Below are 56,468 nucleotides of genomic sequence, written 5' to 3'. Positions count from 1 at the left end.
GCGGACGCTATCCGGCCGCACTCGCCGCCGCCGCGACCGGCTGGCTCGCGGTCTTGACCGGTACCTTCGACCCCGAAGAGATCACCGCGTCCTCCTCGGAGCTGCACGAACTCGGCCTCTGCTGGGACGCTTCCCGCCTGGCGGGCCAAGCGGCGATCCGGACCTCGGACCGCAAGGCGATGGTCCAGCTGCTCGAAGCGGCCCGCCAGTTCCAAGGACGCGCTCCGGAACCCGCCGCCACCACCGGGTTGAGCACGCTGAGCGAACGCGAACTGGAGGTCGCCCGCCTGGTCGTCGACGGGCTGACGTACAAACAGGCCGGGAGCAAACTGTTCATCTCGGGAAAGACCGTGGAGCACCACATGGCCCGGATCCGGGGGAAACTCGGGGCCGGGGACCGGCGGGAACTGCTGGCCATGCTGCGGGAGTTGCTTGCGGAGGGCGAGGGCTGACACGGGTTCGGGCCTGGCTACCGCTCCGCGAGGTAGGCGTCCTCTGCGGCGTAGCCGAGCGCCCGGCGGCGGTCAGGTCCAGCCGGATACCCGGTATGCGGTCCCAGTGGTGCAGACCGAGTCCGTCAGGGGCGTGGTCGTCGAGGAGCACTTCCTCCCATCGATGGCCGAGGTGTCTCGCGATGGTCCGCGAGATGTCGAGGGCGTCGGGTGCGTCCGGGTCGGCGCAGTTGAGGACACGCCTGCCGGGGTTGTTCGCGGCGGTTTCGATCAGAGCGGCGATGTTCCCGGCCGCGCTCGGGTGGTCGACGCCGCGGCAACCGCGGGACAGGAGAAGGAACTCGCGCCGGTCCAGTACGCGTTTGACGAACACCCATTCACCGGGCTTGGTCGCCCCCTCTCCATGGACTTTGGATGGTCGCAGAACGGTGACCGGGTGTCCGCTGTCGAGCAGGACACGTTCCGCGGCGACCTTGTCGGCGCCGTAGCCGTCGCGAGTGCGGTAGTCGAGATCCTCGCCTGGGGCCATGGTCGGCTGCGACTCGCGGATCGGGCCGTCGAACTCCGGTGCGGCGGCGGAGTTCACGTGGTTGCCCATCGCATCGACGTACACGGCCTTGCTGGAGATCATCACCGTGGACCCCCCGTCGTCCAGCAGAAGCAGCAGATCACGGGCGTGCGCGGCGGTGAAGCACAGACAGTCGACCACCAAATCCGCCCCCGCACCGAGCGCCACCCCGAGTCCGCCGGGTTCGCAGCGGTCCGCGGCGACGAACCGGCCACCCGCGACCGCGACATCCTCGGGCATGCGCGAGGCGTCTCGGCCGACACCGATCACCTCCCACCCGGCGTGCGGTGGCGCGACCGATCGACCCGGTCCCGCCGAGAACGACTGCGCGCGACATCGATCAACGATAACGCCTTCCCTCCCTCGTCCCCAGGCTCGCGGACGGTCACGAACTTTCGTGCATCGCGGAGTTGGTAGACAGGACGGGTGAACGCCTTCTACCACTTGTGCTTCGTCGTTCGAGATATCGGACAGGCGACCGAGGACCTCACACGCACTCTCGGTGTGACCTGGAGTCCAGTCCGTGCGGGCACCCTCGGGGACTGGGACTACAGCATCGTGTTCTCCACTGACGGGCCACCGTTCTTCGAGGTGATCCAAGGCCCCGCCGGCAGTCCGTGGGATGCGACCGACGGGTCCCGCTTCGATCACCTCGGCTACTGGTCCAAGGACGTCATGACGGACAAACAGCGCCTGGCGGATCGAGGCGCGCCGATCGAGTTCGACTCCTGCCCCTACGGTCGCTCCTTCACCTACCACCGGCTCGACAGCATCGGGGCCAGGATCGAACTGGTCGATCTCGCGGTCCAGCCGGGATTCCGCGACACCTGGGCCCGAGACACCGCGACGATGCCGCCACTCGACCTCGACGACCCGGCCGTCGGACCGTGAAGGACTGTTCCGAGATCGAGTGGACTTCAGTGCACGCACGGCGGCAAGAGCGGAGATTCGAAACCTGACTACAGGCGATCCGCCGGGATCTCGTAGATGATCTCCAGCCCGTCCTCGTCGTCCCACTGTTCACCGACCTTGACGAAGCCGTACTGCGACGCCAACCGATAAGAAGCCGTATTGCCGGGGCCGATTGTGACCCGGACGGTGTGGACCTGCGGCGTCTGAGCGGCCCGCGCCGGCAACGGCTCCAGCGCCGCCCGCGCGTAACCCCGTCGCCGGTGTGCCGGGTCGACGGCGTAGCCGATCTCCACCATCCCCGATGTGTCGGGAGGCCCGTGGTAACCGACCGTACCGACGGCCAGTAGATGTTGCTGGTCCCAGATGATGCCGGTAACCCAGGCGGCGCTGCCGGGGTCCGCCGCGACCTGCCTGCTGCGCCTCTGCCACAGCCCACGCCGGTCCGATCCGGTCAGGTAGGTCGTCAGCGATATCGGGCTGGTCGCGGTCACTCCGGCCAGATCACCGCGAGCGAGCGAGTCGAACACGGGCCGGTCAGACGCACGATACGAACCGCCGGCTTCGGCCTGTTCGATGTCGCCGCGTGATGATCGTCCGGCACGGAGACGAACCTGCCTCGGCAGCCGAGCACGACGCACCCGCTAGAGCACGACCGCTCATCGGCATGTCTGCGCGCTTCGCGGCACAACAGCACGACCCGGCGAATTCAGCTGGTAGACGATTGGACCACGCGCCTGGCGATCTCCGCGTCCAGCGGGCTCATATCCTCGCTCACCGGTTCCGATGGCGGCCACCATCGAAAGTCCAGCGCTTCATCGTTGACGGTCATCCGAGGCACGACCTGGAGCTGAACCCGATATACGGCTAGGAGTTCCCGACGCTCCGGCTTCGTGAGATCGAACTCGGCCATGGCGGCGAACGACAGGTCCACGCCGTGGATGCCGGTCTCCTCACCCAGCTCCCGGACCGCGGCCTCGCGCGGGCTCTCACCCGTCTCCCGCATCCCTCCCGGAAGCTCCCACTGCCTCCGCCGGCTATCGAACATCATCAGGACGGCTTCCGCGTGGATAGCGACAACCAACGACGCGGGCACGGTCACCCGCTTGACCAGACGCCCCAATTCCTCTTCCGTGACGAAGCGAAACTCGATCAAGGCGTTGCCGGCACGATCACAGATCGGAAGTTCAACCATGACGTCATTCCACCGCAATACCGACAGAATGCAGACGAGACGAACCAGCCAAGCAGTGTCCGCACATCGGCATGACAGCTCGACTCGCGGCGAGTGAGCGTGCTGCAGCTCTAGAAGTGACCGTTCCAGGGACTTCCGGCGCCCGTTCGCGTCGCGCTGCCGCCGGGCGGCAGGTCGAGGATGTCGATCAGGCTTTGATCCTCGTCGACGGCGTGGTGCAGGTGCCCGGTCTTTCCGGTGCCGCCGTCCGCGTCGGAGGCACCGATGAACTGCCAGACGCCGTCATCCGCGTCGTGCCGGACGAACAGAATGGGCTCGCGGCGTTCGAAGACCTCCAAGTTCTGGACACAGGTGGTCCGCAGCAGCCAGTGCCGCAGCCACCAGGCCCGCCGATCGCGCTCCAGGATCCGGTCGGTGACCCACCAGACGAACGGCAGATCCTCATGGGCGCGTGCTTCGTCCGCGGTCAGATCCGGACCGCCCTGCGGCACGCGCTCGAACGGGTCGTCGGTCAGCGAGAACGCGTGTCCGCCCTCGTTTTCGAAGATGACGGCGTGAAATGTTCCGCCGCCGGGGTTACCCGCGCCGATCCCGACCGACAGGCGGGCGACGTGCGGATCCGACCCGGTGGTCCAGCCGAGCGCGTACGAGGCCAGTTCACCCTGCGGCCCGATGAACTCGCCGAACGCACGCCGGTCCATTCCCGTGACGGCGTTCGTGGGCACCTCGACCAGCGCACCCTCCAGCACTTGGATCTCCACCCCCGCAAGATAGCGGACTTGAAAACCTCGCCGCCACGCGTCCGGCGGCGACTGTCGCCTCCGTTGTGGACCCGCCGGAGCCCATCGGTCCGAGTGGACGTTCACTCCTCATGACCGGCGTGTCACGAGGTCGATCAGCTCTCGGTGGATCGCGGAATCGGAGGCCGCGACAAGTCCTTGAGCGCCGGTGTGGACGGCTTCTCCGGCGAGGTTGGTCACCACGCAACCGGCCGCCTGGCACAAAGCGATTCCGCTGGTGAAATGCACACTGTCCTTCAGGTGCCCATCGGTGACGTAAGCGGCCCGCCGCCCGGCCGCGACCCAGGCCAGCGCCAGTGTCGTGGAAACCACACGGGGGCGAAAGCGTCCGGTGAAGGCGTCGTCCATCAGCATCCGTGCCGCACGGAAGGACACGGCGTTGGGAAACGGCGGGTCGAGGTTGAGATCCACGAGATCGCCGCCCTGCCCAGGCACCAAGGGCTCGTCACGGCGGTCGCGACGGACGAACGCCTCGGCCCCGCCGGTCCAGAACACCTCACCGGAGAACGGGTCCGCCGACACCGCCGCGGTCACGTCGTCGCCGACACGCAAGACGATGTCGACCGCGACCAACTGGGTCCGCACCGCGTAGTTCATCGTGCCGCACAAGGGGTCGACCAGCCAGGTCCGCCATCCGGCTCCCTCGTCCGCGCCGTATTCCTCACCGACGACCCTGTCGTCCGGCCGCGCCTCCCGCAGAACTCCCCGGATCACGTGCTCCGCGGCGAGATCGGCCTCGGTGGCGAAATCGCCGTCGCTCTTGTCGACCCGTTCGACCGCGCGACAGTAGGATCGCCGGATCACCTCGCACGCGGCGTCCGCGGCACGGATCGCCACCTCCGCGTCAGATTCCCAGGAAGACACCATCTTCGCCCACCAGCCTCGTGACGTGCGCTCAGACTCGGCGACCCGTGGCCGACTCGCACCATTCGGCGTGCCGGGTCTTCTGCTCCGCAACAGTCACGATCTGGTCGAGTTCCGCATCGGCCAGCGTATCGACGAGGTCGGCCGCCGAAGTCTTGCTGCCGGTCCGCGTTACGTAGATTCGCATACCGCCACCCATATCCCTGCACATCCCGCTCGGATAGGTGTCGCGGCGGGCCCCCTGAACGGCGATCGCCCAGCCCCTGGGTTCCAGCTGAAGACGCAACCGGACAAGTGACTCGAACATGTCCATGGCGGTGGCCGTATACCGGTCACGGCCGAGGAACAGTTCGATCCGATAGAGCGGTCGCGGCCCGTCGTAGCCGTCAAGCCAGCCTCGCAGCCGCGCTTGTCGTCGCTCAACTCCTCGCGCCAGCAGCACTTCTCGGTCTTCCAGCAGTCTCGGGTAGTCCTCGCTCATTCACCCATTCAAGCAGGCAAGCCGGGCCGTCGGTCACGGTCTGGGTGAACGAGACGCCCGTTCACTCTCCGCGTAAATTCGATCACAGACTTGATCGCATTCGAACGTCTGTTCGGGTAAGATCATGGGCATGACCACCACTCTCCCTTATAACCCGAAAGCCGCTCGCTTTCTTGACACCGCGTTCGACGAAGAGCTTTCGCTTCGTCGGACACAGGGACGTCAGGTACGAGCGCTAGCCGATTTCGCCGCTCGCGGCGGATCACGAAGATCTGTGACCGAGGAGGTCGCCTTGCGCTTCTCGGTCACCCGCAATCACGCGTTCCTGCTCGTCGAGACCTCCTGCGCCCTCGTCGCTCGCCTGCCGAACACACTGGCGGCGTTGGAGCGTGGCGATATCGACCTGTACAAGGCTTCCAAGGTCATGCAACTGACCAGAGAAGTGTCGGACGAGGTCGCGGCGCAGGTCGACGCCTGGCTGGCGAAGCGTCTCGCCGATCGTGATCCTGTCTCGATCCGTCGTTCGGTGAGGTACGCCGTGCAGAAGTTCGACCCCGGCGGATATCAAGAACGGGCCACCAAGAAACGCGCTCTGCGGCATATCTCGCTGGAACACAATGACGAGACCATGTCCACGATTTCCGCCTATCTGCCCACGGAAGTCGCCAGTTCTGTCTACGCCTCGATGAGCAGAGCCGCGCGAGCTCGGCGTAACAAGGACAAATCCCGGACCCTCGACCAGCATCGCGCCGATATCTTCGGCGAACGCCTGCTGGCCGAAGACGGTCACGGCAAGCCGCGTGCGCACATCCATGTCTATGTCGATTTCTTGACACTCGTCGGCGCGCGCAACGACCCCGCGACACTCGCCGGGTACGGGCCCATCCCCGATTGGCTGGTCCGCGAGATCGCCTCCGACCCCGACTCGACCTGGTCGCGGCTGATCACCGACTCCGCCACCGGCCAACTGGTCGAAGCCGGCGCCGGCAAACACCGGTCACCGGCCTCCTTGGCACGGTTGATCAAGGCGCGGGATCGCGAGTGCACGCAACCGGGCTGTCACCAGCCTGCCGAGTTCTCCGAGATCGACCACATCATCTCTTGGGCTCGCGACGGCAAGACCAACCAGTACAACTGCCACAGTCACTGCAAAACCCACAACCTGCTTCGAGAAGAACCCGGTTGGTCGGCCGTGCCCACCGGCGACGGCGGCATGATCATCACCACGCCGAGCGGCCATACCTACGAGACGGCGCCAGAGCCGCTCCACGAGCCACGCACAGGTCCCGAAGACGACGAACCCCAGGAGGTCTGAGCAACGAACTCAGGCCCGTGTCCGCAACGCCTTCAAAGCCGCCCTGACCACTCGTCGCGAAGGATCCTCGACCATCGACATCACCGAATCGACCGGAACAGCATCCAGAATCCGCAGTGCCCCAACGGCTTGAGCTCGCACCCTGGCCACGGGGTGCCTCAGCAACGGATACAGCAGTTGCCCGTCCTCTTCCCGCCCCGACTCCGCGAGTCCCGCGATGGCCCCCAGCGAAGGGTTCGCACCGGAAACAGCGGACCGGTACCAATCGACAGCGTCGACTCCCGTACGCCGGGCGGCATCCCGTGCGAGCGCACGGATCAGCGTGGAACGGTCGTCCAGCAGACCGGCGATTTCCTCCCAGTGGCCGAGGCGCGCGAGTCCGGTCAGTGCGCTGATCCGTACCTCGCCGTGGCGGCAGACGGCCAGCTTGCGCAGGACGTCCACGCGACCGGTCCAGACGGCGTGGCGTGCGACGGCCTCACCGGCTCGTGCGCGGATGCCCTTGTCGGAATTCGTCAGAGCAAGCCGGATCAGCTCGTCGAGTTCAAGGTCACCCCGCCGGGTCCGGACCTCGAACGCGAACCGCGGCACCGCGAGGTTCACCGAGCACATCAGCTGCTCGAGTACCGCCACCGGGACGTCGTAAGCGGCCGCGTACAGCTGTCGCACGCCGAACCCGCCACGGCGACGGCGCCCCAGGTGAAGCATCGTTTCGGCAGCCGGCCGCAGGTAAGTCGCCGGATCATCGTGCAGCACCCGGATGACACCCGCGCGGGCGACGTCGCGGACCGGAGACGCCCAGTCCGTCATGCGCAACAGCAGGAACGGAAGTGTCTTCGGGCACGGTTTCGCCAGCAGTCTCGTGACCGCCAGCTCCCGGACCCGGCCGTCGCGGTACGAAGCCGCGATCGCGGTGGTCAGCAGTCCTGCCTTACCGGCCCTGAGTGTCAGAGCGACCTCATCCAGAGCCCGCTCGTACCGCCAGTACTCGTCGAGAGTCGCGATGAGCGCCGGTGTCTCAGTGATCATCTCGAAGGCCGCCGCGATTTCAGCGGCAGCGCCGGACTTGTCTACGAGCACGAGCGCATCGACGAGCACGCCCACACAGCGCCCCCGGCTCTCCAACGTTTCCTGGAGTGCCTCGGCCACTGACGTCTTTCTCCCGAAGATCACCCGGTGATCCTCCCTCATCCCCCGTCCGCCGCGCTCATCCTTTTCGCGGGTAGACGCCCGAACACAAGGCGCGTAGGAACGGAGAATGGCTGAGGAAAGGTCCAGACGAGTTTTCCTGTCCACGTCGGCCGCGCTCTCGGCGGCCGCTCTATCTTCAACGGCTCTATCTTCAACGGCTCTGTCATCAACCGCTCTGTCCGCAACTGCCCTGTCATCAACCGCCAGCGCCGAGGTCCCAGCCGGCGCCGAAGAACCGGAAGTACGAGGCCCCGGCGAACGTCTCTCCCCGCAACGACCCGACGCCGAACTCCGGGCGATCTTGCGGGAGATCGACGAGCACCGGATCGAGGCCACCGTACGCAGGCTCGCGGCTTTCGGGACGCGGCATACGTTGTCCTCGCAGACCGATCCCGTCCGCGGCATCGGCGCCGCCCGCGACTGGATCTTCGCGGAGCTGGTGAAGTCCGCGGAACGGTCGGGCGGCCGGATGAAGGTCGAGTCGCAGTCGTATCTGCAACAGCCCGCTCCGCCCAGGATTCCGGTCGCCACCACGATCACCAACGTCGTCGCCACCTTGCGCGGCTCCTCCACTCCCGAGCGGGTCTATGTCGTGTCGGGCCACTACGACTCGCGGTGTTCCGATCCGCTCGACGCGACGAAGGACGCTCCGGGCGCCGACGACGACGCTTCCGGGGTGGCCGTCGCGATGGAGCTCGCGCGGGTGTTCGCCACTCGCCGTCCAGCCGCGACCATCGTGTTCGCGGCGGTCGCGGGTGAGGAACAGGGCCTGTTCGGCGCGCGGCATATGGCCACGCTGTACAAGTCGGCGGGCACGAATGTGCAGGCGATGTTCACCAACGACATCGTCGGCTCGAGCCGGGCGGACGACGGAACGAGGGACCCGCGCACGATCCGGTTGTTCGCCGAAGGTGTGCCGACGTCGGAAACCCCGGCGCAGGCGGACATCCGGCGCGCGGTCGGTGGCGAAAACGACTCGCCGTCCCGTCAGCTGGCCCGGTTCGTGCGTTCGGTCGCGGAGAACGACGTGACCGGCATGGCCGTGCGGGTGATCCACCGGCGCGACCGCTACCTCCGGGGCGGCGACCACATCCCGTTCCTGGAGCAGGGTTATCCGGCCGCGCGGTTCACCGAACCGCACGAGGATTACGCGCACCAGCACCAGGACGTCCGGGTGGAGGACGGCAAGCGGTTCGGCGATCTGCCGGAGTTCTGCGACTTCCCGTTCATCGCCAGGGTCGCACGGGTCAACGCCGCGACGATGTGGTCGCTGGCGACCGCGCCGGGCACCCCCGAAGACGTCCGGATCCGGACGAACCGGCTGACGAACGACACGGATCTGGTGTGGCGGCGCGGAACAGACCCGGATCTCGCCGGTTACGAGGTCGTGTGGCGGGAGACGACGGCGCCCGACTGGACGCACGCGATCAAGGTCGGCGACACGACCGAGGCTAAAGTGGATCTGTCGAAGGACAACGTGTTCTTCGGTGTGCGCGCGGTCGGGAAGAACGGCCGCCGCGGTCCGGTCGCGTTTCCGACACCTTTGAGCTGATGCCACGATGACAGTCACCCCCGACGACCTCGAAGCGGCGATCACGAGCGTGACGGGCAACCTGCGCGAGGCATCGGGCCGTGACTGGTCGTCGGCACCGGGTACCGGCGAACTGAACGCCTGGCGCACGGCCGAGCATCTCGGCGACTGCCTCATCTCCTACGCGGGACTGCTGATCGCCCGGCCGTCCACGCCGCGTTTCGTCTGCTTCGAAGCCGTCGCCGACCAGGCCGCGACGCCGTCGGAACTGCTGGAGTTCGTCACGGTCGGTGGCGGCATCCTCGGTGCCACGCTCCGCACGACGGACCCGGACGTCCGCGCGTACCACCCGAGCGGACGCGCCGACGTCGAGGCTTTCGCCGGAATGGGCTGTGTCGAGGTCCTGGTTCACGGCGAGGACATGGCCAGGGGCCTCGACGTCACCCTCGACCCGCCACGTGACGTCTGTTCGCGAGTGCTCGCGCGGATGTTCCCGGAGGTGGACGCCGCCGACGTCGATCCCTGGACGGCGTTGCTGTGGGCGACGGACAGGGTGGACCTCCCCGGACGTCCCTCCCGCGCCGGCTGGCAGTGGCGCGGCGCGCCTCTGGACGACTGACCGAGCAGGCCACGGGAGAGCACAACGCCGTACGGGAGAGCACAACGCCGTACGGGAGAGCACAACGCCGTTCAGCGGGGCTTGAAGGCCACTACGGCGGCCTGGGCACCGTTCCGCCACGCCACGGCCGCCTCGTCGACCGGCCCGGCCTCCAGAGCCCGCAGATGCCACTCGGCCGGCGGATGCCATTCGGCCGAAGGCGACTCTCCGAACAGCCGGTTCCTTTCGGCCATCGCCGGGCCGAGCACCGGGTCCTCCGCGACCTGGCTCCACCAAGTGCCCCAGAGGTCTTCGCCGTCCTCGACCGTGGACGCCACCGCCTCCCCATCGGGCATGTCGTCCACGTTGGCCACGAATCCGCCCGCCCGCACGAGCCCGCCGAGTTCGGCGTACAGCTCGGTCAACCGGCCAGGCGGCAGGTAGTGCAACGCCATGACCGCCAGAACGGCGTCGTAGCCGGTATCCGGCAGCAGGGCGGTCCAGTCCGGCTCCCGCAGATCCGCCCGGACCACCCGCACCGACGGCGGCAGGGAGGAGCCGGCGATCGTCAGCATCACCGGGTCGAGATCGAGCAGAGTGACCTCTGCCCCAGGCACGCGTTCGAGCAGCCGGGAGCAAAGGGTGCCCGTGCCACCTCCCACGTCCAGCACGCGCGGCGCGGCGCCTTCGCACCGCGTCGCGACCAGGTCGATCATCCGCTCGATCGCTTGAGCGCGCCCTGGCTGATATCTCGCCATCAGGCGTTCCCAGCCGTCATTCCAGTCGCCGACAGTCATGCTGGTAATGATAATCGATATCACTTGGTGAGCACTCCGTCACGGATCACCTCCGGGCAGTGGGCGAGGTGCGGCCAATCGGCGCAATCTCGCCGCCGAAGCGTTTGTCACGACGGAATCAGGGAACTTTTCCGGTATGTCCAGATGGCGAACCACCAGTAGGAGCAACACCGCCGTGCGGGTCATCACCGGCATCGGTGCGGTGTTCGCTTTCATCGAGCTGCTGTACATGGTGATGGTGCTCGCGGGAGCCAACGCGGGCAACGGCTTCTTCATCTTCATCCAGGCGCTGGCCAAGCCGCTGGCCTTGTTCTGGCCCGGCCTTTTCCCGGTGAGTGACCCGAATCTCGCGGTCATTCTCGACTACGGCCTGGCCGCCGCGTTCTGGGTGATCCTGGCGGGTGTCATCGCCCGTTTCGCGGCCCGCTGACCCCCTGCGGCGGCGATCGGCGTCCCGTTCGGCGACACTGGTCGGATGAGCGACGGCAGATGGTTCGACCTGAACCCGCTTCCCGAGCTGTTCGGCCTGGCCGCCGCCGGGCGGGCGCTGTTGCCGAACGTGCCCGTGACCCCGGCCGCGGTGCTGAAGACCGTCACCGAACAGCTGGTCGGGCGACGGCTGACGACCAAGGTGGACGGGCACGACGTCGGCCTCACGTTGACCGGACTCGACTACCAGGCCGACAGCCTCAGCCTGGCGGCCACCGGCCGGGTCGGCGACGTCCGCATCGTCGTGGAGGACGTCGACTGGCCGGAGACGCCGCTCGAACGCATCACCGTGCTGGCGTCGAACGTCCGTCTCCGCTCGCTGCCGTCCCCGGCCGCCATCCCCGAACAGGTGCGGATGGCGATCCGGGTTTCGCCCGAAGTACTACAGGCACGTGTTGCCAAGGCTCGGCCGGGCATCATCGTGACCCCCGGCGACGACGGGCATTTCCACGTCCGCTGGGAAAAGCGGCCCCGCTGGGGCCATCTCGCCCTGGAGTCCACTGTGGAGAGCGGCGCCGTCGTCCTCCGGCCGACGGCCGTCCACATCGGACGCCGCCGGTTCGGCCCGCCGTCCCGCCTCAAGCCGATCGTGCTGCCCCTGCCGGAACTCCCGCAAGGGATCCGGCTCACCGCGGTCGAGGCGCACGACGGCCATCTCGTCCTGCACGCACTGGCGGAGGAATGGCCGGAAAAGCTGTCCACCATCCCGCTCGGCGACCTCCTGGGCTGGGTGACGACGGCGGTGACCACCCTGACCCTGCCGAGGCTCGGCGGCCGCTGAGGCGTCCGCGGCCGCCGAACCGGACCACCCGTCTAGCTGTGCAGCGATCCCTGCGCGACGCGCACCGCAGGCGCAGGCGCGCTTTCCGACCGCGGCGAGGCGGACGACCGCACGAGCCCTGCCGACTTCCCGCACACCCTCTTCTTCTCGTCCGACGTCATCTTCTTGCCGACCGTCCTGGTCTGGCCCACGACGCCGGGCGCCGGTCCTTCACCGCTGAAGTTCCAGACGTACCACTGATGGTGACCCCATTTGCGCTTGTCGTACCACATGTCGTACGAGCCGCTGGCCACCCGCATCACCGGTGACCGGTCCAGACCCGCCCAGTAGCCCGGGTTGACCTCGATCCGGGTTTCGACGCTCTCGCTGGTCTCCCAGCCCCATTCCTGGCCCCACGTGCGCTTGTACGCGACCGACCAGTCGACGAGGAACTGGAAGCCCGCGCTCACGCTGATCTCGTTCGACACCGTGTTCTTCCCGCTGCGGGTGTCGCGTTTGCCGATCACCTGGGTGATCTTGTTGGCGCTGCAGTTGTACACCGTGTCCACCCGGCCCCAGCTGCCGCCGAAATCCTGTCCGCGCTGGTCGACGTGGGCGTTGCAGGTCTTGGTGGCGTGGCCGCAGTCCTTGAGCAGTTCGGCGCGGGACGGCCCGCGCGAGTACACCACCGAACTGCCGCGGTCGTTCATGTTCGACCCGTAGTTGCCGCTGTCGTTGGCGTACCACTCCTGGCGTTCGCCCTGGTATTCGGCGTGCTCGTACATCGTGATGTAGCAGTTGTGGAATGTCTGGAACGAGGAGATCTTGTCGTTCCAGTTTCCGAGGAAGCCGACGGTCTGGTTGGTCGCCTCGACACACGGCGACCCGGTGACGGCGACGCTCGCGCCGCCGAAGTTCGCGTGTTCGTACAGCACGCTGATCACCGTCGCGGAGGCACCGACCTCGCCTGCCGACGCCGCTGCGAGCGATTCGCCGAGGCTGTCGAAGCACCGGATCACTCCGGTCGCCGTGTCGGCGACGCAGTGATCGTCGCGCTGTTCGGCGTTCGCCGGGGTACCGCCGGCGAGGCACACCACCACCGCGGCCACCACGGCCATCCACTGTCTGTACTTCTGCACGCCTGAACTCCCTTGGGAAGACGGAATGCCGGCCATGACGGGGCCGACGGTACGCAGTCCACCACAAGGATCCCGGCTTGCCCACGGAGAACGACCGGTGATCGGGACACCCGGAGTTCCTGCCGCGCAAGGGTTTCTCTCACTGGGACTAGGCCTGGCCACGCTCCCGCAGATATCGCGTGTGATCGGCCTGCTGGTGGACATCCCCCGCGTAGAACCGTTCCGCGATGCGATGCGCTTCGGTTTCCAGCAGCTCCAGTTGTGCCAGGAGTTCCTCGGACGCGCTGGGTTCGCCGCTCGCGCGCCGTTTGGCGGCGAACCACCACGGCAGGTTGAGGTAGGTCTCCACGGAGAGCGGCAGATCCGTCCGTGCCAGCCGGGTGACGGCGTGCTGGACGTCCGGGTTGGCCGCCCATCGCTCCGGTCGCGAAAGCAGGTCTTCGAGCACTTCGGCGATCCGCCGGACACCGTCCACAGAGGACTCCGGCATCCGTTGTGCCCGCGCGGTCACCTTGTCCACCAGTGAGCCGAGGTCCGCGCGCAGTTGACCGGCCTCGGCCTCGGCGGCAGGCGAGACCAGCCGGACCCGTTCCGGCGGCGCGAGCAGGGCGAACACCGCGTACAGCCCGGCGACCACCACCGGCCACAGCGCGCCGACGACGCCGGTCAGGTACAGCGCGAGCCCGATCAGCCCGCCGACGCAACCGGCGAGGTTCTTCGTGGAGCCGAGGTACCGGATCACTGGTACCCGCGGATTTCCTGGAACACCTTGGGCAGGACGTCACCGCGCGCGTCGAAAACGTTGCCGCCGGTGCGTTTCGCGACCTCGCCGAGTTCGGCGGAGTCGCCTTCCCCGAAGATCACGGTGAACACCGGGATCTGCCGCACCGCCTCCGGCAGCGAGGGGAACTTCCGCTGGAAGTCCGAGAACTTGGAGCCGTTCGCGTTCTGCCCGTCGGTCATCAGCACGATCGAGGTGAACCGGTCGGGGTCGCGCGCGACCAAAGGGCCCATGATGTCGTGCGCACGCTGAAGGCTGTCGTAGATCGCCGTGCCGCCGTTCGCGTCGAGGCCCTCGGCGAATCGCTTGATCTTGTCCAACGTGGGCTGGGGATCGCCTTCCGGGACGACGAAGGTCTCCGGGCGGCCGGGCACGGTGTCGAACGGCAGCATCGTGACCTCTTCACGGCTGCGGAACCGGCGGTACCGCCCGGTCAGCGAACCGTCGGCGCCGGTCAGCCCGATCAGCGCGGTGCGCAGCGACTCGATCCGGTCACCCGCCATGGAACCGGAGGTGTCGAGCACGTACAACGTGCGCGAGGGACGCCGGATCTTGTCGAAGTAGGCGCCCAGCAACGCGTCGACCGCCTGCTGCGTCGCGGGGAACGGCAGCTCGACGAGGTCCTTCCGCGCGAACTGCTGCCCGAGCTGGACACCGGGCACGACGGGGCGACGCTGTGTGGTCTCCATGATCTTGCGCTGGGTGTCCGGCGTGCGCAGCCGTTCGGCCAGCTTGCGGTGCGCGTCCCTCGCGTCGGGAGTCGCGCTCTGCAACAGGGTCAGCGGGTAATCGGCGGTGACGACGCCGTCGGAGGGGTACACCAGCGTCAGCGGTTCGGGGAGCTTCCCGGTCGCGTTCATCGACAGCAGGACGGACTCGTAGTTGATCAGCCCGTCGACCTTCTTGCCGGGATCCTGACCGCTCGCCCGTCGTTGGTAGGCCTCGGAAAGCCAGCCTGACGAGCCCGCCGACATCGCTTGCGCGCTGAAGAACTCGGTCAGTTTCGGGGTGACGGCGGTGATCTGTTGCGCATCGACGGCGTTGCCCGCCCCCGCGAGCGCCGACGCGACCCCGACGAGCGCGGAGAAGCCGGAGTTCGACGCCGACGGATCGGTCATGCCGTAGGTGAAGGCCTTCTTCCCGGCCTGCTCGGCGATCTCGCCCCAACTCACCGGCCGTCCGGTCCAGCCGAGCCGTTGCGCCGCCGAAGCGGACAGGCCGAGCACCACCGGCGAACTCATGATCTTCACCTGCTCGCCCAGCCGTTTCGCGGCCTCCGGAACCGCCGCGGGGTACCGGTTCGACGAGAACCAGACGGCGTCGTACTGGCCGTCCGCCTGTCCTCCTCCGAGCGTCTCGGCGCCTTCCAGCGTCCCGGTGAACTGGAACTTCACCTTGACCCCGGTCGCCGCCGCTTCCTGCTCCAACAGCGGCTGCATGTCGGCCAGCTCACTGCCCGCGAGCACCCTCAAGGTGCCCGGTTCGGCCTCCCCCAGGCCGCGCGTCTCACCTTCACTCGAGTCGCAGGAAACCAGTGACAGCGCGCAAACCGCGCTGACCGCCAAGACCGTCCAGCGTTTCACGATGCCCCCTCGGCCGTCGCCGTCTCGTGAGAGCGGCGCAGATGGTCTTCGGCTCGCCGGATCTCGCCGGACAGCGCCTCCACGGTCGCGGCCATCGTCGAGACGGCCCCCGCCTTGAACTCGTCGATCGCGTCGATGCTCCGGTAGATCCGCTCGAACGACTCGCGGATCGTCGCCACCGCCACCGCCGGATCACTGCCCGCGCGCTGGATCTCGGCGCTGCGCAGTTCCAGCATTTCGGCGTTGGCCCGGATCAGCCCGTCGGTGGTGGCCTGCACGGCCTGGACCTCGTCGAGGACGTCGCGCTGTCCGGCGAGCGCGCCGCTCACCAGCAGCGCGACCCGCAGCGCCGCGACCGTGGTCGACACCGCCCGCTCGATCCCCCGGATCAGCTCGTCGTTGTTGCGCCGCACCAGATCCAGGGCCAGGTAGCCCTGCGCGCTCACCGCGAGCTGGGTCAGCAGATCCTGGTGCCGCTGCCGGATCGGATGCAGTGCGTCGGCCCGCAGTGACTTGGCCCGCGCGGGATCGGTGAAGTCGAAGATCCCGGCTTGACGTTCGACGGCGGTGTCGACGGCCTCGGCGAACGCGGCCGCTTCCGAGAGCTTGCCGAGCGTCGCCCACAGCCGCTCGCGCTCGCCCTTGAGCGCGGCGTTGTCCCGTCGCAGGACGTCCTGCCGCGCACGCAGGTCCAGTACCAGCGCGTTCACCGGCTCGTTGGCCGCGCGGTAGCGATCCAGCGCCTTCTTCGCGCTGCCCGCGACCGGGATCAGCCCCATCAGTTTGCGGCCGGTGATCGGCAGTTTCGCCGGGTCGATCTCCGCCACGGCCCGCCGGAGCCCGGCGAGGCTGACCGTCGCCTGCTGCTGCGGTGACCCGATTTCCGCCAGCGCCCGCGACGAGCGGTCCAGCAGCCCGCCCGCGACGGTCGCCGCCGCCCGCATGTCGGACTCGCCGACCGCGAGCAGTTCGTCCAGCACGCGGGTGAACTCCGGGGACCGGACGTCGAGCGCTTCGAGCCGCCGGGCGAAACTCTCGGCGCGCTTCGCGACCTCGGCGTGCACCTCCGGCGCGAGCGTCACCAGGCCCGCGGCCCGCTCGGCCGGGATCGCCTCCACCGGTTCGGGTGGAGTGAGCGTGAAATCGTCCATCAGTACTGTTTCTTCACGGCGTCGAGCAGCCGCTCCAGCGTTTCGAACGACGGCGGCTCGACGGCGTCCACCAGATCCGCGGGCACCGGCGCCTTGGCTGCGGCGACGACGTCGGCGAACAACCGCGGGTCTCCGGTGCGGAAGCCGAAGGTGGCGGCGAGTTTCCCCAGTTCCGGGTCGGTCGCCAGCAGCCTGCCGACCTGATCGCCGTTCGGCTTCAACGGGACCAGCGTGTGCTTGGAGTACACCGTCGGCGCCATGTAGAGCAGGCGCATGTCCGGCCGGATCGAGCCGTCCGCGCGGACCAGCCGGTCGACGAACTGCGATTCGTAGATCAGCGCCAGCGGCGTCTTGCCCATCCCCGCGGCGAGGTAGTCCTCGAACGGGCCCTCGGTGCTGTTCTGCGTGTAGCCCTGGTCGATGAACAGCTTCGACACGCCGGGCAGCACCTTCGCCTCGGCTTCCGGCGTGCTGACCACGTTGTTGCCGTTGGCGACGAAGGAAACGATCGACAGGTACATCGCCGCCGAGTTCGACTCGCGCGGGTCCGTGGTCGTGACCAGCACGTTCTTGCGGGCCGGGAAGGCGGTGTTGCCGGGAAGCTGATCCCAGCGCGTGCCCCGCTGCGCGAGTTCGAGGTACTTCGCGATGTCGAGCACCTGGTAGTCCCCGGCGCCCTTGCGCACGATCCCGTTGGCGCTCAAGAGGTTCACGATCGGCTCGAAGGTCGCGACCGCCATCGGCGACTGGAACGGCGTGTGCACGCCGGTCACCTTGTGGTCGCGCTGGATCCGCTGCGCGGCCGGCGACGAGGACGGGAACGCGAACTCGTACTTCCCGAGGTCCATATTCGCGATCTGCCGCGAACCGGCGGTGTCGGCCTCGACCTTCAGCCCGTGCCGGGCGAACGCTTCCGCCACCCGCTGGTCGGAGAAGAACGCGAGCTTCTCCGATCCGATGACACCACGCACCGTGGTCAGGTCGGTCCCTCGCGCGGTGTTCTCGTCACCGCCACGGCCCCAGACGATCACGGCGACCACGGCCAGCAGCAGCACCACTGCCAGGCCGATCGACAGACGACGTTTCATCGGCCCACCCCCTCGTTCACCAGCTCGATCTTTCAGCCCGTTCGACTCTTTTGACGCGCGGGTGAGCCATTTCGAAATGAACGATCGATGAACGAAAGAAGTCGTCAGTTCCTGGCGAACCGTTGGGGTAGAAGGAAAATCAGATCACGGACTGCTCCGAGACCGGCAGGCACACGGTGAAGCGCGTGTCACCCGGCGCCGAATCGACCCGGAGGTCGCCCTGATGCCGTTCGACGACGATGCGCCAGGAGATGTCCAGTCCGAGCCCGGTCCCCTGCCCCACCGGCTTCGTGGTGAAGAACGGTTCGAAGATCCGCTGCCGCACCTCCGCCGGGATCCCGGGTCCGGTGTCGCCGATCTCGACGTGCACGTGATCGTCCACCCGGGACGTCCGCAGGGTCAGCGTGCCCTCGGGCCCCATGGCGCCGAGCGCGTTGTCGATGATGTTCGTCCACACCTGGTTCAGCTCGCCCGCGTACGCCGGGATCCTCGGCACCGCGTGGTCGTACTCCTTCACGACCCGGATCCCCGGCCCGATCTTCCCGGCGAGCATCACGAGGGTGGAGTCGAGTCCTTCGTGGACGTCGATCCACTGGTGTGGCGCACGGTCCATCTGGGAGTACTGCTTGGCCTTGCCGACCAGCACCGAGATACGGGTGGTCGAATCCTCGATCTCGCCCATCAGCATCTCGGTCTCGAGCGCGTACGCCAGCCAGCGGACGGCGCCGTCGAGGAAGGTCTCCCCCACCGAGTCCAGCAGGCGATCGAGATCGGGCACGGTCAGCCCGGCGCGGACGTAGATGTCGGCGAGGTCCCAGCCCTGGTCGATGCCGTGGCCGTCGAACCAGTCGCCGATCTCGTCCTCACGGTCGGCCTGCTGCATCGCCGACAGCTTCGGCGCCGCGGCGACCTGTTTGACCAGCTGTTCCTGGATCTCGAGCAGCTGCTCCAGCAGCGCCGGGTCGACGTTCTTCTTCGCCAGCATCGCGAGTTTGTGCCGCATCCCGGCGACCCGCTCCCGCAGCGACGCCGTCGCGCGGACGGCCGCCGCGGCCGGGTTGTTGAGTTCGTGGGTCAGCCCGGCGGAAAGCTCGCCGAGCGCCAGCAGCCGCCGCCGCGAACCGATCACGGTGTCGCTGTTGCGCCAGCCGAGGTACATGCCTTCCAGTAGATGCGTCGCCATCGGGAACCAGCGACGGAACTCGGTGGCGAACTCGGCCGCGGGCAAGGTCAGGAACGTGAGGTCGCTGACCGCGTGCACCGAAGCGCCGTAGGTGTGTTCGGTCTCCTGGTGCACGAAGAACTGCGTCGCGCCGCAGTAGGCGCCGCGCTGATCGGACCGGATCGTCTCGACCTCGGTGCCGCCGACGAGTCGTGTCATCCGCAACGCGCCCGACAGCAGAAGGTAGAAGCAGGTGGCGGGTTCACCCTCGCGCATGACCGTGGTGCCGCCGCTGTACTGCTCCAGCTTGGCGTGCTCGTCGATCCAGTCCAGCTGTTCGTCGCTGAGGTGCTCGAAAAGGAAGAGCCCGCGCAGTTCCTCCCTTGGCAAAACGCTCATTGCTCCTCCAGGTATCGGTGGACCAGGGTGACCGCCATGGCGCCTTCACCCACGGCCGACGCGACACGCTTCACCGACGCCGCCCGCACGTCGCCCGCCACGAACACGCCGGGGATGGACGACTCCAGGTAGTGCGGGTCGCGGTCCAGCGGCCAGCCCGGCGGCGGACCGCCGTCGGTGAGCAGATCGGGGCCGGTCCGCACGAAGCCGTGGTCGTCACGCTGGATCTCCGTGCCGAGCCAGTCGGTGCGCGGCGCCGCGCCGATGAAGATGAAGAGGTGACCGGTGGGCACGGTCTCGGTGGTGGAGCCGTTCTCGCACAAGGTCAGCCGTTCGAGGTGATCGTCGCCGTGCGCCTCGACCACGGTGGTCCGGGTGCGGACGTGGATGTTCTCGATCCCGGCGATCTGCTCGATCAGGTAGTGCGACATCGACGCTTCGAGCGACTGGCCGCGGACGAGGATGGTGACGTCGGCGGCGTGTTTGGAGAAGAACACCGCCGCCTGGCCCGCCGAATTCGCGCCGCCCACGATGTAGACGTGCTCGCCCTTGCACTCGGGCGCTTCGGTGGCGGCGGAGCCGTAGTAGACACCTCGGCCGGCGAGTTCGGCGACCCCGGGAGCCTCCAGCGCCCGATAGGTGACTCCGCTGGCCAGCACCACGGAATGCGCGGCGATCTCGGTCCCGTCGCCGAACATGACCACGCGCGCCGAACCACGCGCTTCGAGGCCGACGACGTCGCGGGCGGTGAGCACCTCGGCGCCGAACTTGAGCGCCTGACGCCGCGCGCGATCGGTGAGCTGCGCGCCGGAGACACCGTCCGGGAAGCCGAGATAGTTCTCGATGCGGGAGCTGGTGCCCGCCTGTCCGCCGGTCGCCTTGCGCTCGACGATGACCGTGCGCAGCCCCTCCGACGCGCCGTACACGGCCGCCCCGAGCCCGGCGGGCCCGCCGCCGATCACGATCAGGTCGTAGAACTCCTGCGCGGGCCGGGTGGACAGGCCGACGGCGTCGGCGAGTTCGGGCCCGGACGGCTGACGCAGCACCGTGCCGTCCGGCGTGACCAGCACCGGGATGTCCTGCGGCGCCGCGTCCGCCGCGTCGAGGATCCGGCGGCCCTCGTCGTCGTCCACCGAGTACCAGCGGTACGGCACGGCGTTGCGCGCCAGGAAATCGCGCAGGTGGAACGACGGCGACGAGTACCGATGGCCGATGAGCTTGATCTCGTCGACCGGCCGCTCCCCCACCGCGCGCCAGGTCTCCACCAGCGCGTCGATGACCGGATAGAGCTTCTCCTCCGGCGGATCCCACGGCTTGAGGAGGTAATGGTCGACGTCGACGACGTTGATCGCCTGGATCGCGGCGTCGGTGTCGGCGTAGGCGGTCAGCAGCGCGCGGCGGGCGTGCGGGAACAGGTCCATCGCCTTCTCGAGGAAGACGATGCCGTCCATCTGCGGCATCCGGTAGTCGGCGAGGATCGCGGCCACGGCGTCGCCGCGCAGCTTGAGCTCGCGCAGCGCTTCGAGGGCGTCGGCACCGGAATCGGCCCGGATGATCCGATAGTCCTTCCCGTACCTTCTGCGCAGGTCGCGGGCGACCGAACGGGACACGGCGGGATCGTCGTCGACGGTCAAGAGGATCGGCTGGCTCACCGGATCAGCCTATTACGTTGGAGCCGTGCTGACCGAAGCCGAAGAAGTGATCCACGCCCGTGCCGTCATCGCCGGTGAGGCGGCCACCGCGGCCGGGCTGCCCGGCACCTTCTCCGCGTGGCGTGAGGACGGGCTGCTCGCGGTCATGACCACGACACCGGAACTGCGGTTCCTGCGCACGATCACCGGCGTCACCGAGGCGAACCTGGCGCGGGCGGTCCGGCTCGCCGGGGCGTCGTGCTGGGACGGCGACCCGCCGACGCTGGTGCTGCCACCGGGCTTGATCCCCCACGGCACCGGTCTCGTGCCCGCCGGTGTCCGTCCGATCGCGACTCTTCCGCTCGCCTTCGCGGCGTCGGACGCGGACATCGACGACTCGCCCGACCTCGACGCGTTTCTCCGTATCCTGCTCGATGGGTACGAAAGCAACGGTGTCGTGACGGCGTTCATGGCCGCCGAACACGCGGACCCGCGAATCAGGCGGTCGCTGCTTGTCGAGGACGGGGTGCCGATCTCCGCCGCGGCCCTGAGTACGCACGGACCGGGTGTCGTCCTCGGCGGATCCGCCACGCCACGGGCTCATCGCGGTAAAGGCGCGCAGGCACGGCTGCTCCTGCACGTCGCCGGCGCGGCCGCCCGCGAAGGCCGCCGCTTCGCCGTCGCGACCGCGGTGGAAGGTTCGCCGAGCCTGTCGAACCTGCGCCGCGCCGGCGCGCGGATCCATCTGCGACAGGCGTTCAGGCCCGGGTGAGTTTGCGCAGGCGGAAGGCCAGGACCAGCAGCATCACGCCGTACAGCAGGGCGTAGATCCCGACCAGGAGCGCGATCCCGTAGGCGCCGGCGATCGGGTTGAACACGATCACGATGCCCGCGATCAGCGAAAGCGCGCCCGCGGCGATGAGGAACGCCTCACCCTCGATCTGCTTGCGCAGCCGGATCGCCGCGACGATCTCGACGATGCCGGTGAAGATCGCCCAGAAGCCGACCAGCAGCGCCAGCACGAGCACCGTGATCCCCGGCCAGATCAGGACCAGGACACCGGCGATGATCCCGAAGGCGCCCAGGACTCCGTAGGCGGCGCGATGAGCGGCGTCACCCGGCCGGAAGGCCTGCATCAGGCCGCCGATGCCGTCGATGATCGCGTAGATGCCGTAGATGATCGCGAGGGCGAGGACCGTGGCTCCCGGCCAGATCAACGCGAGGATGCCGAACAGGATGGCGAAACCGCCGCGCAGGGCGGCGAGCGGCCAGGCCAGGCGGGGTTCGACGACAGTGAGACCGACGAGAGGCATTGCCCGAGTATCGGAGCGCCGGTGCGCGAGCGCGCGGCACGCCACCCGTTGGGGTGAGGCCCTTTCCCGCCCTCCGGCAGGTGTTGCGAAAGCCACTTTCGCAACCTTCAACGCCGCGAAAGTGGCTTTCGCAACCCCGCCTCCCCCGCGGGTGGGGCCGGTGCGCGCCGCGACCGCCATCCCGGCGCGCACCGGGGTATCAGGGATAAGCGACCAGATTGGCCACCGTCGATCCCGAGTTCGCCGGTCCGCCGCGGTCGTTGATCACCCGGCTGATGGTCCCGTTCCCGCCGAGGGAGACGGCGACCATGCTCCGGAACCGGACGTTCGGGTTGTTCGGCGCTTCGATCGCGCGATCCGCCACCACACTCGGATCGACGTTGAAGTAGCAGTAGCTGCCGAGCCCGTACGCCTCGTGGGCCGTCACCGAGTCCGCCACCTTGTAGGCCGCGTAACCCCGCGTCGAGCCGTTCATCCAGGCGGCCTGATTCGGTGGGTCGTAAGGCATTTCGTTCTGATAGAAGTACGTCCGGCCGCGCTCGCCGGTCCAGATCGTCTGGTACTTCTGATAATGCTCGACGAACAGGCCGTACATCGTAGCGTCGTCACCGTTGACGATCAGCCCGGTGTCGGCGGTGTTGGTGTTCCACCCGACCCCGCTGCCGTGGTCGGCACGCCAGATCCACAGGTGGTCACCGATGACGTCGTCGCTGTTGACCACCAGGCTGTTCGTGGCCCTGCCGACGCCCGCCCCGCCGACGCGGAAGAACACGTCGTGCAGCGAAGTCGGGTTGGCCGCGTGATCCTGCGCGGAGTTCGCCGGGCCGACCTCCATCAACGTGTTCGAGTTCGTCGTGCCCGCGTCGATCAGCACGCCGGCGACCTTGACGCCGTCGACGTCGGCCACCGTCATCGCGGTGATGCCGTTGTCCGGGATCAGTGTCGCCAGGCCGAGGCCGAGCACGACGGTGTCCGGCCGGGTGACGCGGAGCGTCTCGTTGAGGTGATAGACACCCGGCGTGATCAGGAGGTCCTTGCCCGCGGCGAGGGCGGCGTTGATCTGCGACGCCGTCGTGCCGGGCTTCGCGATGAAGAACCGGCTGATCGGCAGCGAGGACCCCGGCTGCCCGGCGCCCCAGGTGATGCCGGAAGCGTTGGTGCGCTTGGCGGGCACGAAGACCTGATACGCGCCCGCGGCGTCGACGTACAGGAACGGCTTCTCCCGCACGACCGGCGTCGTGTTCACCGCCGTGTACGGCGGATTGGGGAAACTGGTCGACGGCGCGCCCTCGACGCCGGCGAACACCATGTTCCAGTTGGAGCCGCTCCAGCTCCCGAACTGCGAGTTGCGCGAGATCCATTGCTGCTGCGAGCCGGACCGGACCTGACCGTCGACCTTCACGTCGGACATCCAGCCGCCGCTGGACCAGCCGCCGTCGTCGAGCTGCAGATTGCCGCGGATATGCATGCGGCGGTAAGGCGCGGCCTGCGAAACGGCCCAGCGATCCGTGCCACCTGCCGGGTTCACAGACAGGTTTTCCGCGCCACGCCAGAAGTTCTGCGTCGCGTTGCCCTGGAACCAGTCGGCCTCCGCGTGGACCGCGCCGTTGATCGTCACGTTGTCGGGCGAGAGGCCGAGCCCGAGCACCTGCGTATAGAACCCGACGTTGACGTCGACGTTGTACGAGCCCGGTTTGAACAGCAGCGCCGTCCGGTTCGAGCCGAACTGACCGGTCTCCTGCCGCGAGAACACACTGTTGACCTGGGACTGGATCGCCGACTGCGACATACCGGGGTCGAAGACGAGCACGTTCGGCCCGAGGTCGGGGTTCGCGGTGCCGGTGACCGGGGTGAGCCGGAAGGACTGGGCGCCGCTGCCGTTGCAGGCGTACTGCTGGAGCTGGATGCCGTCCTGGGTCGAGAGGCCCGGGATGTCCAGGCACTTGCCGCTGTTGCGGCTCACGAAGTGATACGCCCCACCGGATTCCTCGACCGGCTGCCACTGCTGGTTGTTCCCGCCGCCGTAGGCCCACAGATGGATCAGCCCGCCGTCGGCCGTCGACACTTCGGCGACGTCCCACACCCGCGCCGGGTCATTGCGCGTGTTGACCCGGTAGTAGCCACCCGACGTGGGCTGGAACTGCCACTGCTGGGAGAAGGTCTGATTGCAGGCGTACTGCTGGACGACCGTCCCGTTCGCCGATCCGGCGGCACGCGCGTCCACGCATTTCCCGCCGGTGGTCGTCACCGTGTACCAGGTATCGGGAACGATGGCCGCCTGCGCCGCCGGAGCCACCACGACCAGCGCTCCGACCAGGGAAAACAGGGCTATCAGTGCTGCTCTGGCCCTCATCAGGACCTCCTCCGCGTCATTCGGGCAGGACGAGCTGAGGCGGAGCCCAGTGGAGACGCGGCGTAGCGGGCGGGGACCTCGGCGTCACGATGGACGAAAACGTAACGGCGGTCACACACGCAGTCAATACACGTCTAAAAATAAGTCGCAAAGATGCAGGTCAGCGCCTATCCGGCGGTTCGAGGCAGCACAGAGTGACCCCCGCGTGAACGGCCTCGGCGAGCGGTGTAATGTATGGACACACGAGATGCGGAGAACAACCCGCTCCGGGGCTATGGCGCAGCTGGTAGCGCACCTCACTGGCAGTGAGGGGGTCAGGGGTTCGAGTCCCCTTAGCTCCACAGTGACGAAACACCGCCCACCTGGCAAGCTTGCCGAGGTTGGGCGGTTTTTTCGTTCCACCTCACTTTGAGAATTGACACGGCGAACTTCAGTTACTGTTCAGTAGCTGGAGCGAATCTGGAGCACGCCGTCCCACCCCCGCCAAATGGGTTCACATCTTCTGCTCCAGTTGCGTAACTCGACTGGGTAGTTCTCCCAAGGTTCCGCAAAGTGCGAAACCCGGTCGCACCGACGAGCTGCAGATTCCCTCGGATTAAAAGTCCCCAGCTCAGCCATGTTACCTAGTGGCGTTCAGTACCAAATTCTGCACAGTTTGTGCAGGTCAACACCAGTCTTCGCCGGGAAGAGTGCCATCCTGTGCCGACCCGTGTCGGGCTCTACGTCGGCAACGGAGCCCAATCGGAGACGGGATAGACCCAGCAACCTATGCCGAGAGAGCAAACTTCCGACACAGGCGACGGCCGTGGGTGCTCGACCAGAACGCCTCCCTCCAGAAGGGTTCTGCATCCAGGTCAGCTGTCAGTCGGCCCGTCGTGTGTGCCTCTCGTCAGCGATCTCTTCTTCGACGATCTCCGCGATGTGGACTGTGTCGTCGACCAGGTCGAAATCATCACCCTTCGTGGTCACGGTGATATCTACCGTCCTCAGGCCGTGCTTCTCACGCAGGAAGCGTTCGCGGTAAAGATGCTCGGCGTCATTGGTCAGATTTTTCAGCAGCTGCGCGTTGAGCCCGGCACCGATCACAATGCCGACGACCGGCACAGCCTGTCCGAGCTTCTTCTTCGTCAGTTCGGATGCGGTTCGCCCGTAGAACGCTTTGACGATCTGCGTGACGCCGTTCTTGTTCAGCTGCGCCCACGTCGCCCTGCGGGCGAGGTCGTTCACGATCTTGTTCAACTGGACGTAGGCAAAGCTCTTGCCGGCTTGCCGGGCCATTCCGAAGTTGAGGACGCCGAGCGCGAAGACCCTCTCCTGCGGTAACTCGGTGTCATAGCCGTAGTACGCGGCGATGTGGGCGATCGCCCTCGTCATCGCACCAAGTACGAGCACTGCATCTGCAGCAACCGCCGCCGCGACCGTGCCCCCACCAGGCGCTGCACCGGCGCCCGCGCCGAAGATGCCTCCAACTGTCGCGAGCAACTCGCCGCCAGAAACCGCCAGGCCGGCGCCCGCACCCTCGATCGTGCTGAAGGCCGTGTAGCTCAGCCCTAGACGAGGCATGGCCTTGTCGATGTCGCGCAGGTCGAGCTTGAGAATGTCACTCAGCTCGCTGACAGCGTGCCCGCGCTTGGCATAGGCCGCGACGACAGCCTTACGCCGAAGCGTCGCTTCGCTGGCCTTGTTCACCAAGTTCAGCAACCCATCGATCGAACTGTGGACAATCGCGGCCATCTGGTCCGAGCCGGGCACTTGCTCGACCCGACCCTTGACGATCTCACCTCCTTTGACCAAGCGATCACGAACGCGCTGCGGCAACCGGTGGCGCTCGTTGGCTGCCAACCGTTTACCACGCCAGCGCTCGATGTCCTCCCACGCCGCACACTCATACGGGCTCATCTGCTCGATGCCCACGACCATCCCTCTCGACGGCGAAGACCGCTCCGCCTGCCGCTGGCGGACTCATGGGGCATGGTAAGCGGTTCCGTCGTCGACAGCGTTGAGCACTCAACGACAATTATCACCGTAGAGCGGGTCGACCAAGACGGGTGACGACCAGCGCGCCTTCGACTAACGCACTCTCATGCCGCTTATCGGTCGCCCCCGTGAACGCACGGGCATGCCGAGGAGCGAGCGTTGAGTTGTCGGAGGTTGATTTGCTCAGATTTGGCTGTTTGGTCGCGTATCGATGACCACGAGATCCCACCCGATGCCGACGACGATTTCTTGTCCAGGTCCGATGCAAAGCGGACCTGCCTTTCTCCCGTCGTAGTCGAGTACGGCGAGTTCGGAGCTGGTGGTCAAGTTCCACACTCGCACCGTGTGGTCGTCACCACCGGCCGTGACGACGGCGGGCTGACCGTCGAAGGTCGTGCACGCCACCGCAGCCACCGGCCCGTCGTGGCCGGTCAGGGTTACGCGAGCCGTACCGGTGGCCAGGTCCCACACCCGCACCGTCCCGTCACCACCCGCGGTGACAACAACCGACTCGCCGTCGAAGGTCGTGCACGCCACCGCAGCCACCGGCCCGTCGTGGCCGGTCAGGGTTACGCGAGCCGTACCGGTGGCCAGGTCCCACACCCGCACCGTCCCGTCACCACCCGCGGTGACAACAACCGACTCGCCGTCGAAGGTCGTGCACGCCACCGCAGCCACGTCGTCACGCAGGACGGCACGAGACGCGCCGGTAGTCAAATTCGACACCCGCACTACCCGGCCATAGCCCACGGTGACGGCAACCGGCTGGCCGTTGAGGGTGGTACAGGCCACCGTGTCCACCGGCCCGTCGTGGCCGGTCGGGATGGCACGATCCGTACCGGCAGCCAGATCCCACACCTGCAGCTTCCGGTCGTAGCGGCCGGCTGTGACGGCCACCGACCGGCCATCGATCGTCGTGCAGCCCAGCCACACCGCCCATCCACCCTTGTGGCCGGTCAGGGTGCCGCGAGCCGTGCCGGTGGCCAGATCCCACATCCGCACCGTCCCGTGATCGTCGGCGGTGATGACGACCGACCGGCCATCAACGATCGTGCACGCCGCCCCGGTTATATCGGCAGAGTGGCCGGCATCCGGCACTTGCTGTCCGTATGCGAAAGCGACGTCCCAAAGCCGCACGGCCCGGTCGTCACCACCAACGGTGACTACGATTGGTTGGCCATCGATGGTCGTGCACGCCACCGCGTTGACACTCCCGTTATGGCCGGTCAAGGTGGCATGAACCGTGCCGGTGGCCAAGTCCCACACCCGCACCGCATGGTCGTAGCGGCCGGCGGAGACGGCGACCGGTTTGCCGACGAAAGACGTGCACGCCACAGCCTGCAAAGTGCCCTTGTGGCTGGTTAAGGTTGCAACGATCGTGGCGGTGCGCAGATCCCACACCCACAGTTTTCCGTCCTCGGCAGTGACAACGACTGGCCGGTTGTCGACGGTTGCGCATGCCACTGCAGTCACCAGGCTTTTATGGCCGGTCAGGATGGCACGGGCTGTGCCTGTGACCAGATCCCACACCCGCACCGTCTTGTCGACCATGCTGACGGTGACGGCAACAGGGCAGCCGTCGATGGTCGTGCACGCCACCTCGTCCACCTGTCCCCGATGGCCGGTCAAGGTGGCACGGACCGTGCCGGTGGCCAGATCCCACACCAGCACCGTCTGGTCCTCGCGGCCGACAGTGACGGCGATTGGCTGGTCGTCAATGGTCGTGCACGCCACGGCGGCAACCGGGCCTCGGTGACCGGTCAGCGTGACGCGGACCGTGCCGGTGGCCAGATCCCACACCCGCACCGTCCTCTCGTCGCCGGCGGTGACGGCGACTGGCTGGCCGTCGATGGTCGTGCACGCCACCGACACCACCCGCCCCCGGTGGCCGGTCAGTACGGCACGAGCCGTGGCGGTGGCCAGATCCCACACCCGCACCGTCCCGTCACCGTCGGCGGTGACAGCGACTGGCTCGCCGTCGATGGTCGTGCACGCCACTGTGTGCACCGGCCCCTCGTGGCCGGTCAGGGTGGCACGCAGGGCTGGGCTGGTTTGTTGTCCGGTGGCCCAACGGGGTTTCCATTCCAGGGGCTCGGCGAGCGCGCGATGCTGGCGGGATGCGGCGAATCGTGCTGCGTCGGTGGCCAAGACCTGACGTCGGCGCGCGGGGTTGAGATGGCGATGCAGACTGGCGGACGCGCGGTAGATCGCACGGGTAAGGTGAGCGTCGTCGGTGGTCACGCTGTGTAATGCGGCCAGTAGCTCGTCGGGCTCGGCGTGGACCAGGTAGTCGGTGTCGGTGATGATCTCGTCCAGCAGGCCGCTTCGGGCGGCGTGGGTTGCCAGGTGCCGCCGGATGTAGGGATGGGCGCGGGCCCAGTCCCGTGTGCCGTCGGAGTTGCGCGGGACCCGGGACTGCAGCAGGTGGGTGAACGCGCGGTGGATCTCGGTGTGGTGCGTGCCGTCGCGCAGATGCTCGGCCAGGGCTTGGTGATAGAGGCGGTAGGCCGAGCGGCCTGATTCGGTGGCCTCGATGACGTACGAGCCGGCGTGATGACGTAGCCAGAGCAGGTCGTCGTCGGTGTAGGTCACTGCGGCGATGTGGGAGGCGAGGGGGGCCCAGATGTCCTCCCAGGGCAGTCCTTGACCTTCGGCGAACGCCAACGGGCGCAACAGATCCCGTGCTCGTTCGGCCTGCGCACCCAACCGGGCCCGCAGGTCGCGGCGCATCGCGTCGCCGGGCATCCTGGGCAGTGTCAGCCGCCAGCCGGGGTCGCGCGGGTCGGGGACAGCTGGGTCTGCGGCCAGGGTGCTGCTGGTGATGCGGGCGACCAGGAACGAGGGCTCGGATGCCGTAGCGACAGCCTCAGCGATGGTGCGGATGGTTTCCGGGTCCTGGTGCTGATAGGGACTGTCGGGGGCGGCGTCGAGCAAACCGCGGGCGGCGTAGGCGGTCAGCGCGTCCAGGTCGGCGTACCGAGGCCCGTCCAGATCAATGCAGTCCTCGCGGCGTAGGCCGAGGGCGTCCAGCAGATGTGGGCGGGTCCCGACCAGCAGACGCAGGCGGCCTTGTGCGTGCTCGGCCAGCGGGCGCAGTACACGCCGGGTGAGCTCGCCAGGGTCGGCGGCCTCGTCGAGGGCGTCGACCAGCACGGTCAGGGGTGCAGTTCGCCCGGCGAGCTGGTCCAGAAGTTCCCCGGGTTTCTCCGCGCGCAGATGAGCAGCCGCGGCAATGCCGTGCAGCACCTGCTCGGTAGTGAGGTTCTGGGCGTAGATGACAACGTCGACGGTGTTCGGTCCAGGAATGGCCGCATCGGGCAGGCCAAGGCTGTGCAGCGGCACGGTGAGCCGCCGCTCAGGATGGGTCAGGGCCGCGATGAGGCCCAGGACAGCTGTCTTGCCCGATCCTGGGGCCGCGGTCACCGCCAGCAGCGGCCGGTCGCGATCGTGGTGGTTCAGCCACCGGGTGATATCGGTCAGAGCGGCACGGCGCCCGGAGAACCACCATCCCTGGGCAGGGTTATGGCCAGCCATCGCCCGGACCAGCAGCCGGGTGCGGAACTCGAGGTCACGCCGCTCGGCCTGGGCGTCCCATTCGCTGGCCTGCTGGATGGCCAGGTCCACCTCGCTCATGCGCGGGTCGTGGCGTGGGTTGGGCAGAAACGGCGGAACCGCGCCGTCCAGCAAAGCGAGCGTGGCACTGATGGTCTGAAATCCCGGCCGTAGCGGATTGTCGTTCATCGCCTGAACCACGGCATCGAGCGCCAGTGCCGCGGGGGCGTAGCCCGCGGTCGGCAAGCCTTCCACCGCCTGCCGTAGCAGCCGGGGAAACGCCCCGGTCTGCGCCTGTTCCGCGGGCTGGGCCGAGGTGATGACCACCAGACCGCTGCCGCCGCGCCGGCCCCAGTGCTGAGTCATCCGTGTGAGCGCGGCGCCGGCCAGGTCGTTGCCACCCTTACCGGAGTAGCAGGCGTCCAGCATCAGCAGCACCCGCCGCGCGGGCGTGCCCAGCAGCATCTTGCGGGCCAGCTCGACCGTGGGCAGAGCGTCGTCGACATCCTCGGGCTCGGTGTCCGCTGTCAGCAGCACGTGGTCCCCGCTGTCGTCGAGAACCTCACCGTGCCCGGCGATGTACACCGCGATCATGTCGCTGGGCTGCCGCGCCGATGAGCGACAGAAGGCCCGCAACTGGCTGGTCAACTGATCTTTGGTCGGGTCCAGCCCCAGATCGCTCACATGCGTGTAACCCAGCGGGCCGGTGAACAGATCGATGATCTCCGTACGCGCGTCGACCAGGCCGGGGCGATCCCATTGCGGTGCGTTGCGGTAGTGCGCCACCGCGGTCGCGATCAGGAATCGACGACCACCGCCATCATTGTCACCGGTCACCAAGACCTCCTGTGATCGCGCTGCCGGTGAGCTTCTCGGTCAGGTAGGCCCTGGCGTCGTGCGCGTGCGCGCCGTTGTGAACGATCGCGTTGCGCACCTGGTCACCGAACCGGACACTCAGATCTTTCTGTAGCGCCACCACATCGCCCCGATCCGCCACGTTGGTCCACACCAGAGCATTCGGACCCGGCCAGTTTCCGAGTCCCTGCTGCGGAGGGGGCTCCAGCCGCTCGAAGATCAGGTTCGAGATCCCCAACGGCGACCCGACCGTCACCAACGCCCGCACCGGGTGATCAGGCATCGCGCACAACGCTTCGTATGCCACGACCGACCCCAGCGAATGCGCGACTACCACCCGGGTATCCGGTGTGATCCGTGCCGCCACCCGAGCTCGCGCGGCACGCCGAAGATCGGTCTCCTGCAGGTAGCGGCTGACCTGCTTGAGATCGAACACCAACGCCCGCAGCGCGACACCGGCGAAGAACTTCGATCGCGACAGCTGACGCAACGCCGCCTGCGCCGATCCGGGAATTCGCATCAAGGTGTCCGCGCCTGGCCCGGCTACGGCTTCGTCGACCGCGGCGGCCTCGCGCCACCAGGTAAGCAGCAGATCTTGCTCGATGCCCCGTTCGACGTCCTTGGCACTGTAGAGCGGATCGCCGACAGCCAGTAACGTTCCGGCGGGGCGGAACAGGTCACCGTAGAACGCCATCGACACATCACCAATCGGCACCGGTTCACTGCCAGCACGGGTCATCCCGTCGGCCAGCGCCGGCCACCAATCCCGCAGTAGCGACTGCTCACCCCGCACCTGCTGCGCTATGCCATGCACGCAGACCACCCGAGCCATACCGCCCCCTCATCCACGCCCACATCGCCTGTCGGCCACATCGCCACGCTACTGAGGCCGATCGGACAGCCGATAACTGATTCGCAGCCCGCCGACCCAAACGGGTGATGTCGACGCCCATCGGAACCGCGGACCTCGCGGCTGATCGCCAAGGCAAACGGGGCACGGGGATCTCGGATAGCCGGGCTGCGACCGGCAGCGCAGGCATACTCCCCTCCGGGGACGGGGTTGCACTCTCATGCCGCGGTGAGGACCTTCGGGTAGGCGGCTGCAGCAGCCCACGCTGTCTGGTCGTCGCAGCCGCCAGACTCACCCCTGGCAGATGGGGAACGACCACGCCCGGATGCGCACCCTGTTGCAATCGCACTTCTCTCCCAAACACATGCGTTCACTTAGGCCGCGCATCGACGCACTCACCACACAACTGCTCGACGACCTGGACGCCGGCCCGCGACCCGCCGATCTGCACACCGCGCTGGCCTTGCCACTTCCGATCCTGGTGATCTGCGACCTGCTCGGTGTGCCGTACGCGGATCGCGACCAGTTCCGCGCCTGGACCGAAGCGGCCGCCGACACCCGCGACCGGGCACGATCCGAACAAGGACTGGGCGAACTGTTCGGCTACGGCATGCGCCTCGTCGCCGCCAAGCGCAAGTCCCCGGGCGACGACGTGATCTCCCGGTTATGCGCGACCGACGGAGTCTCCGACGAAGAAGCCGCCATGCTGTCGATGGCATTGCTGTTCGCCGGCCACGAGACCACCGTGGTCCAGGTCGGCATGAGCGCACTGCTCCTGCTCGCCAACCCCGACCAATGGAACATCCTGCTCGACGATCCCGGCCTCGTCCCGAACGCGATCGAAGAACTCCTCCGAGCACCAGGGAAAAGCGGCGGCGGAATCCCTCGCTACGCGCGAACGGACTTCGAACTCGACGGCATCCCGATCCAGGCGGGCGACCTCGTACTGCTCGACAACGGCGCCGCCAACCACGACCCCACCGTCTTCACCGAACCGACCACCTCGACATCACCCGCCACGCCGCGGCACACCTGACCTTCGGGCACGGGCGCCGCTACTGCATCGGCGCACCACTGGCCCGCATGGAACTGCAAGCCGTGTTCACTCAACTGATCCCACGATTCCCCGCCATGCGCCTCGCCGTACCCGTCGAAGACCTGACCATCCGGCGAGACGTCCTCACCGGCGGCCTGACCGCCCTCCCCGTGACGTGGTGAACCGCCTCTCCCACCTCGCCCCCCGAATCGGAGCCGTTCCCGCGAACTTTGTTGCATCTTGGGACTATGTAGTTCCGGATTGGAACTATGTCGATCCCGAGTCGGCCGCGGCCCACGAGTTCGCCGAAGCGTTCGTCAGCCTCGTGCGCTCCCTGAGCTGCTCGAACCTGACCGCACACCCTGTTGTCCGTGGCGGAGGCGCACGCGCTGACCATCCTGCGAGATGGCCCGCTGCACCAAGGCGGACTGGGTTCTCGCCTGCATCTGGGCAAGTCGACGACAGCCGCCTGACAGATGGCCGCCGTTGTCGACGCCGACCCAACGCGAACCGCACCGTGGCCGGCATCGATGTTCACCCTGCCCCCGCCCTCCAGAACGCAGTCGAGACCGCCGGGCCTCAGCCACAGAGGCAGCACCGCGCCCAGCCGCTGGGCTTGCGCAATCGGAAACGGCGCAGCTGGGTCGACATAGCTTTACAGCCATCAGCTAGCTTTCCTGGTTGAGCATCTTGCACCCGACTATCGTCGCCTCTCCATGACCGCAGGCCATGGAGAGGCGCAGCGAGCGATGACTGACAGGATCAGGCGCGCCACGGGTCCACCTCACGAAGAACAGGCCCCAACAGTTCTCGAAGCTCAGCGCCGGGTTGACCGGGATCCGGGATCATCTCGACACCGCTCACGGTGATCAGCCCGCGGACCTCCTCTGGCCCCCGCCTGAACTCCTCTTCGAGCCAACCAACCACCGATCTGCAGACTTCCGGGTGAGAGGTGCGATGCTCCACCAACCATCGGACAACGTCGGCCATCACGAGATGCGGCAGTACCTCACCCTCATTGTCAATGAGATGCTCCTCAAGAATAGGGACCAATTGCCGATTGGTATCGATGAGTGCACCGATGGCCGCAATGGTGTAGGCGCTCATCGGCCACCTTGCAGGACCGACGTGAGTTCATCGGCAAGACTCTGCGCGACAACCCGGTCGTGGTAGTCCGCGTTCTGGTTGCGGCGCAGCCAGTTTTTGAGGCCTCGAAGTGTTTCTCGACCCTTGATCGTATGCATGCGCCCGCCTGTCGGTGTGCCAGTGGCGATCTCGTTCCTGATCGCCTCCATCAAAGGCTACGAATCATTTCCATCGAATTTGATATATTCGGAGGGTTCCGAACCATCATCCCAGAATGCCCACAACCGTCCACATATTCCACATCGAAGAACAAGAGAAGAAATTCCAAAGAGCATAGTCGAATCTTGCTCAACGTCAAACTGCTCTCGACTTATAGCAAATATGCTATCTTTCGGGTCATCATCTCGCAGAATTGTTCCACATTTACATCTAAGCTTAGCCATATCAACCTCCGAAGAATACAATACCATTTATCTCAGTCCTATTTCCAGGCCAGCTTCCAATCAGACCATTGATCCTAGTTATAGCATCAGGAAAGTCACTCGCAGTGAGGCCTGTTCTCGACAAGTCAACAATAACCCCACCGCCGTGAACCTGCGAATGCTTCCTCGCCACTGCTGCGATGATTCGGTCCACAGACTTACTTGTGGGGGAATAGACATCCCACCGAACACCGTCGACTACGAGGTCGCTGGTCCCACCACCGGCCCTAGCCCCCACGGGGTCCCTAAGCTCGACATTACGTCCCCTCGTGGTCATGTGCTGGGCCGCGCTGATTTCAGACGCTGATGGGTTCGCAGCCGTAATCTGCAGCCCCCTGTGTAGCCCCTCGTGCCCCCGCTGCGACTGCGGCAGCGCCGGCGCCTGCTGCGACTGGTACGGCTCCGCCGGCTCCAACGGTCGCGGCTTTGGAAGCGGTGCGTCCCACGCCGAGTTCCCAGGCTGCTTTACCGACTCCTCCCCAGGGGAATAAGAATAGGGCGGCTTGAAGTGTTTCTTCCCAGCCAGGGGCTGGGATCACAGCTGCGGACGTCAGAGAATTCCGAGCCGACTGATCTACATACTTCGAAGCAGGACGTGCAATGCTCGAACAACCATCAAATCATGACGCTAAGACTTACTTTCTTTGATCAAGCTCAACAAGGAAGCCAAGTCTTCATTAGCTGTCACCCATGTATCCTGATCAGACTTTGCCAGGTCTGACAAAACATTGACATACGTCGGATCGGCCTTAGCAAACGCGTCGCTAACCTTGACCGGCATCAACGTCCAGTTTCGACGCTCGAAATTAAATGCCCATGTCAATGATCCTGAAAAATTGTCCACACCTGCCGAAATAGCTCTGCGAGAACTCTCGGACGACTCCAGATAGCGCCACACAATCATCGGAGGAAGGACGAGACCGCTAAGAATACTACGCCCTACAGCAATACGAGACCAGTCAACGACCCCATGAACAGAGAGAGCCTCAACCACTTCTCTCGCCTGAATCATGAGAATTTCTCGGAGAATCCAGGTTTTCCCCATCTCAAGCCTGGATTCAGGGACTTCATCGTTCGCATATAATCTCCCCACGGATAGCCTCGGCACTCATTTGCCAATACAGGACCGCTCTGCACTTTGTACTCCCCACATCCCGCCTCAGAACATGGTTCATCAGCATGCCTAGCGAACAGCGCAACTTGCCGCAGTTGTAGCAAAATTCAAGGATTGATCACCCCTAGTGATATTAATCGCTTTTCGTCGATCATGTTTTACAACTATGCCGCATTTCTATTTATTTCCCGCGCGCACGAATCCAATCATCAAATAGTGCCACAGCCGGCCAGTGACCACTTAACCGAGCCGCATGCTCGGCAGTAGGCCCGGTTCCACCATTGAACCACGCCGAGGATCCGCTCCTCGCGCAAGAAGGTACGCAGTAGTGTCGACATGCAGCGGCTCCCCAGATTGCACATGACCGTCTACTTCCACATCAACGGCGTGATGCAACAGTGTAAGTCCGCCATACTCTTCGTTCACATCAACGCCTCGGCGAGGAGATCTCGCAGGACGGGAAGATCCTCCATCTCGACCGCTTGATGAGCCAGAGTCATATCACTTACCATCGTCACCCTCCTGTTGTCAGATTCAGGCGGACACCGGGGAAGGCGTCTCTGAACTGAGATATTACAGAAGAGCACGATGTGCACACAGCGAAATCCGTGTGAAGGTTGATCGTCCCTCGAACGTGAGGTGACGACTGGCCGATCCGATTTGCAGTCTGATTTAGCAGTTTGAACTCCGTGTCGGAGAATCTGGTATTGCCACCAGTAGCTTGCGGTATGAATCTCTGTGGGTTACCGGCTGAACCAACCTCCGCCACCGTTCCGGCACGTTGCGCATTCCCGCTGATGGAGGTCAGGATGTAAGAGTTGTGCCCATCAAGTGGAGTGTTCCCGCTTTTGTGGACGCGGGTTTAGGCCGCGTCCACAAAAGCGGGAACACTCCAAGGTGGTGCCGGTCGGGTCGCGGCGAATCAGACGGCCATCGTCGGCGTCGCAGAGGAACGTCGTGTCAGCGGTGCCGTCGGTGACCTTCTCAAGCCTGTTCTCAACATTCCAGTCGAGACTCTGCCGCCTCGAGACCCCCGGCGGGCCTTGGCGTTTCCAGCTCGTCGTAGGTGTACTGGGCTGCTCTGCTGCCCGCCAGTCCCTCGGAGGTGACCGCGTTCAACACATGCGGCTTCGGCGCACCAGGTGCGGCGTAGCTGCACTTGTGGGTGATGTCACCACTTGCCTGGTACGGCGCGCAACTGTTTCGCGGCCTGCGATCGATCTCTGATGCCCCCGAGGGGCAACTGCGGCCGCCAGCAATGGCCGACACCCTGCTGAAGGCTCGCCACTCCGCCTGCGCCATGGCGCCGAACCGGCGCTTTCCTGGCATTACTGAATATCACGCCGCGCCTCAAACCGATCGGTCTCACCCGAAAGATAAGATTTCCAGCGCGCGTCGAGCGCTGCCATTCCCACGGATTCTCCACGAGGTGGCGGCATGAACCGAACGAAACCCTCGATCGCCGCCGGATAGCCGAAGTCCGAGTACAGCATCTCGACTAACTCGTACGGATCGCGGATGTCCTGCTTCTGCTCGTAAACCCAAGCGACGGCGAGAAAAAGCCAAGTGTCAGCAGCCTCGCCCTCACCAGATAGCCCCGTCTCCTTGACATTCTCGATCAACTCCGGAATACGCGAATATTCGTATGCCAACAGCAGGGCTAACTCCTCGACCACCTCGGACGCCTGCCCGTTATTATACAGCGCAAGCGCTATTGTGACCACGTCGTGGTCATTGAGCCATCCCCGCTCATACCCGTACACAAGTTCGGCCGAGTCAGGCAGAACCCGAGCGAGCACAAATTCCGCAGGAATATGAAATTTCACGAGATCACTCATGGTTTGATCGGCACTCCGTTGATCGTTCCTCCACGCACGAACATCTGATGCGTCAAGTTCCCGCCACTCGAAGCGGCCATCTTTGCCATTCATGTTATCCGGCGCCTGGATCAGAACCCGCTGGACGCCATCGCCTCCGACCAACCGGAAGACCGTCCCGCGCTCAGCGACGTCGTTGACCGCGAACGAAGCCGCACGATACGACGCGTCCGACTTGAGAGCCGAGCCGACCGGCTGCGCATCCCTCAGCAACTGAGCAACCTGAGCTGGGCCCGGCAATCCGCCCGCCACCTCAACTTGGGCCTTTGCCGCGGCGGCACCAGCACTTGCACCGACGGCCGCGGCGACCGGTACTGCGCCGCCGGCCTCGACGGCTGCGGCCTTGGATGCGGTGGCCCACACGCCGAGTTCCCAAGCCACCTTGCCGACTCTGCCCCAGGGGAAGAAGAACAGGGCGGCTTGCAGGGTTTCTTCCCAGCCGGGCGGAGTGGGGTCACAGCTGCGGACATCGGGGAACTCCGAGCAGAACGCGAACTCGAACTGCGCGAAGTCCGGCGAAAGTTGCGCGACGGGCAGCTTTTCGAGGTGTTGAATCGATGTTCCAAGGTAGCTCGGCGCTGCTTGGGCGACGTCGCAGGAATGTCCTTGCCCATCGACGTCGGGTAGGCGTGGCGCGTGTCCTTGGGTAAGGGCGGCGGAGCCACCGGCGGCGTCCACCCGCCGCTGCCCCCACCGCATTTCCCGCTGTACATGCAGTCACAGTTCGCCCGGCACGGCTCCGTGCCACTCCATCGGCGTTGGCGCCGTATGCGATGGCGCGGCATTTCTCTCCCCACGCAGGCAAGGTTGACCCGGATGACAGCTGATGGGGCCGTCTACTCATGTACAGGACTACCCGCGCCGCGTTCGACACGACCCGAACCAACACCACTCAACCAAAGTCGAGGGATTCATCGTCTCTGCCTGACACGCGCCCACGACATAGCAACAAAGGGCCTCGATGCCCACCAGCAACCGCCCTTCTCTCACTAATTTTTCTGGAGCAGTTCTGGAGCATTACGTCGGTTACAACAGCGCCCAACGACGCCGAACCGCATCGATCAGAGCACAACTGCTCCAGCCGACCAGCAAGTTCTCGATAACCACAGGTCAGCGACCTGCTTGAACCTCACTGGCAGTGAGGGGGTCAGGGGTTCGAGTCCCCTTAGCTCCACAGTGACGAAACACCGCCCACCTGGCAAGCTTGCCGAGGTCGGGCGGTTTTTTCGTTGGCCTCACTTTGAGAATTGACCTGGCGAACTCCAGCTACTGTTGATAGCTGGAGCACGCCGTCCCAGCCACGCCAACTGGGGTCGCATCGTCTGCTCCAGCTATGCGACCCGACCGGGTGGGCTACCCGTGACCCCCGCAGCCGGTGTCGAACTCTGCCGATTTTCGCAGGTCAGACAATGCCCGGCCAGGATCGGACGTCGCACTGCGCCAAGCCGTATCAGGCTCTGCTTCGGCAACAAAGCCCGCGAGCGGCAACCTGATTCTCGCTGATCTGTGTCAGATGACGCAGACCACCGGGGACTCGAAGCGGCACCCTGCAGAAGCCCGAAATTCCTGGGCGCAGACTGGACCACGGAGGGAATTTCCTTGTTCTCGATACTGAGTTCCACACCGCGACCCGCGCCGACGACCGCGAGCAGCACCCGACGCCGCCGCACGGCCGCGGCGGCCGGTGTAGCCGCTGTCGGGCTTGTTTTCGCAAGCGCCCCCGCCGCCACGGCAGCGCCGGCGTCCGTCGTCCGGGACTTCTACGTCGACTACGGGGCCAGCTACGCCTCCGGCACCGCCACCTTCACCAACCGGTCGGTGATCCTCGACGGCACCCTGCACGCGGTCGGATGTGGCCGGGTCATCTACGGTGACGCCTATGCGGGACCCAACATTTCCGACTACCTCGGCAGCGGGAGTTCGACTCCGCGCTGCGACGGAAACTGGCCGTTCCACGTCCCTGTCCCGGCGGACAAGCCGGGCGGCGCCGACCGTGTCTTGATCACGCTGGCCGCCCCGGACGGCTCCGACGCCGTGTGGGCTTTCCGCTGATCGGACTCTGGCGGTAGCGGGCGCGATCGCGTTGGGAGTGTCCGGCGGCGGGTGTTCCCGCGCGGTCGCGTCCGGGATCTCCGACCCGACCGTGTCGTGCCGGCGCTCGACGAACGCTCCTAGTTCGGTCCGTGCTCGGCGGCGATCCTGAGGAATCTCGCTATCGAAGATGACCGGCTCCCTGAGCGCCAGAGTGCCAGGGTCCGGTACGGCGTCGCGTCACCGACCGGCAGGTAGACGACGTCCGGGCGGACGTTCACGGCGGCCAGCGAGGCGGGCACCAGTGCCACGGCTTGTCCGAGGGAGACCACCTCCAGCAGCTGGGCGGTGTCGCGCACGACCGGCCCGTCGGACCGGCGATCGGGATGGCCCAGCCAGTGGCCGCGCTCGACGATCCGCGAATCCGCCCATCGCGGAGCGGGCTCGGCGAGCAGATCGGCGACGCTGAGCACTTCGTGCCCGGCGAGCTCGTGATCGGCGGCGAGCGCGGCGACGCGCGGCTCGGTCGTCAGGAGTTCGGTTTCGAGGCCTTCGCCGTCCACACAGGCGGCGATCGCCAGATCGGCGCCTCCGTCGCGGACCAGCCCGGCCTGTTCACCGAACCCGCTCACCATTACACGGATCGCCGGCGCGGCCGGATCCTCCTGGAAGCGTTCGCGGACGCGGTGCAGTAGTCGGGTGGCCACTCCGGGTTTGGCGGTCACCACGAGCGCGTTCCCGTCCCGCCGCGTCCGGCGAACGGCTGTGTCCACTGCGGCGAGGACCTTGGCCGACTCGGCGAACAGGGTCTCCCCGGCGGGAGTCAGCGCCAGGCGCCGCCCGGTGCGGTCGAACAGTTCCGCGCCGATCCGGCGTTCGAGCCCACGGATGGCCCGTGACAGCGGCGGTTGCGCGATGCCGAGACGACCGGCCGCGCGGGTGATGTTCAGGTCTTCGGCGACGGCGCGGAAATAGCGCAGTTCGCGGATCTCCGGATCCGGCATACCGCCAGGGTAGGGCCCGCACACCGGATCGGTGCTTCTGTTCCGGCGTGCGGTCGGCTGAGGTGGTGGCATGCACCCCCACGAAGTCGCGCTCGTCACCGGCGGCGGCAAAGGCATCGGCAAGGAGATCGTCCGGCGACTGGCCGGCCGCGGACTCACCGTCTACCTCGGCGCGCGGGATCCGGAAGGGGGCGGCGCGGCCGGACCGGGCATCCGGCCCATCCGACTCGACGTCACCGACGAAGCGTCCGTGGCAGCGGCGATCGAAGCTATCGAGGCCGAGACCGGCAGGCTGGACGTCCTGGTCAACAACGCCAGCATCACCAGCGAATGGGGCCTGCGCACCACCGACTTCACGGCCGCGCATCTGCGCGAGGTGTACGAGGTCAACGTTTTCGGTGTCGTCACGATGATCTCGGCCTGTTTGCCCCTGCTGCGCCGCTCCCCCAACCCGCGCGTGGTCAACCTGTCGAGCGGGCTCGCGTCCCTCACCCTGCTGAGCGATCCGGAGATTTCCCTGCCCACCGAAGGATTCCTCGCCTACAGCTCATCCAAGGCCGCGCTCAACGCCTTGACCCTGCTCTACGCCGAAACCCTCCGTGCCGACGGCGTCAAGGTCAACGCCGTCAGCCCCGGCATGGTGCCCACCGACCAGAACGCCGGCGCCCCTTTCCCGCGCGGGCACCGCACCGTGGCCGAGGGTGCGGCCGTTCCGGTCCAGCTCGCGACGATCCCCGCGGACGGCCCGTCCGGCGTCTTCCGCGGCCCGGATTCCCTCGAGGACGTCATCCCCTGGTGAACCGGACTCCGCCGTCAAGGACCACCCTCTCCGACGCCGCGCCGCAGGGATCGGCTTGCCGGGACCCGCTTCCGGCTTTTCCCGCGTGTTGGCCTTCCAGGCCTAGGGCGCGAGGTCGAGGAGGGCGCTCAGCCGCCGCAAGACGTCCAGCTGGGCCGGGTTGTAGAGCTCCACCAAGCCACGAAGGACCATCGGTTCGGAAAGAGCCACCCGTGCCGTCGCTTCCGTCAAGGCCGGCTGGGTTTCGAGCTGATGGCGCGCGACCGGCGCGAGAGCCTCGGCCAGTCGCTGTCTCGTGGCCTCGTCGGCGTCGGCGTCGAGCGCGTCGAACTCCGCTTGCGCAAGGGGACGAGGCCACGAGTGCAACTCCCGCACCGCGTCCATCGCCTTCGTATCCAGCACCCGCGAGAAGACCATCAGTATCGAACGTTCGACTTCGGACAGGTCGGCGACGTTACCGTCGAAACCCGGTGGCAGGTCGACAAGGCTGCGGCGGTCCAGGATCAACGCCAGCTCCTTCCGCATCCGCTCCTGCCGTTCGATGCTCGCCTTCAGCTCGGCGTCCAGCGCACGCAACGTCCGCTCCGCGTTCCCGTCCGACTCCTCCATCCCCTCGATGTCGGCCAGCGGCACCCCCAGATCGACGAGCCGCCGGATCCGCAGCAGCCGGATCAAGTGCGTGATGCGGTACCGCTTGTACCCGTTCGCTCCTCGTTCCGGCTCGTCGAGCAGACCGATCCGGTGGTAGTAGCGGACGGTCTTCAGGGTCGTGCCTGCCAGCTCCGCCAGCTCACGTGTACTCCAGGCCATCCCCCGCAGTGCACACCATGCCCCAGGGACACAGTCAAGGAAGGTCACCGGAAGGCGGACGTCTTCGTTGACCATGCCCCGAGGACACGGTCTCTACTCGAACCGGACGACGCACGACCGACCACCCGAGGGAAACCATGCGGAGAGCCTTGACCATCGTCATCGCGGCGGCCTTGCTGGCACCACCAGGACTCGCTCAGGCGGGTGAGCCCGCCCAGGCGTTGCGGTGGGGCGAGTGCCCGGCCGACGTCGCCGAACCCGGCCTTCAGTGCACCACCATCGACGTCGCCCTTGACCACCGGCGCCAGGACGGACAGCAGATCCAGCTCACGGTCTCCCGGCTGGCGAGCAAGAATCCCGAGAAGCGCCGGGGGGTGCTGCTGACCAACCCCGGGGGCCCCGGTGGCAGCGGCCTCGACTTCCCGGGCGGGCTCGTCGATCTCGGGCTGCCGCAAAGCATCCTGGACAGCTACGACATCATCGGCTTCGACCCGCGTGGCGTGGGCCGGAGCACCCCGGTCACCTGCGACCTGACGCCGGAACAGCAGAACAGGGGCAACATCCCGCCCTACGCACGCGACGCCGCCGACGTGCTGACACAGGCGCAGAACGCGAAGGCCGTCGCCGAGCAGTGCGCCGAGTCCAAGACGGCGAACCTGCTCCCCTACATGTCGACCGCGGCCACCGCGCGCGACATGGACCGGATCCGCGAGGCACTGCACGAGGACAAGCTCTCCTTCCTCGGCTATTCCTACGGCACCCATCTCGGGGCGGTCTACACCACGCTGTTCCCCGACCGGAGCGACCGGATCGTGCTCGACAGCAACCTCGTCCCGAGCGGCCTGGATCGAGTGGCCGGCCGGTTGTTCGGCCCTGGAATGGAAAAGCGGTTCCCGGACTTCGCCGAGTTCGCCGCCGCGCGTCCTGAATACGACCTCGGCACCACTCCGGAAGAGGTCACCGCGAAGTACTTCGACCTCGCCGCCCGCCTGGACAAGGCACCGGTGCAAGGTTTCGACGGCACCCTGTTCCGGCTGGCGACCTTCGCATCCCTGTACCGGGACAGCCGGATGCCCGAACTGGCCGCGATCTGGCACGCGCTCGACACGAACCAGCCGCCACCACCGGCTGCCGCGGCGAAGGCTCCGCAGAATCTGGAGAACGCGGTGGCCAGCCACCTTTATGTGCTCTGCAACGACTCCCGCTGGCCGAGGTCGGTGGGCAGCTATCTCCACGACGTCTCCGTGGACCGGAAGCGCTATCCGATGTTCGGCGCGGCCGGGGCCAACATCCGCCCGTGCGCCTTCTGGCGGTCCGAGCCCGCCGAACCACCCGTGCGGGTCGGCGACCGGGGCCCGTCGAACGTGCTGCTCGCGCAGAACACCCGCGACCCGGCGACACCACTGGCCGGCGCCGGGCACATGCGGCGCGCCTTCGGTGACCGGGCCCGGATGGTCACCGCGGACCAGGGCGGCCACGGCGTCTACCTGATCGGCGCGAACAAGTGCGCGAACGACACGGTCACCGCCTTCCTGACCACGGGCGAACGGCCGAGGGACGATCGAACCTGCGTGGCGGAACCGGCCTGACCTCCGCCGGTGCCGGGCCGGTCCGCGCCAGGACTGGTGACGATGTGGGCCACGCGACGTCGTCGATGGCGAGCCACGGCGCGGCGGCCACGACCGAGGGGGTGAGCCCCGTGAACGCCTTGACCTCGCGGTGGAGGTGGGATTGGTCGACGTAGCCGCACTCGGCGGCGACGCCGGCGGCGGGGTGACCGGTCGCGAGGAGGTGGGCGGCGTGGTCGAACCGCACCAGTCGGATGGCGCGTTTGGGGCTGATTCCGAGCTGGGACCGGAAGCGGGACCAGAGGCGCTTGCGGTCCCAGCCGACCTCGCCTGCCAGGCTGTCGACCTGTATCCGCCCTCGGCTCGTGAGCGTCCGCCGCCACGTGTGGGCGACTCCCGGTTCGACCGGTGTGCGGGCGCGCATCCGTTGCCCCACGACCTCTGCCGCGATCCTGAACCGTTCATCCCAGGACTCGGCGGCACGCAACCGGTCTTCGATCCGTTCGGCGTCGCGGCCCCAGACGTCTGCGAGAGGTGCCATCGTCCCGCTGAGATCGGGTGCTGCGTCGAGCACCGCGGCCGCCACGTCCGGCTCGAGCCGGATCTGGAGACATTCGCCGACGCGGCCACCTGCCCGCAGATCGCCGGGCATGAGTCCGATGACGACACTGCCGCGCTCGCGCCGGCCGCGGCTGTCGCAGACGATGCCATCTCCCTCGCTCAGGTCGATGAGAAGGGTGACGGATGGGTGCGCGACCATGGCGATGTCCACGGGGGCGGGGAGACTCTGGCGGAACCCGGCCATGCTGATCCCCGGCAGCCGGTTCGACCGGCGCGGAACCGCGATGTCCACCGTTTCCCAGTCCGGTGGTCTTCCGGTCGACAGCACACGGCCAGTCTAGGGATCGAGGACCACGGGCGGGGTGTCAACGGTCCGTTCCCGCGAGGTCCAGCTCAGCACTAGTTCGCTGATCGCCTCCGGCGCCTCGAACATGGGGAGGTGCCCGACGCCGGGCAGCAGTTCGATCCGAGCGTCGGGCACCACCTCGTACTGGTGCACCGACGCCGGGTCCCAGCGAGGGTCGGCGGTACCGAAGACCGCCAGCACCGGAACGGTGAGGGCGGCGAGACGATCGGGCACGCCACGCTCGGCGATGTACTCGGTGTTGCGGCGCAATATCGTCCTGAACGTGCGGTACGAGATCTGCTTGAGATCGGCGACCGCATCGTCGGGTACGTCCACCGGGCGAGCGGCCGTTGCCCCGATCCCCTTGCGAATCATCGCGTCCGAACGCCTCGGCCAGATCAGCGGGCCGAACGGCGGGCCCAGCAGGATCCGAAGGATCAACGGCTGGGAAAGCAGCGCGCCGGGATGCGGGCCGCAGCTGATCAGCGCGACCGAGCGCACCAGATCGGGGCGCTGTTCGGCGAGGGCGGTGGCGACGTAGCCGCCGCTGGAGTGCCCGACAACGGTGACCGGACCGCGGCCGAGGTCGTCGAGCACTGCCGCCACTCCGCTCGCCTGCGCGGGCACGTCGTAAGACCGTGCCTGCGGGGACCGGCCACAGCCCGGGAGGTCGACCCGGATGACGTGGTGGTGGCAGGCAAGGTCCGGGACCACCGGGCTCCACGAGGCACCCGAAGCCCCCGATCCGTGGACGAGCAACAGCGGCGGCGCCTGCCGCGGACCGTCGTGCCTCACGTGTATCCCCTGCGAATGCTCAACACCGTTCTCGCTCATGCGTGGATGGTGCACGGTCGCCGGCCACCGGTCTTGGACGAATGTCGTCGCGCGATCGACGCCGTGGGAAACGGTGCTTAATACCGCTGCGCGTACCACGTCGGTGGCTCACCGAACATGCTCTCGAAGTCACGGATGAAGTGGCCCTGGTCTGCGTAGCCGAGGTCCGCCGCCAGCGCTGCCCAGTCGATCACCCCGCCGGCGGCCATCCGTGCGGTCACCTCGTGCAGGCTCCTCTTCGCTGTGGCACACCCCGCCATGCTTCGCCGCCTGTGGTCCGGCGTCTGGGACAGCGCCGGACCACAGGCGGCACTCTCCTGGTGTACGAGGACTTTCGCCGAACTCGAACTGATCACCGAGCCGGCATCGAAGCCGGTACCGTACCGGTGACAACGATGGCCCACGATCATGGCGTTGCGAGGTGCGGGATGTCCGTGTCGGACGAACGGGTTCCAGAGGGTGTCGACGTCCAAGTGCCCAGTGCGGCACGGGTCTACGACTGGCTGCTCGGCGGCAACCACAACTTCGACGCCGACCGCGCCGTCGGGGAAAAGGTCATGGCGGTCCTCCCCTCCGGCCGTCAGGTCGCCGCGTCCAACCGTGCGTTCCTTCGCCGCGCCGTTCGGTACATGGTCGGGCAGGGCATCACCCAGTTCCTCGATCTGGGCTCGGGAATACCGACCGTCGGCAATGTGCACGAAATCGCGCAAGACGCGGACCCCGACTGCCAGGTGGTCTACGTCGACTACGACAAGGTCGCCGTCGCGCACAGCCGCCTCATCCTCGACGGCAACCCGAACGCCACCGTCGTCGACGCAGACCTCTGCCGCCCCCAGACGGTCCTGGACTCCGCGGCGGTACGGGCTTCGCTGGACTTCGACCGGCCGATCGGGCTGCTCATGGTGGCCGTGTTCCACTTCATCCCGGACAGCCTGCATCCCGCCGAGATCGTCACCCACTACCGCGACGCCCTGCCGGACGGCAGCCTGGTCGCGCTGTCGCATCTGACCGCCGACCACGCGCCCCGCGAAATGGCAGCGGTCACCGACGCGATGAAGAACAGCCGGGACCCCATGTACTTCCGCCCCTACGACGAAGTCGTAGCCCTCTTCGACGGACTGGACCTGATCGATCCCGGTGTGGTGAGCGCGCCACTGTGGCGACCAGAACCGGGCCTCCGCGACATCGAACCGGACGACGTCTACGCCGGCGTGGGACGCAAAATCTGACGCCACGAAGACCTCGATCTCCGGCTTCGAGGTTCACGTCCGGGAACGAACCAGATCGGGTCAAACCGCGCGACCGTGCCGCTCGCGGTCGCGTTGCAGACCGGTCGGCGCCCTTACAGTTCCGAGCGAGCGCGGGCGCGGCGTGTGCTGGCGTTCGCTCTCGACGTGGCGATGCAGATGTTCCGTCAAGGCGCTCGCGGTCCGTGCCGGTATCGGCGCGATCTCCCCTGACGAAGCCGAACGCGCGATCGGCAAACTCGCCACGGCGGGCCCGGGCGCGGCCGCGTTGCTCGTTCTCGCCGACCGCGTCGGCTGGGCGCTCGGCGCGATCGTCACCGGGGTCATGGTCGTGGTGTCGGTGGCCAACGACTCGACATCCTCGGTGAGGCGGGCCGGGTCCAGCTCGCGGCGTTACCTCTCGCCTTGGTGCCGTTGACGGCGCTGGTCGGTTCGCTGGGCAACGCGATCCTGATGGGGACGCCCGTCCGGTGATGGCCGCTCGCCTGCGACGACGGTGCCCGGTGCCCTGGCAGGCTGGGCCGCGCGGAGGGTGAAAGTACCGACCGCAGTCGTCACCATCCCCGGGCCGACCGGCGCCGTACTACCCGGACCCGCGATGTACCTGAGCCTGTCACAGATATTCGCGCTACACCGCACCGCGAGCCGTACTCCCGAGCTGAACTGAACGAAGCCGCTTCTCGGTGGCGCCTCACGCGGCGAGACAGCGTCAACCCGTCGCCATCACCCGCCGCGACACGCTGTCCGCGTGCACCGGGGCGACGAACACGCTGCGAGGCGGCGCCGGTCTCTCGTCGTCCGGCAGGTCAAGGGTGGCCAAGCCGTCCTGCCACCGCACCCAGTCCTGGACACACAAACCCAGCCAGAACTCGACATCGTCGCAGTTCCGGCGGCGACAAAGGTTTCTGCTTCTGTCGATCGTCATAGACCCATGGAACCCTCCTCCCCCCATTCACCTCCACACTACTGCGACGCGCCGGCGACACGCTCGCGACATACCCTGGGACGTCGGGAGGCCCTGCCAGATCAGCTCACGGACCGTGACCGCCCAGCCGACGGCGGGAACGCCACCCGCCTCACCCGTTCCGGATTCCAGCACCGAAATCGGCGTACAGTGGGCCCTGTCCCCGCCGGCTGCACGACAACGAACGAGACATCGTCCATTCCGGACAGTCGATCTGGGGCCGACGGGAAGAAGGCGCCATGACCGCCGATCGGAAAGACCTCAGCCTGATCGCCGAACGACTCCGTCTCGGCGCCGGTTTCTCCGCCTCCGAACGCGATTGGGTCGCCGAACGACTGGCCGCGCTCGGTTCCAGGCTGCGTTCCTTCGACGAAGGCCAGGTCGATCTCGAAATCAGTGTCAAGGACCGGCACGGCGCGGGGCAGCAGCTCACTCTCGAATGCCGGCTCCATCGCTTTCCCGGCCTGCACCTGGTGGCCGGTTCTTCGGCGCCGGATCTGCCGGTCGCGCTCAACGAGGTCCGCGGCGACATGATCCGCCAGGTGGACCACGCGAAGACCCGCACCGAACCGCGGCACAACCGCGCGCTGCGACACACTCCGACCACCGCGTCAGGAGCGTGACCGCGAGGCGTGGGCGAGGATCGCGTCGATGTCGGCAGCGCTGTCGGCGACCTCACGGGACAGGTCCGCCAAGCGCAGGTTGTGGCTGCGGGCGTAGCCGCGCAGGGCGGTGAAGGCGTGTTCCATATCCGGATCATGGCTGCGTGCGGACAAGACGCCCTTCGCCTGTTCGATGATCACCCGGCTGTTCAGCGCGGACTGAAGTTGCTCGGTGAGGACCCCACCACGGACGATGGCGCGTTGTTGGAGTAGTCCGATCGTGGCGACGTCGGCGAGCGCCTGGCTGAGCGCGGTGCGATCCGCGTCTTCCCGCACGGGTTCGGTGTGGAGCAGGGTGAGGCTGCCGACGACCATCCCGCGCAGCCGCATCGGGACTGCTTCCGCGGCGCGGAATCCGGCCGCGGCCGCCGCAGTCGCGAACTGGGGCCACCGGGCGGCGTCCTCCCGGAGATCGGTGCTGCGCATCGGGCGGCCGTCGCGGAGGCAGTCGATACACGGCCCGTCTTCGGTCTGTACCGCCAAGGTTTCCAGCAGTCCGGCCCGTTCGGAGGAGGCGGCGGCCATCCGGAGCCTGCCCTGGGCATCGGCCAGTACGACACCGGCGGCGGAGACCTCCATCAGCCGCACGCACTGTTCGACGAGCGTGCGCAAGAAGTCCGCGACGTCGAAGTCGTCCACGAGGGTGTCCGCCAGCTCGACGAAAGTGCGCGCGAGCAGACGTTCCCGTCGCATGGCAGCCGAGGTTTCGCCGACCGCGATTTCTTGCGGTTTTTCTGTCATGTTTTCATTCTCCCGTCTCGAGGACCAGTTCGCGCCGCACGATCCGCCTGCCCACCTCGTCCAGCGACAGGTGATGGACATAGGCGTAGGCGCGAATCCGGATGAGGGCTTCTTGGAGACTCACGTCGAGTTGAACGGCTACGACGCCGGTGGCCTGATGTACCGCGCTGTGCAAGTCGCCTTGTCCCAGCAGTATCGCGCCCCGCGCCGTCTCGGCGTCGTCCAGCAGGGCCACTGTGCCCGCCTCTGCCAGGGCCAGGGCGCCGGAGAGGTGTGGCGCGCTGAGCGGTCCCGGTGTGGTGCGGTACAGGTCCAGCACGCCCATGCGCGCGGCGCCGACTTGGAGCGGGAACGAGAACACCGCCGCCACACCGAGATCCACCGCTCCGGGCGCGTAAGCGGGCCATCGGTCGTGCTCGGCGCCGAGATCCGGTACCAGTACGGCCCCGCCCGAAACGAACGCGTCCACGCTCGGCCCCTCACCCACCGTCAGCTGCAGGTCTTCCAGTCGCTTTCCCGCCTCGCCGGTGGAGTGCGCCAGGATCTGGGTGCCGTCGGCCAAGGAGCTGGCCATCACGCTCATCCCGGCCCCGGAGACGGCCAGTTCGGTGACGCACAGTTCGCAAATGCGCCGGACCACGTCGAGGTCACCGTCGGCGTCACCGAGAAGTGCGAGAAGCCGTTCGGTCATGGCAGAGCGAGACGGAGGATCTTGCGGACGACCGAGCCGAGTTGTTTCGACAGGGAACCGGTGTTGTAGGGCAGGCCGTGCTTCTCGCAGATCTCCCGCACTTCGGCCGCGATCCGCGGATAGCGGCGGGACGGGATGTCCGGGAACAGGTGGTGCTCGATCTGGTGGCTGAGGTTCCCGGACAGCAGGTGGAACAGCGGGCTTCCGGTGATGTTCGCGGACCCGAGCATCTGGCGCAGGTACCACTGTCCCTTGCTCTCGTTCTCGCTCTCCTCTTCGGTGAACACCTCGGCGCCGTCGGGGAAGTGGCCGCAGAAGATGATCGAGAAGGCCCAAAGGTTGCGGACCAGGTTCGCGCTGAGGTTCGCCGCCAGCGTCACAGGGAACAGCGGGCCGGTCAGCGCGGGGAACACCAGGTAGTCCTTGCCCGCTTGCCTGCCCACCTTGCGCAGCATCGGGCCGAGCAACGGGCGGACGTCCGCCCACGAACGGCGGCCTTGCACGATCCGGTCCGCTTCGAGGTCGTGCAGCATGATCCCGTACTCGAAGAACACCGCCTGCGCCGCCGCGTAGAGCGGATTGCCGAGGTAGTACGGATTCCATTTCTGATCTTCGGTGATCCGGATGATGCCGTAGCCGACGTCGCGATCCTTGTCGACGATGTTGGTATAGGTGTGGTGCATGAAATTGTGCGAGCGGCGCCACTGGTCACTCGGGCAGACCATGTCCCATTCGAAGGTCCGCGAATTCAGCGTCGGGTCCTTCATCCAGTCGTACTGACCGTGCAGGACGTTATGCCCGATCTCCATGTTGTCCAAGATCTTCGACAACGACAGCGCGCCGACCCCGGCGATCCACGCCGGCGGGAACCAGCCCGCGAACAGGAGCAGACGGCCCGACAGCTCACTGAGCCGTTGCACCGCGACGACCCGGCGGATGTAGTCGGCGTCGTCCGCGCCGAGATCCGCCACCACCCGCTGCCGCAGCGCATCCAGCTCCTTGCCGATGAGCTCCACCTGGGCGTGGTCGAGTTTTCGGGTGGTCGTGGCCATGGAGCGTCTCCTTGCCGTAGTCGGGTATTCGGTCGAGGCCGGGTGTCGATCAGCACGCCGTTCGCGGGATCGCCGACGGCACCGTCGCAACAGTCCACAAGGACTCCCAGCACGGCGCAGGACACCGAAACCCGTCGCTGCCGGCGTCGGCGGCGAGGCCGGCACGATCCAGGCGAGTACGCCCACGGCGGCTCCTGGGCAGAGCATGCAACGCCAGGGTCTGGGGCGAAACCCGATACACCGCGATCCGTTCCGCCGGTTCCAGCCGCTCGATCGGGTGACACTCACCAGCGTAGACCTTGATCTCGGTGCCCGCCCACCGAGGCGAGACCGATACCTCCGGCCGAGAAGCCGATCCGGAAACGCCTCTCTACCTCTCTCCACGAGGTAGGCTGCCAAGACAGCGCCGGAGTGCCCAGACACCGCCCTCACGACGATCACCCGTCAACCGGTCGCATCTGTCCCTTGGCCGTGCGCAAGTCCTCGCGTGCGGCGAGCCTCAGCGGTGGCCGGCCAGTCTGGAGCCCCGGATCGTGAACCTCGTAACGCTCGATCCTCGCCGTTCCCCTCGTCCCCGAACGGACGGCACGGCGCACCGTTCTCCCCCGTTGGCCGTGACCATGGAGCGGCTCGGCCGCACAACGGTGCTCGTCGTGGACGGTGACCTGGACCTGAACACCGCACCCACGGCACGCCAAGCGATCGAGTCGGCGTTGAACCATCGGCCACGACGGTTGATCGTGGACCTGAGTCTCGTCCGGTTCCTGAACTCCACCGGGCTGGAAGTCCTGCTGGCCGCCCACCGGCAAGCCACCCCGCACACCGACCTCCGGCTGGTCGCCTCCACGCGCGCCGTCTGGCGGCCACTGCAGATCACCCGGCTCCACGAACACCTGGTCATCCACGACTCACGTTCGGCGGCCATCGCCGCACCTGCCAGAGCCGGCGACGATGGCGAATCAATTACCCATTGAATATTTCACCAGGCGGGGCCGTGTCAGGAAAAGGCGCAGCGCTCGCGATCTGTTCTCAGGCCACAAGGAGAAGAATGCGGTGGCGATCTTACAACCTAGGAACTGTACGGTACAACGCGGTGGTCACCGTAGCGCTCAAGGCCAAGACGAACGTGCGCTTGATGACCAAGGATCATTTCGCCGCCTACCAGCGACAACAATTCTATCGAATGCTTGGCGGAGTAGCTGTCACGCCACTCTTCAAGGTGACCATTCCACAAAACGGAGATTGGTACGTCGTACTGGACGTTGACGGCCTGAATTCGCCATTGCTCCCGGCCGCGGTATCGGTCGCGCGTTGACCCTGTCGAGCGGCTCGGCCACCAACCGTGCCGTGGACGCCTGACGCGCCCGCCGGCTACGGGCCTCGGGCAGTTCAGCATCCGACTGTCCCGCGGCGGCGTGACCTGGGGGCAAGACGGTCTCCTGCCGACCGGGCACTCGTCGCTCACACTGGCCACGACGTCGGCCGGTTCGCGTCGGTCACGACCAACTCGAACCAGCTCCCGACCGACTCCGCCCTTTGCGAGGGGACAGTTCAGCGATCTGTGATCTCAGCCGCCGTACCGCTGGATATGCCCCGGCGCGCTCGCTGAAACGGGCCGGGGCACGTTACTTTTCAACTCCTGATTTGTGGTTCGAATGACCCATGCACTCGAAACGAGGCCCGCGTTACCGTCGTGCAGGCAGCAGGTCAAGGAATACCCGAATCAGAAGGGAACACAATGCCCCGTTTTTCGCACCTTCCCGCGCTGGTCGCGGCGACAACGCTGGTTCTTTTGTCGCAGATGTTCGCCACGGGCGCTGTCGCCGCGGCATCCGACTACAGGAGCATCGATGTCGGCCCCGTCAGCATGGCCACATCGATGGACTGCTGGGGAGAGCGAAAGTCCGTGGGTGACGCGTGGGTCACTCTCGATGGGGACTACGTCACGGTGCGAGACCACTGCGACGACGGAAATCCGGTCATGGCACGGGTACAGATGACGGTCGACGGGACCGAACGGCATTGGATGTGCTACAACCATTCAGGCGCTGGAACCACACAGGTATGTGGCCACGATTGGCCTGAAGGATATGTCGGATTCAAGACACTGATCTTCTTCGCGTGGGACGGTATACGCGAATACAAGATGGGGACTCTGCGGCACTGGCGGGATGGATAAGCGTTCAGCGCACAGAGAACCGGCGGCCAGGCGCCCATTTGGTACCCATACGTGTCTCGTGGGGCCGTGAGTGGCAAGGGCGGTTCTAGTGAAGGTAGGGCAAGCCACTCGCGACACCCTCGCGCCAGACCAGGGCCGAGGGCCGGCCTCACCCACGAACACGACACGTTCGACCGTCTTCTCGATAACCCGCTTTATCACTCACGAGATCCCCTTCGGGACCGTACAAAGCGCTCGAACGGGACACTTTGGCGAGTCCGCTCCCGCCGTCAGCTCCGCTGTTCAGAGCACAGAAATCCAGCAGGTGAACCCTCAGCGTCTCCGAGTGTAAGTGTGACGAGGGGCCGTCGTACGCTTCGCGGTCGTACGCTTCGTAGTCGTCGTGGTGCGATGAGTCGTGGTCCGGGTCGTCTCCGGCGTCGTCTGCGTCGGATGCGTCGTGGTGGTCACCGGGGTCTTCGGCAGGAGCGCTGTCGGGGTCGTCACCGTCGTCGAGGGCGCCACCCTGCCGCTCCCCGACCCGCCCCCCGCGCACGCGCCGAGCAGCGCAACCGCGCCCACGACCAGGCCACACCACCACATTCGCATGGCCCGGACCCTAACAGCCCGCCACCCGCGGATCCGGCGAACGACGAATCCGGGCCGGCTCGGTCCGCTACGGCGAGACCGTGATCAGACCGCGGCTCGCAGGCGATACAGCTCGGCCAGTGTGGCGCCCTCCGCGCCGATCTCCGCACCTGTGCCCAACCAGGTGGCCGCCTCGTCGCGCGGCAGCCTGCCGATCTCGATCTCCGCGAGACAGCGACCCGGCCGGACCACCGCGGGGTGCAACCGTGCGACGTTCTCATTCGTGGTCAGGCAAACCAGGACGTCCAGGCCCTGACCGAGCAATCCGTCGGTCAGGTTGAGCAGCCGGGACAGGGCCTGCCCGGAGTCGCGCTTCGCGTCCGCCCCGACCAGTTCATCGCAATCCTCGAGGACGAGCAGCCGCCATTTCCGCCTGTCCGCTCGCTCCTCGCCGAGCACCACCGAGGTCAGATAGCCCGGATCGGCGAACAGGACCTCGGGGTCCAGGACGTTGTCGACCTGGCACCAGTCCCGCCATTCCTGCGCGAGCGCGCGCACGGCGGTCGTCTTGCCGGTACCCGCGGGGCCATGGAGAAGGACCAGCCTGCCCGTGACGTCCCGCGGGCGCACCGCCATGAGCGAGTCGAGCGCGGTCACCGCCGACCGCGGGTAGTTACCGCGGATCGCCCGCCACGGCGGCAAGTCCATGGACCTGGGCGCACGCACGCCCGCGCCACCGCACCCCTGGACGTGCCAGAATCCGACAGGCACGGCCGATTCCCCCGGCGTACCCGTCCGCGCCGTCCGGACGCTGGCCGCGAGCACCTCGTCCGCCAGGTCGCCGGAGGTGGCACATACGCACACCGTCGCGGCACCGGCAAGCCTGCGCATCGCCACGAGTGTCCATCCGGGACCGTGGGCGAGGTGTGAACGCCGCCCGTCCAGCTCATACGTCAGATCCGCGCTGACTCCCGGGGGCAGCAGCGTCGCGTCCGGTGAGACCTCGGTGATCTCGGCGGCCCGGGAATGGGGCTTCGCCCCGGTGATGAAATGCTCCATGGCCAGCGAGTTCAGCACACCTTCCATCGGCGCGTTGCCACCGAAGAACATCGCTCGTTCAAGGGTTTCGGCCGGTACGGGCTGGGATGTTTCCGTTGTCATTGCTGTCACGAAGCCACGATCCATCCGGCGAGACCGCCGCACATCAGGGACCGTCCCCCAATCACCCCTGACAGGGATCAAGGACGGCCGCCTGTCCGCCACGATCGACGGGATGGTTTTCTCTGGTTCTGGAAACGGACACAACCGCAGCCCGGACGAGAGAGAACCGAATGACCAGAGACAACAGCCCCGAGATGGTCGCGGAGCTGGATCGCCTCGACCAGGCGGTCAAAGCAGCTCCCGCCGGGGACACGACGGCGCAGATCGCACTGTGGCGCCAGGCGACTTCGCTGGAGCACTGGTTCTTCATCGCGCGCGGCCCGGCCGACCGGCCCCGTCCGTACGCCGTGGCCGCCGGGCAAGGGTCGATGATCTGCCTCTACAGCAGCGCCGCGCGCGCGAACGAAGCCGCCCTCGGCCTCGTCGTCGGCGATCCGGACGGGGGCGCGGTGCCCTTGTTCGGCGTGCCGATGCCTGCCGCGATCGACTACGTCGCCTCGTTCGGCGAGGCCGGCGTCTTCGGTGTGACGCTGGACCATCCGCGGATCGGCCACTACATCCCACTGGCGAATCTGGGGCTGCTCAAAGGCTGGATCGAAGGGACCGCACCGTGAATAGTGACACTCCGGACAACGGCTTCGTCGAGGTGATCGCGCGTGAGGTGGCGGCCGACCCCGGCAATCTGGCGCTGCGCGAGGACTTCGTCACGCTGCTGTTGGAACAGGACCCGGACCGCGCCGCCACCGAGCTGGCCGCGTTCGAGGCACGCGGCGGCGATCCGGCGCGGGCCCGGCTGCTGCGGGCCCGGCTGATGGCGGCGCGGTTGCGAACTTCGACCCCGGTTCCGGCCCCGGCCGACGAGGACCGTCAGGACAGCGGCGCCGCTGTCCCGGCGTCGCTGTGGGACGCCGAGCGCCCGGCGGTGACGCTGGCCGACGTCGCGGGTCTCGCCGAGGTCAAGCAGCACCTGGACACCGCGTTTCTCGCTCCGCTGCGCAACCCTGAATTGGCGGCGGCGTTCGGGCAGAAGCCGGGCGGGTCGCTGCTGATGTACGGCCCACCCGGTTGCGGCAAGACGTTCATCGCCAGGGCGATCGCCGGCGATCTCGGCGCGTCCTTCATCCACGTGACCCTCGCGGACCTGCTCAGCAAGTGGATCGGGGAGAGCGAGAAGGCGATCCAGAGCGTGTTCCGCCATGCCCGCGCGGCGACACCGTGCGTGATCTTCTTCGACGAGTTCGACGCGCTCGGCGGACGGCGTACCTCCGGTGGAGGCGGATCGCACGCGATGCGGATGCTCGTCACTCAGCTTCTGGAGGAGCTCGACGGCATGGCCGGAGCGAACGACGGGGTGTACTTCCTCGCCGCGACGAACCGGCCGTGGGACATCGACTCCGCGCTGCGCCGACCTGGCCGGATCGACAAGACCGTGCTGGTGCTGCCACCCGACGCGGTCGCCAGGGCGGCGATCGTCCAGGGCGCCCTTGACGGCAAACCCGCCGACGATGTCGACGTCATCGCCGTCGCGGCGGCGACCGAGGGGTTCTCCGGCGCCGACCTCGGCCACCTGACGACAACCGTGCTGCAGCAGGCGATGGTCGAGTCGCTGGGCAAGGGTGAGCTGGTGCCGGTCACCACCGACGCGCTGCTGGCCGCGGTCGGCGGCATCACCCCGTCCACGACGTCCTGGTTCGACCAGGTGGCGCCGGTTCTGGAATACGGCGTCGACGACGGAACCTTCGACCAGCTCCGGGCATACCGGGTCAAGCGAGGCATGCGATGAGCGCCGACGTGGAGCGCGACCTCGACCTCGCCTGGGAACTCATCGGAGCACAGCCGACGCATCCCAAGATCGCCGAGCTGGCGCTGCGG

At 66.9% G+C, this 56,468-nt stretch carries 56 protein-coding genes, 1 tRNA gene and 1 pseudogene (2 of these 58 cut by a window edge); 22 read left to right on the top strand and 36 right to left on the bottom strand.

Annotated features, from left to right (window positions below):
• Window positions 1–452, top strand: partial view of a helix-turn-helix transcriptional regulator gene (locus DL990_RS27695; protein ID WP_125800388.1) — the final stretch only. Its footprint begins 1,900 nt before the window's first position; 452 of the gene's 2,352 nt are visible here — the last part of the coding sequence; the start codon falls outside the window, past its left edge; the stop codon is at window positions 450–452.
• Here the strand turns inward: DL990_RS27695 and DL990_RS27690 are convergent.
• Complete coding sequence (locus DL990_RS27690; RefSeq protein WP_233620592.1) at window positions 334–1,260, bottom strand: reductase; 927 nt, start codon at window positions 1,258–1,260, stop codon at window positions 334–336. The genes DL990_RS27695 and DL990_RS27690 overlap by 119 nt on opposite strands.
• Before the next feature lie 186 nt (window positions 1,261–1,446).
• On the opposite strand from DL990_RS27690, the gene DL990_RS27685 reads away from it, so the two are divergent.
• Window positions 1,447–1,911, top strand: a complete 465-nt coding sequence (locus DL990_RS27685; RefSeq protein WP_125800387.1) for a VOC family protein — start codon at window positions 1,447–1,449, stop codon at window positions 1,909–1,911.
• Between the two features lie 68 nt (window positions 1,912–1,979).
• Here the strand turns inward: DL990_RS27685 and DL990_RS27680 are convergent, their stop codons facing one another.
• From DL990_RS27680 to DL990_RS27660, 5 genes are all read right to left on the bottom strand, one after another.
• The gene (locus tag DL990_RS27680; protein WP_233620591.1) at window positions 1,980–2,423 is read right to left on the bottom strand and encodes a GNAT family N-acetyltransferase; all 444 of its coding nucleotides are present in this window, start codon (window positions 2,421–2,423) and stop codon (window positions 1,980–1,982) included.
• A gap of 215 nt (window positions 2,424–2,638) precedes the next feature.
• On the bottom strand, window positions 2,639–3,124 hold the full coding sequence (locus DL990_RS27675) for an NUDIX hydrolase (RefSeq protein ID WP_125800386.1): 486 nt from the start codon (window positions 3,122–3,124) through the stop codon (window positions 2,639–2,641).
• A 110-nt stretch (window positions 3,125–3,234) separates the two neighbouring features.
• Window positions 3,235–3,885 (bottom strand): hypothetical protein, encoded by a 651-nt coding sequence (locus DL990_RS27670; protein ID WP_125800385.1) that lies wholly within the window; start codon window positions 3,883–3,885, stop codon window positions 3,235–3,237.
• A 108-nt stretch (window positions 3,886–3,993) separates the two neighbouring features.
• On the bottom strand, window positions 3,994–4,791 hold the full coding sequence (locus tag DL990_RS27665; protein ID WP_125800384.1) for an inositol monophosphatase family protein: 798 nt from the start codon (window positions 4,789–4,791) through the stop codon (window positions 3,994–3,996).
• A 28-nt stretch (window positions 4,792–4,819) separates the two neighbouring features.
• Window positions 4,820–5,269, bottom strand: coding sequence for a hypothetical protein (locus tag DL990_RS27660; protein WP_125800383.1), 450 nt, complete (start codon window positions 5,267–5,269; stop codon window positions 4,820–4,822).
• Between the two features lie 130 nt (window positions 5,270–5,399).
• Here DL990_RS27660 and DL990_RS27655 point away from each other — a divergent pair, with 130 nt between their 5' ends.
• Window positions 5,400–6,584 (top strand): HNH endonuclease signature motif containing protein, encoded by a 1,185-nt coding sequence (locus DL990_RS27655; RefSeq protein WP_125800382.1) that lies wholly within the window; start codon window positions 5,400–5,402, stop codon window positions 6,582–6,584.
• Window positions 6,585–6,593: 9 nt separating this feature from the next.
• On the opposite strand, the gene DL990_RS27650 is transcribed toward DL990_RS27655, so the two are convergent.
• Together DL990_RS27650 and DL990_RS41960 are read right to left on the bottom strand one after the other, a co-directional pair.
• Complete coding sequence (locus DL990_RS27650) at window positions 6,594–7,757, bottom strand: HEAT repeat domain-containing protein (RefSeq protein WP_125800381.1); 1,164 nt, start codon at window positions 7,755–7,757, stop codon at window positions 6,594–6,596.
• A gap of 214 nt (window positions 7,758–7,971) precedes the next feature.
• On the bottom strand, window positions 7,972–8,145 hold the full coding sequence (locus tag DL990_RS41960) for a hypothetical protein (protein ID WP_233620590.1): 174 nt from the start codon (window positions 8,143–8,145) through the stop codon (window positions 7,972–7,974).
• 3 nt (window positions 8,146–8,148) lie between these two features.
• On the opposite strand from DL990_RS41960, the gene DL990_RS27645 reads away from it, so the two are divergent.
• A complete protein-coding gene (locus tag DL990_RS27645; protein ID WP_233620589.1) occupies window positions 8,149–9,327 on the top strand; it encodes a M20/M25/M40 family metallo-hydrolase in 1,179 nt (392 codons plus the stop codon).
• A 7-nt stretch (window positions 9,328–9,334) separates the two neighbouring features.
• Entirely contained in the window at window positions 9,335–9,925 is a 591-nt protein-coding gene (locus tag DL990_RS27640) for a hypothetical protein (RefSeq protein ID WP_125800380.1), read from the top strand.
• Between the two features lie 71 nt (window positions 9,926–9,996).
• Here DL990_RS27640 and DL990_RS27635 read toward each other — a convergent pair whose 3' ends face one another.
• Window positions 9,997–10,701, bottom strand: coding sequence for a trans-aconitate 2-methyltransferase (locus tag DL990_RS27635; protein WP_125785651.1), 705 nt, complete (start codon window positions 10,699–10,701; stop codon window positions 9,997–9,999).
• A gap of 175 nt (window positions 10,702–10,876) precedes the next feature.
• Here DL990_RS27635 and DL990_RS27630 point away from each other — a divergent pair, with 175 nt between their 5' ends.
• Complete coding sequence (locus tag DL990_RS27630; protein WP_026467456.1) at window positions 10,877–11,131, top strand: hypothetical protein; 255 nt, start codon at window positions 10,877–10,879, stop codon at window positions 11,129–11,131.
• Window positions 11,132–11,176: 45 nt separating this feature from the next.
• Window positions 11,177–11,971 carry an LmeA family phospholipid-binding protein gene (locus DL990_RS27625; RefSeq protein WP_125800379.1) on the top strand — a complete coding sequence of 265 codons (795 nt, stop codon included), beginning with the start codon at window positions 11,177–11,179 and terminating at the stop codon, window positions 11,969–11,971.
• A 32-nt stretch (window positions 11,972–12,003) separates the two neighbouring features.
• On the opposite strand, the gene DL990_RS27620 is transcribed toward DL990_RS27625, so the two are convergent.
• The 7 genes from DL990_RS27620 to DL990_RS27590 all read right to left on the bottom strand — a co-directional run bounded on the left by DL990_RS27620 (window position 12,004) and on the right by DL990_RS27590 (window position 20,905).
• Window positions 12,004–13,089, bottom strand: coding sequence for a peptidase inhibitor family I36 protein (locus DL990_RS27620; protein WP_125800378.1), 1,086 nt, complete (start codon window positions 13,087–13,089; stop codon window positions 12,004–12,006).
• Window positions 13,090–13,237: 148 nt separating this feature from the next.
• The gene (locus DL990_RS27615; protein ID WP_125800377.1) at window positions 13,238–13,831 is read right to left on the bottom strand and encodes a hypothetical protein; all 594 of its coding nucleotides are present in this window, start codon (window positions 13,829–13,831) and stop codon (window positions 13,238–13,240) included.
• Window positions 13,828–15,453 carry a VWA domain-containing protein gene (locus DL990_RS27610; protein ID WP_125800376.1) on the bottom strand — a complete coding sequence of 542 codons (1,626 nt, stop codon included), beginning with the start codon at window positions 15,451–15,453 and terminating at the stop codon, window positions 13,828–13,830. Before DL990_RS27610 ends, DL990_RS27615 begins: the two co-directional genes overlap by 4 nt.
• Window positions 15,450–16,604 (bottom strand): toxic anion resistance protein, encoded by a 1,155-nt coding sequence (locus DL990_RS27605; protein ID WP_125800375.1) that lies wholly within the window; start codon window positions 16,602–16,604, stop codon window positions 15,450–15,452. Before DL990_RS27605 ends, DL990_RS27610 begins: the two co-directional genes overlap by 4 nt.
• The gene (locus tag DL990_RS27600; RefSeq protein WP_125785645.1) at window positions 16,604–17,692 is read right to left on the bottom strand and encodes a hypothetical protein; all 1,089 of its coding nucleotides are present in this window, start codon (window positions 17,690–17,692) and stop codon (window positions 16,604–16,606) included. The genes DL990_RS27605 and DL990_RS27600 overlap by 1 nt, the downstream gene beginning before the upstream one ends.
• Window positions 17,693–17,831: 139 nt before the next feature.
• Complete coding sequence (locus DL990_RS27595; RefSeq protein WP_125785644.1) at window positions 17,832–19,253, bottom strand: ATP-binding protein; 1,422 nt, start codon at window positions 19,251–19,253, stop codon at window positions 17,832–17,834.
• On the bottom strand, window positions 19,250–20,905 hold the full coding sequence (locus DL990_RS27590) for an FAD-dependent oxidoreductase (RefSeq protein WP_125800374.1): 1,656 nt from the start codon (window positions 20,903–20,905) through the stop codon (window positions 19,250–19,252). Before DL990_RS27590 ends, DL990_RS27595 begins: the two co-directional genes overlap by 4 nt.
• A gap of 25 nt (window positions 20,906–20,930) precedes the next feature.
• Here DL990_RS27590 and DL990_RS27585 point away from each other — a divergent pair, with 25 nt between their 5' ends.
• Complete coding sequence (locus DL990_RS27585; protein ID WP_125800373.1) at window positions 20,931–21,656, top strand: hypothetical protein; 726 nt, start codon at window positions 20,931–20,933, stop codon at window positions 21,654–21,656.
• Here the strand turns inward: DL990_RS27585 and DL990_RS27580 are convergent.
• Both DL990_RS27580 and DL990_RS27575 read right to left on the bottom strand, forming a co-directional pair.
• The gene (locus DL990_RS27580; RefSeq protein ID WP_125800372.1) at window positions 21,643–22,197 is read right to left on the bottom strand and encodes an HdeD family acid-resistance protein; all 555 of its coding nucleotides are present in this window, start codon (window positions 22,195–22,197) and stop codon (window positions 21,643–21,645) included. The two genes, DL990_RS27585 and DL990_RS27580, sit on opposite strands and share 14 nt — an antisense overlap.
• A 199-nt stretch (window positions 22,198–22,396) precedes the next feature.
• Window positions 22,397–24,550 (bottom strand): RICIN domain-containing protein, encoded by a 2,154-nt coding sequence (locus DL990_RS27575; protein WP_125800371.1) that lies wholly within the window; start codon window positions 24,548–24,550, stop codon window positions 22,397–22,399.
• 268 nt (window positions 24,551–24,818) lie between these two features.
• Between DL990_RS27575 and DL990_RS27570 the strand changes: the two genes are divergently transcribed.
• Window positions 24,819–24,891, top strand: a tRNA-Ala gene (locus DL990_RS27570).
• Between the two features lie 520 nt (window positions 24,892–25,411).
• Here the strand turns inward: DL990_RS27570 and DL990_RS27565 are convergent.
• The 3 genes from DL990_RS27565 to DL990_RS27555 form a co-directional block, all read right to left on the bottom strand.
• Window positions 25,412–26,464 carry an EcsC family protein gene (locus DL990_RS27565; RefSeq protein ID WP_158632661.1) on the bottom strand — a complete coding sequence of 351 codons (1,053 nt, stop codon included), beginning with the start codon at window positions 26,462–26,464 and terminating at the stop codon, window positions 25,412–25,414.
• A gap of 246 nt (window positions 26,465–26,710) precedes the next feature.
• The gene (locus DL990_RS27560; RefSeq protein WP_158632660.1) at window positions 26,711–30,916 is read right to left on the bottom strand and encodes a caspase family protein; all 4,206 of its coding nucleotides are present in this window, start codon (window positions 30,914–30,916) and stop codon (window positions 26,711–26,713) included.
• A complete protein-coding gene (locus DL990_RS27555; protein ID WP_125800368.1) occupies window positions 30,906–31,766 on the bottom strand; it encodes a hypothetical protein in 861 nt (286 codons plus the stop codon). Before DL990_RS27555 ends, DL990_RS27560 begins: the two co-directional genes overlap by 11 nt.
• 322 nt (window positions 31,767–32,088) lie before the next feature.
• Between DL990_RS27555 and DL990_RS42470 the strand changes: the two are divergent.
• Window positions 32,089–32,849 (top strand): annotated as a pseudogene (locus DL990_RS42470) (cytochrome P450); the annotation flags it as partial.
• Between the two features lie 18 nt (window positions 32,850–32,867).
• Window positions 32,868–33,002: a hypothetical protein gene (locus tag DL990_RS42220; RefSeq protein ID WP_255431395.1), complete on the top strand. Its 135-nt coding sequence runs from the start codon at window positions 32,868–32,870 to the stop codon at window positions 33,000–33,002.
• A 580-nt stretch (window positions 33,003–33,582) separates the two neighbouring features.
• Here DL990_RS42220 and DL990_RS27545 read toward each other — a convergent pair.
• From DL990_RS27545 to DL990_RS27525, 5 genes are all read right to left on the bottom strand, one after another.
• Complete coding sequence (locus DL990_RS27545) at window positions 33,583–33,927, bottom strand: hypothetical protein (protein ID WP_125800367.1); 345 nt, start codon at window positions 33,925–33,927, stop codon at window positions 33,583–33,585.
• 423 nt (window positions 33,928–34,350) lie between these two features.
• Entirely contained in the window at window positions 34,351–34,665 is a 315-nt protein-coding gene (locus tag DL990_RS42465; protein ID WP_158632659.1) for a hypothetical protein, read from the bottom strand.
• Between the two features lie 351 nt (window positions 34,666–35,016).
• Window positions 35,017–35,400 (bottom strand): hypothetical protein, encoded by a 384-nt coding sequence (locus DL990_RS27540; RefSeq protein WP_125800366.1) that lies wholly within the window; start codon window positions 35,398–35,400, stop codon window positions 35,017–35,019.
• A gap of 616 nt (window positions 35,401–36,016) precedes the next feature.
• A complete protein-coding gene (locus tag DL990_RS42460; RefSeq protein ID WP_158632658.1) occupies window positions 36,017–36,271 on the bottom strand; it encodes a deaminase domain-containing protein in 255 nt (84 codons plus the stop codon).
• A 559-nt stretch (window positions 36,272–36,830) separates the two neighbouring features.
• Window positions 36,831–38,057, bottom strand: coding sequence for a DUF2247 family protein (locus tag DL990_RS27525; protein ID WP_158632657.1), 1,227 nt, complete (start codon window positions 38,055–38,057; stop codon window positions 36,831–36,833).
• A gap of 921 nt (window positions 38,058–38,978) precedes the next feature.
• On the opposite strand from DL990_RS27525, the gene DL990_RS27520 reads away from it, so the two are divergent.
• Window positions 38,979–39,431, top strand: coding sequence for a hypothetical protein (locus tag DL990_RS27520; protein ID WP_125800364.1), 453 nt, complete (start codon window positions 38,979–38,981; stop codon window positions 39,429–39,431).
• A 119-nt stretch (window positions 39,432–39,550) separates the two neighbouring features.
• On the opposite strand, the gene DL990_RS27515 is transcribed toward DL990_RS27520, so the two are convergent.
• Complete coding sequence (locus DL990_RS27515) at window positions 39,551–40,414, bottom strand: LysR family transcriptional regulator (RefSeq protein ID WP_125800363.1); 864 nt, start codon at window positions 40,412–40,414, stop codon at window positions 39,551–39,553.
• A 70-nt stretch (window positions 40,415–40,484) separates the two neighbouring features.
• Between DL990_RS27515 and DL990_RS27510 the strand changes: the two genes are divergently transcribed.
• The gene (locus tag DL990_RS27510) at window positions 40,485–41,213 is read left to right on the top strand and encodes an SDR family NAD(P)-dependent oxidoreductase (RefSeq protein WP_125800362.1); all 729 of its coding nucleotides are present in this window, start codon (window positions 40,485–40,487) and stop codon (window positions 41,211–41,213) included.
• A gap of 102 nt (window positions 41,214–41,315) precedes the next feature.
• Here the strand turns inward: DL990_RS27510 and DL990_RS27505 are convergent, their stop codons facing one another.
• Window positions 41,316–42,023, bottom strand: a complete 708-nt coding sequence (locus tag DL990_RS27505) for a MerR family transcriptional regulator (RefSeq protein ID WP_125800361.1) — start codon at window positions 42,021–42,023, stop codon at window positions 41,316–41,318.
• 137 nt (window positions 42,024–42,160) lie between these two features.
• Between DL990_RS27505 and DL990_RS27500 the strand changes: the two genes are divergently transcribed.
• Entirely contained in the window at window positions 42,161–43,612 is a 1,452-nt protein-coding gene (locus tag DL990_RS27500) for an alpha/beta hydrolase (protein WP_125800360.1), read from the top strand.
• Here DL990_RS27500 and DL990_RS27495 read toward each other — a convergent pair.
• The 3 genes from DL990_RS27495 to DL990_RS27485 all read right to left on the bottom strand — a co-directional run bounded on the left by DL990_RS27495 (window position 43,545) and on the right by DL990_RS27485 (window position 45,553).
• Window positions 43,545–44,480: a helix-turn-helix domain-containing protein gene (locus DL990_RS27495; protein WP_233620588.1), complete on the bottom strand. Its 936-nt coding sequence runs from the start codon at window positions 44,478–44,480 to the stop codon at window positions 43,545–43,547. The genes DL990_RS27500 and DL990_RS27495 overlap by 68 nt on opposite strands.
• A 9-nt stretch (window positions 44,481–44,489) precedes the next feature.
• Window positions 44,490–45,293: an alpha/beta fold hydrolase gene (locus DL990_RS27490; protein WP_233620587.1), complete on the bottom strand. Its 804-nt coding sequence runs from the start codon at window positions 45,291–45,293 to the stop codon at window positions 44,490–44,492.
• A gap of 116 nt (window positions 45,294–45,409) precedes the next feature.
• Complete coding sequence (locus DL990_RS27485) at window positions 45,410–45,553, bottom strand: helix-turn-helix domain-containing protein (protein ID WP_233598890.1); 144 nt, start codon at window positions 45,551–45,553, stop codon at window positions 45,410–45,412.
• 207 nt (window positions 45,554–45,760) lie between these two features.
• Between DL990_RS27485 and DL990_RS27480 the strand changes: the two genes are divergently transcribed.
• Both DL990_RS27480 and DL990_RS27475 read left to right on the top strand, forming a co-directional pair.
• Window positions 45,761–46,561: an SAM-dependent methyltransferase gene (locus DL990_RS27480; protein WP_125785597.1), complete on the top strand. Its 801-nt coding sequence runs from the start codon at window positions 45,761–45,763 to the stop codon at window positions 46,559–46,561.
• A 142-nt stretch (window positions 46,562–46,703) separates the two neighbouring features.
• Window positions 46,704–46,997: a hypothetical protein gene (locus tag DL990_RS27475; protein ID WP_125800358.1), complete on the top strand. Its 294-nt coding sequence runs from the start codon at window positions 46,704–46,706 to the stop codon at window positions 46,995–46,997.
• Between the two features lie 291 nt (window positions 46,998–47,288).
• Here the strand turns inward: DL990_RS27475 and DL990_RS27470 are convergent, their stop codons facing one another.
• Entirely contained in the window at window positions 47,289–47,504 is a 216-nt protein-coding gene (locus tag DL990_RS27470) for a hypothetical protein (protein ID WP_125800357.1), read from the bottom strand.
• A gap of 278 nt (window positions 47,505–47,782) precedes the next feature.
• Here DL990_RS27470 and DL990_RS27465 point away from each other — a divergent pair, with 278 nt between their 5' ends.
• Entirely contained in the window at window positions 47,783–48,166 is a 384-nt protein-coding gene (locus DL990_RS27465; RefSeq protein ID WP_125785594.1) for an HPF/RaiA family ribosome-associated protein, read from the top strand.
• On the opposite strand, the gene DL990_RS27460 is transcribed toward DL990_RS27465, so the two are convergent.
• Genes DL990_RS27460 through DL990_RS27450 form a run of 3 tightly spaced genes read right to left on the bottom strand, consistent with a single transcriptional unit; the run spans window position 48,155 to window position 50,689 of the window.
• Window positions 48,155–48,946, bottom strand: a complete 792-nt coding sequence (locus DL990_RS27460; RefSeq protein ID WP_125800356.1) for a GAF and ANTAR domain-containing protein — start codon at window positions 48,944–48,946, stop codon at window positions 48,155–48,157. The two genes, DL990_RS27465 and DL990_RS27460, sit on opposite strands and share 12 nt — an antisense overlap.
• A 4-nt stretch (window positions 48,947–48,950) precedes the next feature.
• Window positions 48,951–49,637 (bottom strand): GAF and ANTAR domain-containing protein, encoded by a 687-nt coding sequence (locus tag DL990_RS27455; protein WP_125785592.1) that lies wholly within the window; start codon window positions 49,635–49,637, stop codon window positions 48,951–48,953.
• Complete coding sequence (locus DL990_RS27450; protein WP_125800355.1) at window positions 49,634–50,689, bottom strand: acyl-CoA desaturase; 1,056 nt, start codon at window positions 50,687–50,689, stop codon at window positions 49,634–49,636. The genes DL990_RS27455 and DL990_RS27450 overlap by 4 nt, the downstream gene beginning before the upstream one ends.
• 614 nt (window positions 50,690–51,303) lie before the next feature.
• Here DL990_RS27450 and DL990_RS27445 point away from each other — a divergent pair.
• Complete coding sequence (locus DL990_RS27445; protein WP_233598896.1) at window positions 51,304–51,663, top strand: STAS domain-containing protein; 360 nt, start codon at window positions 51,304–51,306, stop codon at window positions 51,661–51,663.
• A gap of 74 nt (window positions 51,664–51,737) precedes the next feature.
• Entirely contained in the window at window positions 51,738–52,004 is a 267-nt protein-coding gene (locus DL990_RS27440; protein ID WP_125785590.1) for a DUF1883 domain-containing protein, read from the top strand.
• Window positions 52,005–53,540: 1,536 nt separating this feature from the next.
• Here the strand turns inward: DL990_RS27440 and DL990_RS27435 are convergent.
• Window positions 53,541–54,596 carry a DUF5925 domain-containing protein gene (locus tag DL990_RS27435; protein WP_233620586.1) on the bottom strand — a complete coding sequence of 352 codons (1,056 nt, stop codon included), beginning with the start codon at window positions 54,594–54,596 and terminating at the stop codon, window positions 53,541–53,543.
• 170 nt (window positions 54,597–54,766) lie between these two features.
• Here DL990_RS27435 and DL990_RS27430 point away from each other — a divergent pair, with 170 nt between their 5' ends.
• The 3 genes in view from DL990_RS27430 to DL990_RS27420 are tightly spaced (each overlapping or abutting the next) and all read left to right on the top strand, a layout consistent with a single transcriptional unit that may run on beyond the window.
• Window positions 54,767–55,210, top strand: a complete 444-nt coding sequence (locus DL990_RS27430) for a hypothetical protein (RefSeq protein ID WP_125800354.1) — start codon at window positions 54,767–54,769, stop codon at window positions 55,208–55,210.
• Window positions 55,207–56,379 (top strand): 26S protease regulatory subunit, encoded by a 1,173-nt coding sequence (locus DL990_RS27425; protein WP_125800353.1) that lies wholly within the window; start codon window positions 55,207–55,209, stop codon window positions 56,377–56,379. Before DL990_RS27430 ends, DL990_RS27425 begins: the two co-directional genes overlap by 4 nt.
• A protein-coding gene (locus DL990_RS27420) for a lipopolysaccharide assembly protein LapB (protein ID WP_233598887.1) crosses the window boundary here: on the top strand, window positions 56,376–56,468 show its 5' end (the start). The gene runs 1,191 nt beyond the window's last position; only the first 93 of its 1,284 coding nucleotides appear in the window; it begins with the start codon at window positions 56,376–56,378; its stop codon lies off the right edge, out of view. Before DL990_RS27425 ends, DL990_RS27420 begins: the two co-directional genes overlap by 4 nt.

Origin of the sequence: Amycolatopsis sp. WAC 01416 (genome assembly GCF_003947485.1) — a bacterium.
Lineage (GTDB): Bacteria > Actinomycetota > Actinomycetes > Mycobacteriales > Pseudonocardiaceae > Amycolatopsis.
Note: the sequence above shows the minus strand (reverse complement) of the source record. Positions and strands in the feature narration are given on the sequence as shown.

What these genes read in the sequence shown, in the direction of transcription:
- DL990_RS27690 (WP_233620592.1), bottom strand. Translation starts at nt 1,260, where the DNA reads ATGCCCGAGGATGTCGCGGTCGCGGGTGGCCGGTTCGTCGCCGCGGAC.
- DL990_RS27675 (WP_125800386.1), bottom strand. Translation starts at nt 3,124, where the DNA reads ATGGTTGAACTTCCGATCTGTGATCGTGCCGGCAACGCCTTGATCGAG.
- DL990_RS27665 (WP_125800384.1), bottom strand. Translation starts at nt 4,791, where the DNA reads ATGGTGTCTTCCTGGGAATCTGACGCGGAGGTGGCGATCCGTGCCGCG.
- DL990_RS27660 (WP_125800383.1), bottom strand. Translation starts at nt 5,269, where the DNA reads ATGAGCGAGGACTACCCGAGACTGCTGGAAGACCGAGAAGTGCTGCTG.
- DL990_RS27655 (WP_125800382.1), top strand. Translation starts at nt 5,400, where the DNA reads ATGACCACCACTCTCCCTTATAACCCGAAAGCCGCTCGCTTTCTTGAC.
- DL990_RS41960 (WP_233620590.1), bottom strand. Translation starts at nt 8,145, where the DNA reads ATGCCGCGTCCCGAAAGCCGCGAGCCTGCGTACGGTGGCCTCGATCCG.
- DL990_RS27640 (WP_125800380.1), top strand. Translation starts at nt 9,335, where the DNA reads ATGACAGTCACCCCCGACGACCTCGAAGCGGCGATCACGAGCGTGACG.
- DL990_RS27635 (WP_125785651.1), bottom strand. Translation starts at nt 10,701, where the DNA reads ATGACTGTCGGCGACTGGAATGACGGCTGGGAACGCCTGATGGCGAGA.
- DL990_RS27625 (WP_125800379.1), top strand. Translation starts at nt 11,177, where the DNA reads ATGAGCGACGGCAGATGGTTCGACCTGAACCCGCTTCCCGAGCTGTTC.
- DL990_RS27605 (WP_125800375.1), bottom strand. Translation starts at nt 16,604, where the DNA reads ATGGACGATTTCACGCTCACTCCACCCGAACCGGTGGAGGCGATCCCG.
- DL990_RS27600 (WP_125785645.1), bottom strand. Translation starts at nt 17,692, where the DNA reads ATGAAACGTCGTCTGTCGATCGGCCTGGCAGTGGTGCTGCTGCTGGCC.
- DL990_RS27595 (WP_125785644.1), bottom strand. Translation starts at nt 19,253, where the DNA reads ATGAGCGTTTTGCCAAGGGAGGAACTGCGCGGGCTCTTCCTTTTCGAG.
- DL990_RS27580 (WP_125800372.1), bottom strand. Translation starts at nt 22,197, where the DNA reads ATGCCTCTCGTCGGTCTCACTGTCGTCGAACCCCGCCTGGCCTGGCCG.
- DL990_RS27575 (WP_125800371.1), bottom strand. Translation starts at nt 24,550, where the DNA reads ATGAGGGCCAGAGCAGCACTGATAGCCCTGTTTTCCCTGGTCGGAGCG.
- DL990_RS27555 (WP_125800368.1), bottom strand. Translation starts at nt 31,766, where the DNA reads ATGGCTCGGGTGGTCTGCGTGCATGGCATAGCGCAGCAGGTGCGGGGT.
- DL990_RS42220 (WP_255431395.1), top strand. Translation starts at nt 32,868, where the DNA reads ATGGAACTGCAAGCCGTGTTCACTCAACTGATCCCACGATTCCCCGCC.
- DL990_RS27545 (WP_125800367.1), bottom strand. Translation starts at nt 33,927, where the DNA reads ATGAGCGCCTACACCATTGCGGCCATCGGTGCACTCATCGATACCAAT.
- DL990_RS42465 (WP_158632659.1), bottom strand. Translation starts at nt 34,665, where the DNA reads ATGACCACGAGGGGACGTAATGTCGAGCTTAGGGACCCCGTGGGGGCT.
- DL990_RS27540 (WP_125800366.1), bottom strand. Translation starts at nt 35,400, where the DNA reads ATGATTCAGGCGAGAGAAGTGGTTGAGGCTCTCTCTGTTCATGGGGTC.
- DL990_RS27515 (WP_125800363.1), bottom strand. Translation starts at nt 40,414, where the DNA reads ATGCCGGATCCGGAGATCCGCGAACTGCGCTATTTCCGCGCCGTCGCC.
- DL990_RS27510 (WP_125800362.1), top strand. Translation starts at nt 40,485, where the DNA reads ATGCACCCCCACGAAGTCGCGCTCGTCACCGGCGGCGGCAAAGGCATC.
- DL990_RS27505 (WP_125800361.1), bottom strand. Translation starts at nt 42,023, where the DNA reads ATGGCCTGGAGTACACGTGAGCTGGCGGAGCTGGCAGGCACGACCCTG.
- DL990_RS27500 (WP_125800360.1), top strand. Translation starts at nt 42,161, where the DNA reads ATGCGGAGAGCCTTGACCATCGTCATCGCGGCGGCCTTGCTGGCACCA.
- DL990_RS27480 (WP_125785597.1), top strand. Translation starts at nt 45,761, where the DNA reads ATGTCCGTGTCGGACGAACGGGTTCCAGAGGGTGTCGACGTCCAAGTG.
- DL990_RS27470 (WP_125800357.1), bottom strand. Translation starts at nt 47,504, where the DNA reads ATGACGATCGACAGAAGCAGAAACCTTTGTCGCCGCCGGAACTGCGAC.
- DL990_RS27465 (WP_125785594.1), top strand. Translation starts at nt 47,783, where the DNA reads ATGACCGCCGATCGGAAAGACCTCAGCCTGATCGCCGAACGACTCCGT.
- DL990_RS27460 (WP_125800356.1), bottom strand. Translation starts at nt 48,946, where the DNA reads ATGACAGAAAAACCGCAAGAAATCGCGGTCGGCGAAACCTCGGCTGCC.
- DL990_RS27455 (WP_125785592.1), bottom strand. Translation starts at nt 49,637, where the DNA reads ATGACCGAACGGCTTCTCGCACTTCTCGGTGACGCCGACGGTGACCTC.
- DL990_RS27450 (WP_125800355.1), bottom strand. Translation starts at nt 50,689, where the DNA reads ATGGCCACGACCACCCGAAAACTCGACCACGCCCAGGTGGAGCTCATC.
- DL990_RS27440 (WP_125785590.1), top strand. Translation starts at nt 51,738, where the DNA reads ATGCGGTGGCGATCTTACAACCTAGGAACTGTACGGTACAACGCGGTG.
- DL990_RS27435 (WP_233620586.1), bottom strand. Translation starts at nt 54,596, where the DNA reads ATGACAACGGAAACATCCCAGCCCGTACCGGCCGAAACCCTTGAACGA.
- DL990_RS27430 (WP_125800354.1), top strand. Translation starts at nt 54,767, where the DNA reads ATGACCAGAGACAACAGCCCCGAGATGGTCGCGGAGCTGGATCGCCTC.